General features: G+C 30.7%; 56 protein-coding genes, 1 other RNA gene and 1 pseudogene (1 of these 58 running past the window's edge). 35 read left to right on the top strand and 23 right to left on the bottom strand.

The genetic code is table 11. From position 1 onward, the window contains the following. On the bottom strand, window positions 1-690 hold the 5' portion of the coding sequence (locus M3P09_RS07570; protein WP_249972642.1) for a tail fiber protein. Its footprint begins 459 nt before the window's first position; only the first 690 of its 1,149 coding nucleotides appear in the window; its start codon is at window positions 688-690; its stop codon lies beyond the left edge, outside the window. Window positions 691-972: 282 nt separating this feature from the next. On the opposite strand from M3P09_RS07570, the gene M3P09_RS07565 reads away from it, so the two are divergent. From M3P09_RS07565 to M3P09_RS07520, 10 genes are read left to right on the top strand one after another with little or no spacing between them, the layout of a single operon-like run. Further along, window positions 973-1,650, top strand: coding sequence for a response regulator (locus M3P09_RS07565; RefSeq protein ID WP_249972641.1), 678 nt, complete (start codon window positions 973-975; stop codon window positions 1,648-1,650). Further along, window positions 1,643-2,062 carry a prepilin-type N-terminal cleavage/methylation domain-containing protein gene (locus tag M3P09_RS07560; protein ID WP_249972640.1) on the top strand — a complete coding sequence of 140 codons (420 nt, stop codon included), beginning with the start codon at window positions 1,643-1,645 and terminating at the stop codon, window positions 2,060-2,062. The genes M3P09_RS07565 and M3P09_RS07560 overlap by 8 nt, the downstream gene beginning before the upstream one ends. Then, the gene (locus tag M3P09_RS07555; protein WP_249972639.1) at window positions 2,063-2,542 is read left to right on the top strand and encodes a hypothetical protein; all 480 of its coding nucleotides are present in this window, start codon (window positions 2,063-2,065) and stop codon (window positions 2,540-2,542) included. 1 nt (window position 2,543) lies between these two features. Then, complete coding sequence (locus M3P09_RS07550) at window positions 2,544-3,953, top strand: GspE/PulE family protein (protein ID WP_249972638.1); 1,410 nt, start codon at window positions 2,544-2,546, stop codon at window positions 3,951-3,953. A gap of 28 nt (window positions 3,954-3,981) precedes the next feature. Then, window positions 3,982-4,944 carry a tail fiber protein gene (locus M3P09_RS07545; RefSeq protein WP_249972637.1) on the top strand — a complete coding sequence of 321 codons (963 nt, stop codon included), beginning with the start codon at window positions 3,982-3,984 and terminating at the stop codon, window positions 4,942-4,944. A 4-nt stretch (window positions 4,945-4,948) separates the two neighbouring features. Continuing rightward, a complete protein-coding gene (locus tag M3P09_RS07540; protein ID WP_249972636.1) occupies window positions 4,949-5,992 on the top strand; it encodes a tail fiber protein in 1,044 nt (347 codons plus the stop codon). 4 nt (window positions 5,993-5,996) lie between these two features. Then, on the top strand, window positions 5,997-7,262 hold the full coding sequence (locus M3P09_RS07535) for an autotransporter outer membrane beta-barrel domain-containing protein (protein ID WP_249972635.1): 1,266 nt from the start codon (window positions 5,997-5,999) through the stop codon (window positions 7,260-7,262). A 53-nt stretch (window positions 7,263-7,315) separates the two neighbouring features. After that, window positions 7,316-9,547, top strand: coding sequence for a type II secretion system protein GspD (locus M3P09_RS07530; protein WP_249972634.1), 2,232 nt, complete (start codon window positions 7,316-7,318; stop codon window positions 9,545-9,547). Further along, the gene (locus M3P09_RS07525; RefSeq protein WP_249972633.1) at window positions 9,547-10,749 is read left to right on the top strand and encodes a hypothetical protein; all 1,203 of its coding nucleotides are present in this window, start codon (window positions 9,547-9,549) and stop codon (window positions 10,747-10,749) included. The genes M3P09_RS07530 and M3P09_RS07525 overlap by 1 nt, the downstream gene beginning before the upstream one ends. Then, window positions 10,746-11,258, top strand: coding sequence for a hypothetical protein (locus tag M3P09_RS07520; RefSeq protein WP_249972632.1), 513 nt, complete (start codon window positions 10,746-10,748; stop codon window positions 11,256-11,258). Before M3P09_RS07525 ends, M3P09_RS07520 begins: the two co-directional genes overlap by 4 nt. 8 nt (window positions 11,259-11,266) lie before the next feature. On the opposite strand, the gene M3P09_RS07515 is transcribed toward M3P09_RS07520, so the two are convergent. From M3P09_RS07515 to M3P09_RS07495, 5 genes are read right to left on the bottom strand one after another with little or no spacing between them, the layout of a single operon-like run. Beyond that, on the bottom strand, window positions 11,267-12,298 hold the full coding sequence (locus tag M3P09_RS07515; RefSeq protein ID WP_249972631.1) for a UDP-glucose--hexose-1-phosphate uridylyltransferase: 1,032 nt from the start codon (window positions 12,296-12,298) through the stop codon (window positions 11,267-11,269). 20 nt (window positions 12,299-12,318) lie between these two features. Beyond that, window positions 12,319-13,467: a galactokinase gene (gene galK, locus M3P09_RS07510; RefSeq protein ID WP_249972630.1), complete on the bottom strand. Its 1,149-nt coding sequence runs from the start codon at window positions 13,465-13,467 to the stop codon at window positions 12,319-12,321. 5 nt (window positions 13,468-13,472) lie between these two features. Next, window positions 13,473-15,119, bottom strand: coding sequence for a solute:sodium symporter family transporter (locus tag M3P09_RS07505; RefSeq protein ID WP_249972629.1), 1,647 nt, complete (start codon window positions 15,117-15,119; stop codon window positions 13,473-13,475). Window positions 15,120-15,130: 11 nt separating this feature from the next. Then, the gene (locus tag M3P09_RS07500) at window positions 15,131-16,045 is read right to left on the bottom strand and encodes an aldose 1-epimerase (protein ID WP_249972628.1); all 915 of its coding nucleotides are present in this window, start codon (window positions 16,043-16,045) and stop codon (window positions 15,131-15,133) included. A 1-nt stretch (window position 16,046) separates the two neighbouring features. After that, window positions 16,047-17,045 carry a GntR family transcriptional regulator gene (locus tag M3P09_RS07495; RefSeq protein WP_249972627.1) on the bottom strand — a complete coding sequence of 333 codons (999 nt, stop codon included), beginning with the start codon at window positions 17,043-17,045 and terminating at the stop codon, window positions 16,047-16,049. 192 nt (window positions 17,046-17,237) lie between these two features. Between M3P09_RS07495 and M3P09_RS07490 the strand changes: the two genes are divergently transcribed. Both M3P09_RS07490 and M3P09_RS07485 read left to right on the top strand, forming a co-directional pair. Continuing rightward, entirely contained in the window at window positions 17,238-18,797 is a 1,560-nt protein-coding gene (locus M3P09_RS07490) for a hypothetical protein (protein ID WP_249972626.1), read from the top strand. A gap of 73 nt (window positions 18,798-18,870) precedes the next feature. Continuing rightward, window positions 18,871-19,314: a nuclear transport factor 2 family protein gene (locus tag M3P09_RS07485; RefSeq protein ID WP_249972625.1), complete on the top strand. Its 444-nt coding sequence runs from the start codon at window positions 18,871-18,873 to the stop codon at window positions 19,312-19,314. 33 nt (window positions 19,315-19,347) lie between these two features. Here M3P09_RS07485 and M3P09_RS07480 read toward each other — a convergent pair whose 3' ends face one another. Next, window positions 19,348-20,025, bottom strand: coding sequence for a hypothetical protein (locus M3P09_RS07480; RefSeq protein ID WP_143404149.1), 678 nt, complete (start codon window positions 20,023-20,025; stop codon window positions 19,348-19,350). 122 nt (window positions 20,026-20,147) lie between these two features. On the opposite strand from M3P09_RS07480, the gene M3P09_RS07475 reads away from it, so the two are divergent. From M3P09_RS07475 to M3P09_RS07435, 9 genes are all read left to right on the top strand, one after another. Further along, on the top strand, window positions 20,148-20,300 hold the full coding sequence (locus tag M3P09_RS07475) for a hypothetical protein (protein ID WP_158231474.1): 153 nt from the start codon (window positions 20,148-20,150) through the stop codon (window positions 20,298-20,300). Continuing rightward, window positions 20,301-21,383 carry a glycine cleavage system aminomethyltransferase GcvT gene (gene gcvT, locus M3P09_RS07470; protein WP_099565709.1) on the top strand — a complete coding sequence of 361 codons (1,083 nt, stop codon included), beginning with the start codon at window positions 20,301-20,303 and terminating at the stop codon, window positions 21,381-21,383. Next, window positions 21,383-22,300, top strand: coding sequence for a glutaminase (locus tag M3P09_RS07465; protein WP_099565708.1), 918 nt, complete (start codon window positions 21,383-21,385; stop codon window positions 22,298-22,300). The genes gcvT and M3P09_RS07465 overlap by 1 nt, the downstream gene beginning before the upstream one ends. A gap of 25 nt (window positions 22,301-22,325) precedes the next feature. Then, the gene (locus M3P09_RS07460) at window positions 22,326-23,156 is read left to right on the top strand and encodes a sugar nucleotide-binding protein (protein WP_249972624.1); all 831 of its coding nucleotides are present in this window, start codon (window positions 22,326-22,328) and stop codon (window positions 23,154-23,156) included. A gap of 55 nt (window positions 23,157-23,211) precedes the next feature. Further along, window positions 23,212-23,505 (top strand): 4a-hydroxytetrahydrobiopterin dehydratase, encoded by a 294-nt coding sequence (locus tag M3P09_RS07455; protein ID WP_249972623.1) that lies wholly within the window; start codon window positions 23,212-23,214, stop codon window positions 23,503-23,505. A 42-nt stretch (window positions 23,506-23,547) separates the two neighbouring features. Further along, entirely contained in the window at window positions 23,548-25,602 is a 2,055-nt protein-coding gene (locus M3P09_RS07450) for a carboxy terminal-processing peptidase (RefSeq protein ID WP_249972622.1), read from the top strand. Between the two features lie 2 nt (window positions 25,603-25,604). Further along, window positions 25,605-26,639, top strand: coding sequence for a hypothetical protein (locus M3P09_RS07445; protein WP_249972621.1), 1,035 nt, complete (start codon window positions 25,605-25,607; stop codon window positions 26,637-26,639). An 86-nt stretch (window positions 26,640-26,725) separates the two neighbouring features. Continuing rightward, window positions 26,726-27,445, top strand: coding sequence for a YebC/PmpR family DNA-binding transcriptional regulator (locus M3P09_RS07440; RefSeq protein ID WP_099565703.1), 720 nt, complete (start codon window positions 26,726-26,728; stop codon window positions 27,443-27,445). An 8-nt stretch (window positions 27,446-27,453) separates the two neighbouring features. After that, the gene (locus M3P09_RS07435) at window positions 27,454-28,317 is read left to right on the top strand and encodes an alpha/beta hydrolase (RefSeq protein ID WP_249972620.1); all 864 of its coding nucleotides are present in this window, start codon (window positions 27,454-27,456) and stop codon (window positions 28,315-28,317) included. Between the two features lie 3 nt (window positions 28,318-28,320). Here the strand turns inward: M3P09_RS07435 and M3P09_RS07430 are convergent, their stop codons facing one another. Next, window positions 28,321-29,049: an NYN domain-containing protein gene (locus M3P09_RS07430; RefSeq protein WP_099565701.1), complete on the bottom strand. Its 729-nt coding sequence runs from the start codon at window positions 29,047-29,049 to the stop codon at window positions 28,321-28,323. 189 nt (window positions 29,050-29,238) lie between these two features. On the opposite strand from M3P09_RS07430, the gene M3P09_RS07425 reads away from it, so the two are divergent. The 3 genes from M3P09_RS07425 (at window position 29,239) to M3P09_RS07415 (ending at window position 33,900) form a co-directional block, all read left to right on the top strand. Next, a complete protein-coding gene (locus tag M3P09_RS07425) occupies window positions 29,239-31,842 on the top strand; it encodes a zinc-dependent metalloprotease (protein ID WP_249972619.1) in 2,604 nt (867 codons plus the stop codon). 91 nt (window positions 31,843-31,933) lie between these two features. After that, a complete protein-coding gene (locus tag M3P09_RS07420) occupies window positions 31,934-33,124 on the top strand; it encodes a retropepsin-like aspartic protease (RefSeq protein ID WP_249972618.1) in 1,191 nt (396 codons plus the stop codon). 170 nt (window positions 33,125-33,294) lie between these two features. Then, window positions 33,295-33,900, top strand: a complete 606-nt coding sequence (locus M3P09_RS07415; protein ID WP_099565698.1) for a peroxidase-related enzyme — start codon at window positions 33,295-33,297, stop codon at window positions 33,898-33,900. On the opposite strand, the gene M3P09_RS07410 is transcribed toward M3P09_RS07415, so the two are convergent. The 6 genes from M3P09_RS07410 to M3P09_RS07385 all read right to left on the bottom strand — a co-directional run bounded on the left by M3P09_RS07410 (window position 33,901) and on the right by M3P09_RS07385 (window position 39,155). Further along, window positions 33,901-34,449 (bottom strand): 1-acyl-sn-glycerol-3-phosphate acyltransferase, encoded by a 549-nt coding sequence (locus tag M3P09_RS07410; protein ID WP_099565697.1) that lies wholly within the window; start codon window positions 34,447-34,449, stop codon window positions 33,901-33,903. Window position 34,450: 1 nt separating this feature from the next. After that, window positions 34,451-35,533, bottom strand: a complete 1,083-nt coding sequence (locus M3P09_RS07405; protein ID WP_099565696.1) for an iron-containing alcohol dehydrogenase family protein — start codon at window positions 35,531-35,533, stop codon at window positions 34,451-34,453. Window positions 35,534-35,620: 87 nt separating this feature from the next. Beyond that, window positions 35,621-36,322 carry an HAD family hydrolase gene (locus tag M3P09_RS07400; protein ID WP_249972617.1) on the bottom strand — a complete coding sequence of 234 codons (702 nt, stop codon included), beginning with the start codon at window positions 36,320-36,322 and terminating at the stop codon, window positions 35,621-35,623. Between the two features lie 45 nt (window positions 36,323-36,367). Then, complete coding sequence (gene kdsB, locus M3P09_RS07395; RefSeq protein ID WP_249972616.1) at window positions 36,368-37,096, bottom strand: 3-deoxy-manno-octulosonate cytidylyltransferase; 729 nt, start codon at window positions 37,094-37,096, stop codon at window positions 36,368-36,370. A gap of 48 nt (window positions 37,097-37,144) precedes the next feature. After that, window positions 37,145-37,711 carry a DUF4126 domain-containing protein gene (locus M3P09_RS07390; RefSeq protein ID WP_249972615.1) on the bottom strand — a complete coding sequence of 189 codons (567 nt, stop codon included), beginning with the start codon at window positions 37,709-37,711 and terminating at the stop codon, window positions 37,145-37,147. A 19-nt stretch (window positions 37,712-37,730) separates the two neighbouring features. Beyond that, window positions 37,731-39,155 carry an ATP-dependent DNA helicase gene (locus tag M3P09_RS07385; RefSeq protein ID WP_249972614.1) on the bottom strand — a complete coding sequence of 475 codons (1,425 nt, stop codon included), beginning with the start codon at window positions 39,153-39,155 and terminating at the stop codon, window positions 37,731-37,733. 130 nt (window positions 39,156-39,285) lie between these two features. Here M3P09_RS07385 and M3P09_RS07380 point away from each other — a divergent pair, with 130 nt between their 5' ends. From M3P09_RS07380 to M3P09_RS07355, 6 genes are all read left to right on the top strand, one after another. Beyond that, complete coding sequence (locus M3P09_RS07380; RefSeq protein ID WP_199099743.1) at window positions 39,286-40,026, top strand: hypothetical protein; 741 nt, start codon at window positions 39,286-39,288, stop codon at window positions 40,024-40,026. Beyond that, entirely contained in the window at window positions 40,010-40,831 is an 822-nt protein-coding gene (locus M3P09_RS07375) for a DUF3822 family protein (RefSeq protein WP_249972613.1), read from the top strand. The genes M3P09_RS07380 and M3P09_RS07375 overlap by 17 nt, the downstream gene beginning before the upstream one ends. Continuing rightward, the gene (locus tag M3P09_RS07370; protein ID WP_249972612.1) at window positions 40,831-41,370 is read left to right on the top strand and encodes an RsmD family RNA methyltransferase; all 540 of its coding nucleotides are present in this window, start codon (window positions 40,831-40,833) and stop codon (window positions 41,368-41,370) included. Before M3P09_RS07375 ends, M3P09_RS07370 begins: the two co-directional genes overlap by 1 nt. Before the next feature lie 162 nt (window positions 41,371-41,532). After that, window positions 41,533-42,045 (top strand): nuclear transport factor 2 family protein, encoded by a 513-nt coding sequence (locus tag M3P09_RS07365; protein ID WP_099565689.1) that lies wholly within the window; start codon window positions 41,533-41,535, stop codon window positions 42,043-42,045. Window positions 42,046-42,073: 28 nt separating this feature from the next. Continuing rightward, the gene (locus tag M3P09_RS07360) at window positions 42,074-42,595 is read left to right on the top strand and encodes a nuclear transport factor 2 family protein (protein WP_249972611.1); all 522 of its coding nucleotides are present in this window, start codon (window positions 42,074-42,076) and stop codon (window positions 42,593-42,595) included. A 72-nt stretch (window positions 42,596-42,667) separates the two neighbouring features. Beyond that, window positions 42,668-43,420 carry a hypothetical protein gene (locus M3P09_RS07355; RefSeq protein WP_099565687.1) on the top strand — a complete coding sequence of 251 codons (753 nt, stop codon included), beginning with the start codon at window positions 42,668-42,670 and terminating at the stop codon, window positions 43,418-43,420. A gap of 60 nt (window positions 43,421-43,480) precedes the next feature. Here M3P09_RS07355 and rnpB read toward each other — a convergent pair. From rnpB to M3P09_RS07330, 5 genes are all read right to left on the bottom strand, one after another. Then, window positions 43,481-43,824: RNase P RNA component class A (gene rnpB, locus M3P09_RS07350), an RNA gene on the bottom strand. A gap of 377 nt (window positions 43,825-44,201) precedes the next feature. Beyond that, window positions 44,202-44,918, bottom strand: coding sequence for a VOC family protein (locus M3P09_RS07345; RefSeq protein WP_249972610.1), 717 nt, complete (start codon window positions 44,916-44,918; stop codon window positions 44,202-44,204). 10 nt (window positions 44,919-44,928) lie between these two features. Next, window positions 44,929-45,813: a sterol desaturase family protein gene (locus M3P09_RS07340; RefSeq protein ID WP_249972609.1), complete on the bottom strand. Its 885-nt coding sequence runs from the start codon at window positions 45,811-45,813 to the stop codon at window positions 44,929-44,931. A gap of 2 nt (window positions 45,814-45,815) precedes the next feature. Further along, window positions 45,816-46,334, bottom strand: a complete 519-nt coding sequence (locus tag M3P09_RS07335; RefSeq protein WP_249972608.1) for a hypothetical protein — start codon at window positions 46,332-46,334, stop codon at window positions 45,816-45,818. A 314-nt stretch (window positions 46,335-46,648) separates the two neighbouring features. Then, entirely contained in the window at window positions 46,649-47,206 is a 558-nt protein-coding gene (locus M3P09_RS07330) for a Crp/Fnr family transcriptional regulator (protein ID WP_249972607.1), read from the bottom strand. Between the two features lie 224 nt (window positions 47,207-47,430). On the opposite strand from M3P09_RS07330, the gene M3P09_RS07325 reads away from it, so the two are divergent. Genes M3P09_RS07325 through M3P09_RS07315 form a run of 3 tightly spaced genes read left to right on the top strand, consistent with a single transcriptional unit; the run spans window position 47,431 to window position 50,322 of the window. Beyond that, window positions 47,431-49,158, top strand: coding sequence for a DNA polymerase III subunit gamma/tau (locus M3P09_RS07325; protein ID WP_249972606.1), 1,728 nt, complete (start codon window positions 47,431-47,433; stop codon window positions 49,156-49,158). 10 nt (window positions 49,159-49,168) lie between these two features. After that, window positions 49,169-49,738, top strand: coding sequence for a hypothetical protein (locus tag M3P09_RS07320; protein WP_249972605.1), 570 nt, complete (start codon window positions 49,169-49,171; stop codon window positions 49,736-49,738). 2 nt (window positions 49,739-49,740) lie between these two features. Beyond that, complete coding sequence (locus M3P09_RS07315; RefSeq protein WP_099565679.1) at window positions 49,741-50,322, top strand: MiaE family protein; 582 nt, start codon at window positions 49,741-49,743, stop codon at window positions 50,320-50,322. Here the strand turns inward: M3P09_RS07315 and M3P09_RS07310 are convergent. The 4 genes from M3P09_RS07310 to M3P09_RS07295 all read right to left on the bottom strand — a co-directional run bounded on the left by M3P09_RS07310 (window position 50,319) and on the right by M3P09_RS07295 (window position 54,554). Then, window positions 50,319-50,909: a porin family protein gene (locus M3P09_RS07310; protein WP_249972604.1), complete on the bottom strand. Its 591-nt coding sequence runs from the start codon at window positions 50,907-50,909 to the stop codon at window positions 50,319-50,321. The two genes, M3P09_RS07315 and M3P09_RS07310, sit on opposite strands and share 4 nt — an antisense overlap. A gap of 107 nt (window positions 50,910-51,016) precedes the next feature. After that, window positions 51,017-51,922 (bottom strand): Ppx/GppA phosphatase family protein, encoded by a 906-nt coding sequence (locus M3P09_RS07305; RefSeq protein ID WP_249972603.1) that lies wholly within the window; start codon window positions 51,920-51,922, stop codon window positions 51,017-51,019. A 1-nt stretch (window position 51,923) separates the two neighbouring features. After that, complete coding sequence (ppk1, locus tag M3P09_RS07300) at window positions 51,924-53,987, bottom strand: polyphosphate kinase 1 (protein ID WP_249972602.1); 2,064 nt, start codon at window positions 53,985-53,987, stop codon at window positions 51,924-51,926. Between the two features lie 81 nt (window positions 53,988-54,068). Further along, window positions 54,069-54,554: a SixA phosphatase family protein gene (locus M3P09_RS07295; protein ID WP_249972601.1), complete on the bottom strand. Its 486-nt coding sequence runs from the start codon at window positions 54,552-54,554 to the stop codon at window positions 54,069-54,071. 478 nt (window positions 54,555-55,032) lie between these two features. Here M3P09_RS07295 and M3P09_RS07290 point away from each other — a divergent pair, with 478 nt between their 5' ends. Both M3P09_RS07290 and M3P09_RS07285 read left to right on the top strand, forming a co-directional pair. Then, window positions 55,033-55,554 (top strand): hypothetical protein, encoded by a 522-nt coding sequence (locus tag M3P09_RS07290; RefSeq protein ID WP_249972600.1) that lies wholly within the window; start codon window positions 55,033-55,035, stop codon window positions 55,552-55,554. Window positions 55,555-55,586: 32 nt separating this feature from the next. Then, a pseudogene (locus tag M3P09_RS07285) lies at window positions 55,587-57,671 on the top strand (hypothetical protein); the annotation flags it as partial.

Genomic DNA, 57,671 nt, shown 5'->3' with positions numbered 1-57,671 from the left:
TTGTGAAGGCAAAGCGATATAATTAGTAGGTGATGTATCGCCAGAAAAGATTTGTGAACGAAGCTGGATTGCCTCAGTTTGCACTAAGTCTTGCCTTATTTCCCTTACAACTAACTCATTGTACATGCTATTTACATGTGTGTGCATGAATACTCCTCGTTTAGCAGTATCTCCTCTATAAACACCAACATAACCTCCTCCATGATAATCACCATCAAGGTCAATTGTTCTTACATTTGCTGGATTAAAGACTCTAGGATTTGTAATTGTGGTAAATTCTGTTCTCGCACCATTTGGGTCTCCTATTAATATAGTACTTGAAAACCTTCCTGTTCCGTTCACTTCTAATTTATAAGCAGGTGTTGTGGTACCTACACCCATATTACCTAAAGCATAAAAATTTCTAGCTACTTGAAAATCTCCAAGTGTATTTAACGCCGCAATTGGAGTTACTCCATGTAATCCCCATGTCCATCCTCGATCTGCATGATTACTCATGTTTATTTTAATACTAAAATCTGTAACGGGGCCAAATTGGTATTCAGAAGTATTCCCCATATGAATTTTATAAAGGTCACTATTCCAAAAACGAACGCCATTACCATTTCCTGCAGTTACTGGGTAATACGTTTGTTGAGCAGAAATAAACAAACTTGAAATAAATATAAAAAGACAAACTATATTTTTCATGATTTTCTGATTTTAGAATGTGGCAATAAAATTAGAAAGGATTTTTGGATTTGGAGTAAGCTATTCTATTACAATTAGTAAGCAAAAAGCTTATTTGCAATAAGCTAAAACCTTACTTTATGTAAGCTTTTAATGTGCTCATATTGGTTCTTATGCAATAAAAAAAGATGTTCAGCAATATTTACGGTAAACCCGTAATAAAAGTAAGCTTTTAGCTTAGCGGTAAATCGCACATAATAAATACTTTAGCAAGGTATTTCTTATTGATTAATTCAGATAAATATGAATAAAATTATTAATGTTTTAATTGCTGAAGATGAACCTCTTATTATAGGTTTATTAAAAAAAATTTTCATGCAACTCTCAGATTCCAATGGAGATTGGAAATTTAAATTACACCCTACTCAAAATTGTGATGATGCATTAAAAAAAATAGATAATGCCATTATTGAAACACCTTTTGATCTCGCTTTATTAGACATTAACCTTCCGCCTTCAAAACAAAACAATGTGCTTTGCGGAGAGGATTTGGGTATAGAATTACGAAAGTACTTTCCGCAGGTAAAAATTATTATTTACACAGCTAATAACGATAATTATAGGCTTAACAATATTCTACGGTCTGTAAACCCCGACGGTTTCTTAATTAAAAGCGATATTGATTATAAAGGTCTTATGATGGCTATACATCGTGTATTAACAAATCCACCTTATTATAGTCCTAGTATTTTAAATTTAATTCGCCAACATATTACTAGCGATTTTGTTTTAGATGCTACAGACAGAGTCCTATTACACGAACTATCAAAAGGAACAAGAACTAAGGATCTTCCCAATTTTGTTAATCTATCAAAAGGAGGTGTTGAACGCAGAAAAAGACATCTTAAAGAAGTGTTTAACATAGAAGGTAAAGGGGATAAAAAACTCATTCAAATAGCTAAAGACAGAGGTTATGTTTAAAAATAAAAAACATCTATTAAAAAAACTACCAGCATACAATTTGCAAGAGGTATTAATTGTGCTAGTTATTATTGGTATACTATTACTTTTAGCATTACCAAACCTAATGCCTTTAATAAGTAAGACTAAAAGTGTTGAAGCTCAAACACAGCTAAAGTTTATATACAATTCGCAAACTACATACAGATATATGTATTCAAAATATGCTCATGATTTAAATGAAATAGATTTTGAAGCTCCTAAAACAGTACAAGAAAACGGAACAAGTAATTATAGTTATGAAATTTTAGCTGCTACAAATAATAGCTTTAAAGCTAAAGCTACTGCTATTACAGATTTTGATGGTGACGGTATTTTTAATGTTTGGGAAATTGATGAAACTGGAACTCCAAAACAAATTATAAAAGATTAAATGATACTTATAAAACTCATATTAATTATAGCATTGGCTTTAGTCTTCATTCAAGACTATAAAGAACGGCAAGCCTTTTGGTTTCTGTTTCCTATAATTGGAGTATTAGGCGGGGTTCTATTTTATCAAAATACACTTCCTGAGTTATTCCTAGTTTCAGTACAAATGAATTTGCTCTTTTTAATAGCATTGTTATTAATCATTTATCTATATGCAAAACTTAAACTCAAAACCAAGTTTTTAAACACCTTAGGTTTAGGTGACTTGTTTTTATTTTTAGCTATATCAGTTTCTTTTTCAACATTATCTTTTATAGTACTTTTTATAAGCGCGCTGATTTTTTCATTAGTACTACATATTATACTTAACAAATCTCAAAAGATAGTTACCGTTCCTTTAGCGGGTTATATGAGTCTATTCTTTTTAATAAGTTACTTATTTAATTGGGTTGGGTTTGTAGATAATTTTTATAGCCTTTAAGATGATGAAAAGCAATTACAACATACCAACAAATTTATTACAGCTTTTAAGCAGTGAACAAGCATATCATTATAAAATTGTTCCTATTGAAGCACACAATGGAACTCTTGTTTTTAAATCAGATACGCCATCAGAAAACCTAAAAAAGGAATTACGTGTTGTTTTTGGAAAGCATATAAAGCTACTTCAAGAAACTCCTGAAAACATAAACCTGTATTTATCGACAAATTTTAGAAAGCAAAGTTTTAATAAGGCAGAGGATTTACATTATACTACAGATTTTCTTGAAAAACTATTACTATCAGCCAAAAATATTGGCAGCAGTGACATTCACTTTGAACCTTACGAACATAAATGTAGAGTGCGTTTTCGTTTAGATGGTAAACTTAAAGAACATTTTGTTATTGATTTATCTGAATACCCCGTAATTATCAATAAACTTAAAATTAAAGCAGGTTTAGATATATCAGAAAAGCGTTTACCTCAAGATGGACGAATAACGGTCAAAACATCTTCTGATGAGTTTGACATTCGTGTATCCACTTTACCAACCTTGCATGGTGAAAAAATAGTACTGCGTATTTTAAGTAAAGATGCTAATCATATTGATATTGACGATTTAGGTTTTACTGAACAAGAATTAAAAACGTATAAAGAGGCTATTAAAAACCCTAATGGCATTGTGCTTATTTCTGGTCCAACTGGTTCTGGAAAAACAACTACCCTATATGCAACGCTGAAGTTACTAAATGATGATAAAACCAATATTGTAACCATTGAAGACCCCATTGAGTATACACTTGAGGGTATCAATCAAGTGCAGCTAAAAGAAAATATTGGTTTAGATTTTGCTAGCGCCTTGCGTACTTTTTTACGCCAAGATCCGGATATTATTATGGTGGGAGAAATACGCGACGTTAAAACAGCTAATATGGCTATTCGAGCTGCTCTAACAGGACATTTGGTGCTTTCAACAATACATACAAATTCCGCTTGGGCTACCATTTCCAGACTTATCGATATGGGAATTCCTCCCTTTTTAATTGCGAGTACTTTAAATGTAAGTATTGCACAACGGTTGGTTAGAAAACTCTGTGATACTTGTAAAGAAGAAGCTCCTGTTACTAAATCTATTTTTCCTGAACATTTTAATATTCCTAAAGATTTAACCAAGCATTATGTAGCTAAAGGGTGTTCAGCATGTTATCATACAGGATACACAGGAAGAAAAGCTATCTATGAGATTATACCCATTACAAAAACACTTATACCACATATAAAAAATAACGATTTAGAGATTGATAATTATTTAGAAGAACATCACATCTCAACCTTAAAACACAATGCCATTAATTTGGTAAAACTAGGTGTTACTTCGGTTGAAGAAGTGTATGCCTTATTAATTGATTAGACCATAATGGTCCTTAAATATTAAAAACATGAAAAAAATATTATTTATTATTAGCCTTAGCTTATTTATTGTTACTCAATTTAATGCTCAAACCAATACTTTTCCAACCTCTGGAAATGTGGGGATTGGAACAACCACGCCTTCTTCAGAGTTAGAAATTAAGTCTAGCTCAAATAATAACTCGGAATTACATATTAATACAGCAGCAGACAATGGAATTTCAATAATAAGATTTCAAGATGCTGGACAAAATACGTGGGGATTTCTTTCTAATTATCCAAACATAGGCAAGTTTAGTTTACATAATTATCAAAACAATTCTTATGCTTATGTAATTGATCAAAATGGTAATGTAGGTATTGGGACAACGGTTCCAGATTCAAAACTTACAGTTAAAGGTCATGTTAATATTGGGGGTGATGGAAATTATCGTTTAAAAACGAGACATATCGATGGCAAACATTATTCAAATTCTACTACTCATGATTTACATCTAAACTGGAATACAGGAAAACATGTTCTTGTCGGTTTTGGAGGTCAAAATTCTAATATGTATGTAAGTGGAAATTTGGGTATCGGTACCACTGCCCCAGACGCAAAACTAGCCGTAAAAGGCAACATCCATACCAACGAAGTAAAAGTAGATTTATTAGGAGCCGTTGCTCCAGATTATGTGTTTTATAAAGATTATGATTTAAAAACTTTAAACGAAGTAGAAAACTACATCGCTAAGGAAGGGCATTTGCCTAATATTCCATCTGCAAAAGAGATGGAAACTAATGGGCTTCTTCTTAAAGAAATGAACTTGAAATTACTTGAAAAAATTGAAGAATTAACGCTTTATACTATTCAACAAGAAAAAGAAATAAGAGCTTCTAAAAATGAAACAACAGCTTTAAAAAATGAGGTTGAAAATCAAAAAATTATTAATAAAAATTTAGAACAAAGGTTACAAAAAGTTGAAGCCTTATTAAACACTACAAAACAATAATGTCATGAAAAAAATATTAATCATTTTTATTCTTAGCTTATTTACAGTAACTCAACTTAATGCTCAAACCAATACTTTTCCAACCTCTGGAAATGTGGGGATTGGAACAACAACACCCGCTTATGAATTAACAGTTAATGGGACAACTTACTCTACTTATTTTAAAGCTAAATCATTAGTATATGAAACTTTTCATTCATCATACCCAGATGGTGTTCAAAAATCTCATATAAATCAATGGAATCGTCTGTCATTAGGATTACTTACGACTGGAAATTATTTTAGTATTGAAGATTGGACTGCTGGTTCTTCAGGAATAAAATATCTTTTCTCAGCAAAACTAAATGGGAATATTGGGTTAGGCACACTAACTCCCTTATCAAGACTACACTTATATAAAGGAGACTCAGGAGGAGTGCCACATAGTTATTCAGATATAACAATTGAAGATAATGATAATGGTATGATTTCTATTCTTACCCCAAGTAATAAATATGGATACTTCGGATTTGCTGACGAAAATGATGACTATGTTGGAGGCATGGAATACTATCATGGAACTAATAAATTGACTTTTAGAGTTAATAACCATGCCAGTGATATGACTATAGATAGTGGTGGTAATGTAGGCATCGGCACTACATCCCCAGACGCAAAACTAGCCGTAAAAGGCAACATCCATACCAACGAAGTAAAAGTAGATTTATTAGGAGCCGTTGCTCCAGATTATGTGTTTTATAAAGATTATGATTTAAAAACTTTAACCGAGGTAGAAAACTACATAACTAAAGAAGGGCATTTACCTAATATTCCATCAGCAAAAGAGATGGAAGTTAATGGGCTTCTTCTTAAAGAAATGAACTTAAAATTGCTTGAAAAAATTGAAGAGCTAATACTATATACGATTCAACAAGAAAAAGAAATAAAAACTTCTAAAAATGAAACAACAGCTTTAAAAAGTGAGGTTGAAAATCAAAAGATTATTAATAAAAATTTAGAACAAAGATTACAAAAAATTGAAGCTCTATTAAACTCTATAAAACAATAATGTCATGAAAAAAATATTAATCATTTTTATTCTTAGCTTATTTACAGTAACTCAACTTAATGCTCAAACCAATACTTTTCCAACCTCTGGAAATGTGGGGATTGGAACTACGAATACTTCTAATGGAGTTCTTACAATCAATGGCAATGCCACTAATTCATTGAGGTTAGAAAATGATGTCTTAAACAAAGAATCTTCAATGCGATTTCGTTCAAAAAGCAGCAATGGAGGCACTTTACATTCAGATATTTCTTTATACGCTACAGGGAATAATCAAGGATACTTAGGCTTTAAAGTGCCACATAACAATACTGTGAATTCTGGATATGATATGATTATAAACCATTCTGGACATATGGGAATAGGAACTACAAACCCAGCTTCTAGGTTGCATATATTACATGTTAGTGGAGAAGGTAACGCACCTATTATATCTGGAAATATAGCTACATTTCAAACTAATGGGAGTTCAGGGTATTATGCTTCAATAAATGTAGTTGGAGGTAGTGCTGGAAAATCAAGCCTTTTCTTTGGAGATAAGGATAGTGGAGCTATGGGAGGGTTAAGGTATAATAATGCAAATAATTCTCTTTCATTTAGAACAAATGGGAATGATGACAAAATATTAATCGATGATAATGGTAATGTGGGTATAGGGAACGTATTGCCAACTTCTAAACTGTATATTAAACAATCTTTTGACAACAATACAGGGGGGCTTTCTATTGCTGATGCTTCAGCTAGCAGATTAATTCAAATATATGGAGAAGGTTCAGCAGGTAGACAAGTAATAAGAACATCTGGCACGTCAAACCCTTTGGCTTTTGATTTAAATGGAATTGAAAAAATGCGTATTAATTCTAATGGCAACATTGGTATCGGCACCACTACACCAGACGCAAAGCTTGCCGTAAAAGGCAACATTCATACCAACGAGGTTAAAGTGGATTTATTAGGAGCCGTTGCTCCAGATTATGTGTTTTATAAAGATTACGATTTAAAAACCTTAAACGAAGTAGAAAGCTACATAACTAAAGAAGGTCATTTACCTAATATTCCTTCTGCAAAAGAGATGGAAACCAATGGACTTCTTCTTAAAGAAATGAACTTGAAATTGCTTGAAAAAATTGAAGAGTTGACGCTTTATACCATCAATCAAGAGAAACGTATTAAAACTCTTGAACAAGAAAATAATGTGTTTAAAAAACAACAGAAACGCATCAAATTATTGGAAGAGCAAATGGCTCTGCTTTTAAAAATTAAAGAATAATATAATTCTAATTAAGTTCTAAATATAATTTAGAGTACAAATACACCCTTTGAATGAAAAAAATACTGCTTATTTTACTTTGTTTTATACCCATTATCCTGTTTTCACAAAATGAAGATCAGCGTATTAATACCATTAAAAATCAGTTAGAACTACTTTCTGTAGAAAACTCAGGACTAAAAGAACAAGCCAAAACAGAAATAAGTGTTAGTAATATAACGCTATCCAATTTTATTTTGGCTATATCTAACGCCCATAAAGTAAATATCAATATCTCGTCAGAACTTAACAAAATCTCAATATCTAATAATAATTTTTCTGATGTTACAGTATCAGATTTATTAGTGTTTTTATGTAAAGAATATGGTTTAACTATTGATTTTACAGGAAGTATTTTATCTATTAAAAAATATGCTCCGCCTGCTGAGATTCCAGAGACTCGTATTATTTCTATTTCATATAGTCCAGAAAACAACTCAATAAGTATAGATGCAAAAAACGATAAGCTGTATGATGTGTTTAAACGCATTATGGGTGAAAGCGCCAAAAACTTGGTATTTGCTCCTGGGCTAGAAAATAAAACCATAACGTTCTACACAAAAGACACACCCTTTGAAGCCGCTATGGATAAACTTGCATTATCAAATAGTTTATTTGTTGAAAAAACAAAAGACGACTTTTATGTATTTGAAGGCCATGGTGCATCAGCAAATTCAAACCAATTAAATTCAAGATTAAAACACGGAAAACAAGATGCTTTTAAAGTTTTAGATTTAGAAAATAAACTACTAGAAGTTAATTTTAATAATACACCTATAAAATCTATTATAAATGATATTGGAAACGAGTTAAACATTGATGTATTTACAGCAACTCCTTTAGACAAGGCAGGAACTGTAACATTTAAAGCTAAGTCTATTTCGTTTGATGAGTTATTAATAAAGGTTTTTGAATCTCAAGCTCCTAGCGCTAACTCTTCACAAAACACTGAAAATCAGAACAACGGCAATAGTAATAATACAACAAACAGAAACACAATAATTTCAAATTCAAGTGAAACTTTTACGTTTAAAAAAGAAGGAGATGTGTACTATTTTGGTACAGAAAATCAACTGAGTGTTCGAAAAATTGAAGTGATTCATTTAATGCATCGTTCTGTAGAGTTATTATCTGATCCTTCGGGAGGAAGCGGAAGAAGTAGAACTGTTGGCAGAAGTTATGGTTCGAACAATAACTATGGAAATTATAATAGCAGTTATAGTTCTGGCAATAATCAAAACCGAAATGCAGGTGCAAATTATAACAACTCTTCTTATAATAATTCGGGAATAAACAGAAATAGAACACAATCAAATACATCAAATTATAACAATACTGGAAATACATCAGGAGGCGCATCTCAAACTATTGATGCTATTATACCTGAAGAAATTGCTCAAGATTTAGATATTAAGGTTGACCATGAGCTTAATAGCTTGTATGTTACTGGTTCTAGCGCCAAAATTGAAAGATTAAAAGGCTTTATAACTTATATAGATAAAAAAGTTCCTGTTGTACACATAGAAGTCATGTTTGTTGAAGTAAATAAAAACAATACTATTGAAACTGGTGTTACTTGGGGTATTGGAGATGATCCTGTGGAAACAAAAGGAGGTATCTTTCCAAAAACAGATTTAACACTTGGTGCAAAAACCATCAATAGAGTTATTAATGGGTTTAATGGGTTTGACCGTCTTAATTTAGGAAAAGTAGTTCCTAACTTTTTTGCAACTGTAAAAGCAATGGAAAGTAATGGTAACTTAAAAATTAAGTCTACTCCGAAGCTATCTACACTGAACGGACATCGTGCTACGTTCTCCAATGGAGAAACCTCGTATTACACAGTTACACAACGTAATATTTATGGGACTGATAATCCGCAAACCTCAGAAATCACTAATTATGAACCTATCGATGCTGAATTAGGTATAACTATAAAGCCATTAGTTTCTGGAGACGGTCAAGTCACTCTAGATATTTTTGTAATACAATCCAGTTTTGGAAAACGTATTGATGAAAATGCACCTCCAGATATTAGTTCTCGTGAGTTTAGTTCTATAATAAGAGTTCAAGACCAAGATATTGTAGTACTTGGTGGGCTGGAAGAACAGGTTAAAAATGATTCGGGTTCTGGTGTGCCATTTTTAGCAAGAATCCCTGTAATAAAATGGTTGTTTAGTTCGCGTAAACGCGAAGCTTCAAAATCAAAACTAACCGTTTTTATAAAACCAACTATTTTATACTAATGTTTCAACACTTAATATCATACTTTCAATTTGGTAATCATTTTTGTGGTATTGAACACACCTTGAAAGATAATCAAGAGATTTTATTTACAACAGTTTTAAAAAAGAATAAAAAGGAGGTTGATATTGAATCTTGTTTTTTATCAAAAACTATTAAAGAAACCACTAATAGGCTTAGAAAAAAACAACATGTCTTTTTAGTGATTAATGATGAACAGGTATTAACAAAATCTTTAAAGTCAGAACAAATAGATGGTTTAAATTTGGTTAATAAAGCTTTTCCAAACATTAATATTTCAGAGTTTTATTATGAAATTATTTATCAAAATGATATCAATTTTATTTCTATTTGCAGAAAAGAATATGTAGATCTACTTATTAAGGAATATCATGATAACAACATTCATATTATTTCGTTTTCACTAGGAAACTCCATCATATCAAATACATCCCGTTATATTGATGATACTTCAATTTTCACTTCAAACGCAAGAATATCAACACAAGATAATTTTATTAAAACAATAGACTATGTAGAAAAGGGTAAAGAAAAAGAGTATAGCATTAACGGATTAAAGGTTTCTAGTGCTCACATTTTGTCTCTATCTAGTGCCTTGACTAGTATTTTAAATAATTTTGCCCCTATTATAAATTATCAAGACAAAAATGTCACTCTTTTAAACACGTATAAGCAAGTACGTTTTCTTGGTCAGTTTATAAAAATTGGTTTAATTTCAATTCTCGGAATTTTATTAATCAATTTTCTGTTTTTTAATTTTTATTTTAATCAGGTAAATGCTCTAAATCAAACTTCTCAGTTAAATCAAACAACAAAGAGCAACATTATTAAGCTAAGTGAACAGGTAAGTAAAGCTCAAAAAACGACTGAAGATTTACTTAAGGGCAGTACTTCAAAAAGCTCATTTTATATAGATGCTATTGTTTATACTTTGCCTAAGTCCGTATTGCTTTCAGAAATAAATTACCAACCACTAGAAAAGCGTATTAAAGATGACAACCCCATTTTATTAAAAGATGATATCATTATAATATCTGGAAAATCTAATAACAGCTCTCAATATTCGGAATGGATTATAGCTTTAGAAAGCTTGAGTTGGATTGATAAAGTATCTGTAGAAGCTTATAACGATTCTAAAACATCGTCATCAAATTTTAGTATTAAAATTAATATAGCATCATGACACCCAAATATAAAAACGTCCTATTAATTCTTGGTTTTATTTTTGTTATAATTTTATCATACAAACTGTCAATTTCTAAAACTCTAACTTTAAAAAATGAGTATCATACTTTAAAAAAAGAAGCCTTATTATTTGAAAACACACCTAAACGATTATCCCTTTTAAAACAGAAACAGAAATATTATGATTCTCTTTTAAATAAGTATCAAATTAAAGGTAGTTCAATTCAAAATAATCTTTTAAAAACTATAAATACTTATGCAGATAGCAATAAACTAAAAGTTGTTAACTTTCTAGAGCCTCATACTTATAAAAACAATGACTTAACTTTAAAAACTCATAAATTTACTGTTCAGGGAAACTACAATGCTATATTGAAACTTATCCATCATTTGGAGCAACAAACAAAGTTTGGTGAAGTTATTAACCTCCATTTTGAAAAGAAAAAAAACTATAAAACAAATAAATACTATTTGCAAGCCCGTGTGCTTCTTAAGAGTTTTGAATGAGTTTTACTTTACTTACTTAAAGCAAGCAAATCTCTCAATCTAGTAGCAGCTTGTTCTGCTGTTATATCTCGCTGTGGCGAGCCAAACATTTCATAACCAACCATAAACTTTTTTACAGTAGCGCTTCTTAATAGCGGTGGATAAAAACTCATGTGCCAATGCCAATGTATATTTTCTTCTTCATTTGTTGGCGCTTGATGTATACCGCTTGAATATGGAAATGAACATTCAAATAATGCATCATAAGCTTTAGTTAAAACAGAAATGGCCTCGGCATATGCTAAGCTTTCTGAATCTGAAATTTGAGTGATATCTTTATAATGTTTTTTAGGGGCAATCATAGCTTCAAAAGGCCAGACAGCCCAAAAAGGTATTAAAACTACAAAATCATCGTTTTCAAAAATGATTCTTTCTTTAGTTTCCAATTCTTGATTTAAGTAGTCTCCTAAAAGGCTACTTTTATTTTTCGAATAATAGGCTTCTTGTTGATTATTTTTCTTTTTAACTTCATTCGGAAGCGTTGATTGGCTCCAAATTTGACCATGTGGATGTGGGTTACTACACCCCATTACTGAACCTTTGTTTTCAAATATTTGAACATGGTTAATCATTTTATCTTCTCCAAGAAGTTTATATTCTTTTTGCCAAATCTTTACTACTTTTACTATATCTTTTTTATGCATGTCTGCCAAACTTTTAGAATGATCTGGGCTAAAACATATTACTTTACAAATACCTGTTTCACTTTCTGCCTTAAGCAACCCTTTATTTAAAGTAAAAGATCTTGAGTTAGATTGTAATGCGGCAAAATCGTTAGTAAAAACAAAAACATCTTTATAGTTTGGATTTTCTTCTCCATTAATTCTTGTATTGCCTGAACATAAATAGCAATTTGGGTCGTGTTTTGGTCTTTCCTCGTTTGAGATAGTTTCATTTTGCCCTTGCCATGGTCTTTTTGCACGATGTGGAGATACTAATACCCATTCTCCAGTCAATATATTAAATCTTTTATGTGAGTAGTCTTGTAAATCTGTATTCATTTTTTTTATTATATCTTCTTCTAATCAATAACTTGAGTGCCTTCTGACAGTTTCACCTTGTATATCGAACAATCTCTACCGAATTCTTTTTTAAATTTTTTAGATACGTCTCTTCTAAATTTTTGAACTTCAGTTTTTAAAATTAAGTTAATTGTACAACCTCCAAAACCACCACCCATCATTCGCGCTCCTAAAACATTTGAATTTGCTTTTGCGTTTTCAACTAAAAAATCAAGCTCTTTACAACTTACTTTGTATTGCGAACTTAAGCCATGGTGAGATTGGTATAGAAGGTTTCCTAACTCGTCAATATCGTCAGCTTGAATGGCTTTTGCAAATAACTGCACACGTTCGTTTTCTTGAATAACATATAATGCTTTTTGGTAATCTTCTTCAGAAATATCATTTTTAATTGCATTTAAACTTTCTTTTGAAGCATCTCTTAAAGCAGAAATATTTAATTTATTTGATACTTTTTCACAGACTTCCCTCCTATTGTTATATGCGCTCTCAGATAAGTCGTGCTTAACATTAGTATTAATTAAGATGAGTTTATATTTTTTGAAATCTATCTTATACGTTTGAGATTTAACAGTTCTACAATCTAGTAATAAAGCACTTCCCTTTTCACCAAACATACTAGCATACTGATCCATAATACCGCATTTTACACCTACAAAATTGTGCTCTGCCTTTTGAGAAATTAATATCATTTGCTTTTTTGACAGTCCCAAATCAAATAATTCATTTAACCCAAAAACCAAACTGTTTTCTAGCGCTGCAGATGAGGACATACCAGCCCCACTAGGAATGTTTCCTGCAAATACTATGTTAAAATTTCCTAGTTTAATTCCTGTATTCTGAATTTCTGCAACAATACCTAGAATATAGTTTTTCCAACCTCCTTCTTTTAAAGCTTCGAGTTTTTGTAAACTAAACTCATACATTTCCTGCATGTTTAATGCATAAACCTTACTCTTATCTGAATTGTTTTTTTGTATAGCTAAAGCTATACCTTTGTTTGTTGCTGCAGGAAAAACATAACCTTCGTTATAATCTGTATGCTCCCCAATAAGGTTAATTCTTCCGGGGGAAAAAATCATTAGTGGCTTTGTATTAAAATATGATTTAAAGTTTCTTTCAACTTCTTTAACCAGTTTTTTATTCATAATGATTACGCAAAATATATGTACACGCCTATAACAATAATACAGATAGCTATTCCTGCTTGCCTAACATATTTCCATGGCGTAATATCAACTTGTTCAGTATATTCTTGGACATAGTCTTCTTCTCTTGGTTTTAGCTTTCCTATAGCAAGCATTATAATAACATTTAACGTAAATAAAATTGCCATAACATCTAAAAAGTGTGGATAAGCTTGAGCTTCCACCAAAGCTAAAGCAGCTTCATCAGTAACTCCAGAAGATTTTGCTGCGTCTAACGCTTTTTCAACAAAATAAGGTTGCATAAAAAATTGACTAATAATATATAGCAAACAACCCGATGCTAAGCCTATTTTTGCTGCAATTGCAGGAACACGTTTTGTTAAATATCCCACAACAATGATGGTTAAGATAGGAATACTATAAATACCGTTTATTTCTTGTAAATAATCAAATAAACTCCCTGCATTGGCAATTAAAGGGGCTATAAACATGGAAGCTATTGCCAAAGCAATACCAAACATTTTACCATACTTTACTACTGTTTTTTCATCAGCTTCTTTATTGATATGTTGTTTGTAAACATCAATTCCAAATAAAGTAACCGAACTATTTAAAACACTATTAAAAGAACTTAGAATAGCTCCAAATAAAACAGCTGCAAAAAAACCAACCCAAGCATTTGGTAGTACTTCTTTTACTAACATAGGGTAAGCACTATCAGCTGTTTCTAAATTGCCTTCAAAAAGATGATAGGCTATTAAACCAGGTAATACTACTATTATTGGTCCCAATATTTTTATAAACGAAGCTAATAATAACCCTTTTTGACCTTCTTTTAAATCTTTAGCACCTAAAGCTCTTTGTATGATTTGCTGATTGGTACCCCAATAGAATAATTGCACCAACATCATACCTGTAAAAATGGTGTAAAAAGGAACAGGGTCTGTTGGACCACCCATTGATTTAAATTTGTCTGGGTTCTCTGTTGTTAAAGTCGATAATCCATCTAAAACACTTCCATCTCCAATCATCATCAGTCCAAAAATTGGAATTAAAATTCCTCCAATTAATAAACCAATAGCATTAATAGAATCTGATACAGCAACCGCTTTTAAACCACCAAAAACGGCATAAATTGAGCCAACAATACCTATGCCCCAAACACAAATCCAAATAGATTGAGTATGTGTAACACCTAACAATTCTGGAATATTAAACATTCCACTAATAGCTAAAGAACCAGAATATAGTATTACTGGTAACAAAACAACGACATAACCCGATAGAAATAACACTGACGTTAGTGTTTTTGTTGTTACATCAAATCGTTTTGCTAAAAACCCTGGAACTGTTGTTAATCCGCCTTTTAAATACCTAGGTAATAAAAACATTGCAGTAACTACCATAGCAATAGCAGCTAGAGTTTCCCATACCATTACAGACAACCCGCTTTGGTAAGCAGACCCGTTTAAACCAACAATTTGTTCAGTTGATAAATTGGTGAGTAATAATGATCCAGCTATGACACCTGCTGTTAGACTACGTCCACCTAAAAAATAACCATCTGATGATGACTCTTCTGTTTTTCGTGTTGCTAAATAAGATATTATTGCTACTAATGATGTAAACCCAATAAATGTTAAAAATTGCATAATCAATGTGTTTAGTTAGTGTTGTTATTTATTGCTTTATTAAAATTTATATTCCATTCTATTTTGTATTCTTCGTTTGGTTTTAATACTTGCAACCCAATTTTGTTATTAAAACTATCCGAAATACCTGTCATAGGCTCAATAGCTACAACTTGAGTGTTTACTGGGTTATATAATTGCAAATAGTTTTCTTCTTTGTTTGTATTTATCTCAATGCTATATGAAGGGGTTTTGAATTCTACTCTATTCCCTTTCAAAATATAGCAATCGTCCAATTGTACGTCTCTAATTTTAAATGGAGATTCTAAATGATTCTTATAAACTCCAGTAGTAATAAGGTTTTTATCAAACTCTATTTTTTGATTACTTTCAAAATCTAATATACTATCATATAAATTTTCACTTATAAAATAAGGATGCCATCCTACAGTAAATGGAAAAGATTGAGTATCTGTATTCTCAATTTTTACAGATAAACTAATTGAATTTTCTGATAGTGTATAGATTAAGGAGATTTTATAGAAAAAAGGAAAGCCTTTTGATTTTTTTTCTTCTTGATAAGATAGTGTAACTTCAACAAAGTTAGATGTTGTGGTCTCTTTAATTAAAGTGAATTTTTTATCAAAAACCACCCCATGGATAGCATTATTCCTGCCTTTTTCATTACAAAACAATTGATGAGTTTCATCTTCAAATGAGTATATTCCATCTTTTACCCTATTTGCAAAAGGAAATAAAATTGAGGATGCATGTGTGTTTTCGTATTTTATATTTGGGCGGTCTTTAATTACTGAAATTCCATCAAACTGTAATTCTTTAAGTCTTCCTCCTTCGTTTAAGCTTATTTTAGCTTTTGAGTCTCCTTTATAATTTATGAGCTCTAAGTAATCTAACCTTCCTTCTTGGCTTTTTTCTATTTTATACATATTATACAGATGCTCTTATAATTAAACTACTTGGGTTTTCTATTTGTGCTTGTTCATTACTAAGTATCATTTTTGCTAACTGTTCTCCCATTAAATTAAAATCTGTAGAAATAGTTGTTATACCGCCTTCTACAATCTCTTTTAACATGGTGTCATTGTAAGAAATAACACCAATGTTTTCTGCTAAAACGAGTTGTTGTTCCTTAATTTTTTTAATAATTCTAATTAAGTTTCTATCGTCAAATACTATATAAACTTCTCCTTCATTTAGAACTCTATTCTCTAGTGATGAAATAACCTCTTTCTCAATATCATTTTGATTACAAAACTGATTAAAACCAATAAGGAATCCTTGAGGCTGTTTAGCTTCTGAAAATAATAAAACTACCTTTTTGTAACGTTTTATATCATTTAACCCATTAGTAAGTCCTTTATAAATATCTTTTTCAAAGTTTTGGTATATGGCAGAGTATTGAGATAATTCACTATGCATTTGATCCAATATATAAACTTTTTCTTTAGGCAAATTATCAATAACATACTCTGTTCCTTTTAAGTTTGCTGGCATGATTACATAAAAACTGTAAGCTCCAATATTGTCATGTATAAGCTTGCTAAACACTTCAATATTAAAATGGTGAAAAAATATATCTACTTGAACATTATCTCCTAAACTGTTCAAAAAAGAATTATATAAATCTTCTTTAAAAGAATTAAATTCATCAAATAGCAAAAATACTTTTTGAGAAACAAGAACATCTTCACTTAAAACATAATAACCTTTACCCACTACTGAATGAATAATACCACGGCTTTTCAATTCATTAAAAGCCATTAAAACCGTATCTCTAGATAGCGAATGCTTATCTCTTATACTATTTAGTGATGGCAATTTGTCTCCTTTTCTCAATACACCTTCATGTATAGCAGCCTCAATAGAATTAACTATTTGCTTATACTTTGGAGCGCTAGATTTTTTACTTACTGAAACAATTTCCATATTACAAATGTAGAATAATTTTTTACAAAAACAAACTGGTATGAACTAGTAGGTTTTATATTAAAAAATGTAATATAAATATTTTCAATAATGTATATACTTATACTAATTTTTACATGCAAAAGTTATATTTTTAAGGCTTAAAGTATATTTATCTATTTTTGCCTTTAATAACATTGCTTAACCCAATTTATGAAACGTTGTCTTTATTTTGTATTTACCATTTGCTTTTTAATACTTTGGAGTTCTTGCCGTAAAGATTTTGAATTTTCACCAAGTACTGGAAATCTTCAATTTTCTAAAGACACAGTGTATTTAGATACCGTTTTTACAAACATTGGCTCCAGTACTTACAACCTAAAAGTTTACAACAGAAGCAATGATGATATTGTAATACCTAGTGTAAAACTCGGTTTAGGCGAAACATCAGAATACAGACTTAATGTAGATGGTATTTCTGGGAAAACATTTGAGAATGTTCAAATTTTAGCTAAAGACAGCATATTTATTTTTGTTGAAACTACTATTGATATTAATAACTTCTCTAATCCAAACGGAACCTTTTTATATACCGATCAAATTGAATTTGACTCAAATTCAAATATGCAAAAGGTAGAACTAGTTACACTTGTACAAGATGCAGTTTTTATTTACCCAAACAGAGATAATACTACAAAGGTAATAGAAACATTAACACTAAATGTAGGTGGCGAATTAATTGAAACCGAGTTACAAGGCCGAGAGTTATTACCTACTGAGTTTACTTTTACAAACGAAAAACCCTATGTTATTTATGGGTTTGCCGCCATACCAAACGGTGAAACCTTAACTGTAAATGCTGGCGCACGCTTACATTTTCATTCTAATTCTGGATTAATAATTTCTGAAGATGCTACACTAAATATTAATGGTTCTTTCAGTAATAACCAAGAATTACTTGAAAATGAGGTGATTTTTGAGGGCGACCGATTAGAACCAAACTTCTCTAATACACCAGGGCAATGGGGAACTATTTGGTTGTTTGATGGTAGTTTAAACAATACCATAAACTATGCAACAATTAAAAACGCAACAGTTGGTATTTTAAGCGATGGTAATCCAAATGCAGCAACCGAAAAACTTAAAATTACTAATTCTCAAATTTATAACTCTAGTAATTTTGGTATTCTAGGGAGAAACACCTCTATAACAGGAGAAAATGTGGTTATAAATAATTCAGGACAATCCTCGTTTGCTGGAACTTTAGGTGGTTCTTACAATTTCACACATAGCACTATAGCAAATTATTGGGATAACGGGTTTAGACAATTTCCAGCACTCTTACTAAATAATTTCATTTTAGACGAAGATAACAATGCCACTATTGCAGATTTAACCGAAGCTAACTTTAACAATTGTATTATTTACGGAAATGATAACCCTGAAATTTTATTAGATGAGATTGAAGACGCTGCAGTAAATTTCAATTTCAAGTTTACAAATTGCTTAATCCGTTTTGAAGATAACAACAATAATTTTACTGGAGATAATTATAATTTAGAAAATACCAGCCTTTACGAAAACAATATTTTTAATGAAGAACCCAACTTTAAAGGCACCGATTTGAATGAGTTAATCATAGGTGATGAATCTGCTGCTTTAAATAAAGGAAACTCCATATTTTCAAATCAAGTTCCAACCGATATTTTAAATATAAATAGAACAGTTTCTCCAGATTTAGGTGCTTATCAGCATATTATATTCGAAGATTAACATCACATTAACTATTTGTTAAAAGCATATAAGTTAATTTTAGGTTTTAACATCAATCTAAAACTTATAACTAATGAAAAATCTATTGGTAATATTTGCAATATGCTTCGCATATACTTTTAGTTCTGCGCAATCTGATATAAATAAAGCTGGAGTTGAAAAAGCCTGTTTAAACTACATTGAAGGTTTCTATGAAGGTGATACTAGTAAATTAGAAGCTAGCTTACAACCAACACTTAACAAATTTGGTTTTTGGAAAAACAAAAACACCAATACATATGCACAAGTTTCTCATATGTCTTTTAAACAAGCTTTAGATTATGCCAAAGATGTATTAGAAAAAAAAGAATTTCCAAAGTCTGATGCACCACGAAAAATAGAGGTTTTAGATATTGGAAATAGCATAGCATCAGCCAAAATTACGGCTTGGTGGGGAATTGATTATATGCTCTTATCAAAGAGAGGCGATAAATGGATGATTGAACAGGTACTTTGGGAAGGTCCGTTAGAAAATTAAAATATAACTTTAATTACTAATAATCTACCAAATTCAATCCATAATAAATCCTAAATAATCGTCTAGTAAAATACTAAAATTGTCTGGTACAGCATGTCCAAGGTTTTTAATTTGTACAAATTGATGTTTCAATTTATAGGTTTCAAACTCTTTTTTAATTTTTAATGTTTCTTTTTGGTAGCGATAATCATGTGTTCCAGAAATTAATACTGCTTTAAAATCTTTGTTTCTAGCTTTAATAATATTCTCTGAAGTGAAGAATTCGGTCGTTCCTCCACCATGGTTCAATGAAATAAGCCCTTTTATTGGTATAATTTGGTTTAACGCAAGATCAACACTCACCTTCCCTCCTAACGAAAATCCTCCAGCATATACTTGATCGTCTTTTATTCTATATTTTTCAATAATTTCAGAGTAATACTGCTTAATATTATTACGCTCAATTGATAAATTCCTCCAACCCCAGTAATTCGGAGGATTATCAAGAGTAGTTGCCTCAAAATATACTACAATAAACTCATTAGATAGTTTATTACTTACCCACCAAGTTCTCATGTTTTTTATATTACCATTACCGCCATGAAATACAATAAACAATGGGTATATATTTGTTTTATCATAATCATTAGGCAAAACAATTTCATATTTTTTTTGACTTGAAGCAGTATTCAAAAAGAAAAACATGCATGCAAAAAGGAATAACTTATTCATTTTAAAAACGATATTTAAAAATTAATGTATTAAAGTACTAACAAAACATTATCATATTGCTTTTTTAACAAAATTTTGATAATAAAAATCAAGTAAAATTTCAATACATTTGCTTTCAAAATATGGAAGACATTCTTATTGGAATAATAAAGTTTTTTGGTAGTACTATAGATGTTATTATAGACCATTTCAAAACTAAGAAAGCACTACTTGTTGGATTTATTATTTTAATAGTTTGCCTTACAATTGTTTATATTTTAACTAAAGATTTTTAAATGAAAAATACCGCTTTAACTCAAACTCACGAAGCTCTAGGAGCAAAAATAGTCCCTTTTGCGGGTTATAATATGCCAGTACAATACGAAGGCGTAAATATTGAACACGAAACTGTTAGAAACGCTGTTGGTGTGTTTGATGTATCGCATATGGGCGAGTTTTTAATAGAAGGCCCTTACGCTTTAGATTTAATACAAAAAGTGAGTAGTAATGATGCAAGTAAATTAACTATTGGTAAGGCACAATACAGCTGTATGCCTAATGATGATGGTGGTATTATTGACGATTTAATAATTTACAAAGTAAAAGAGGAAACTTATTTACTAGTTGTAAATGCTAGTAATATTGAAAAGGATTGGAACTGGATACAGTCTAAAAATGATGTAGGAGCAGAAATGCGAGATTTAAGTGAAGATTACTCGCTACTTGCTATTCAAGGTCCAAAAGCTATTGAAGCGATGCAATCTATAACCAGCCATGATTTATCTGCCATTAAATTCTATAATTTTGTTGTAGGAGATTTTGCAGGTATAGAAAACGTTATTATTTCTGCAACAGGATATACTGGCAGTGGCGGATTTGAAATTTACTGTAAAAACAGTGAAGTAAAGCAAGTTTGGGATAAAGTTTTTGAAGCTGGGGCAGATTTTGGTATTAAACCTATTGGTTTAGCAGCACGTGATACGCTTCGTTTAGAAATGGGATATTGCTTATATGGAAACGATATAGACGATACTACATCGCCTTTAGAAGCTGGATTAGGATGGATTACAAAGTTTACAAAAGATTTCACAAATTCTGAGGCTTTAAAATCTCAAAAAGAACATGGTGTTGAGCGAAAACTAGTTGCTTTTAAATTAGATGATCGCGGTATACCTCGTCAAGGATATGATATTGTTGATGGTAATGGTCAAAAGATAGGTGTTGTAACCTCTGGTACTATGAGCCCAAGTTTAGGCATTGGTATTGGCTTAGGTTATGTGCCAACCATTTTTGCATCTGCTGATAGTAAAATAAATATTCAAATACGTAAAAATGCGATTCCGGCTACGGTTGTAAAACTACCATTTTACAAAAACTAATGACCCTAGATTTTCAAGCAATATTGGATGCTATTCATAAAGATGCTATTATTAAAAAAAATAAAGGTATTGTAGCTTCCTATATTCCTGAATTGGCTAATATTAGCGATCAAAATTTTGGTATTCACTTAAGAACATCTGATAATAAAGAATATGCTTCAGGAGATTACAGCGTACCTTTTTCAATTCAAAGTGTATCAAAAGTATTAGCTTTAGCTAAAGCTATTTCTATTAGTAATCAATCCATATGGAAAAGAGTGGATGTTGAGCCATCTGGAAACCCTTTTAATGAATTATCATTATTAGAATTAGAAAATGGTATTCCAAGAAACCCTCTAATTAATGCTGGAGCTATTGTAATTGCAGATATTTTAATTTCTAATTTAGAAAACCCAAAAAAAGATTTTTTAAAATTTGTTAGAACATTAGCAAATGATGATTCTATATCATATAACAAACAAGTGGCTCTTTCAGAAAAAGTTACAGGTTTTAAAAACTATGCGGCAGCAAACCTTTTAAAGTCATTCGGCAATTTACATAATGATGTTGAAGATGTTCTAGATTTTTACTTCCATCAATGCTCTATCGAAATGAATTGTAGCCAGCTTTCTAAAGCGTTTTTCTTGTTTGCCAATAAAGGTAAATGCATGCTAAACAAAACTCATATTACTGAATCTCAAGCTAAACGTATTAATGCTATTATGTTAACCTGTGGATTTTATGATGAAGCAGGAGAATTTGCTTTTGAAGTAGGATTACCAGGGAAAAGTGGTGTTGGCGGCGGCATAGTTGCTCTTCTACCCGATCATTTTGTGATTACCACGTGGTCTCCGGGGTTAAACAAAAAAGGGAATTCGCTTTTAGGAATGCAAGCTTTAGAACGATTTACAACAAAAACAAAACTTTCTATTTTTTAAAGTATCTTCAGTTTGAAGTGGATATATGCTAAAACGAGAAGATAAACATAAAATTTTAATATTAGGCGCCAATGGCTTTTTAGGAAGTGCAGCATATAAAGAGCTTTGTCCTTATTTTAAAACCTATGGAACCTACAATACACCTAACAAATCCTTTGAAAAAAATCATCATTTTTACCATTATAATATTGAAGAAGATGATGTTTATGAAATTCTGAGTATCGTAAAGCCTACCATAATTATTTCGGCTCTCCGTGGTGATTTTTCAAAACAAACCATCGTACATGAGCATCTTGCCGAATATGTGTTTTCAAAAAAAATTAAACTCATATTCTTATCTTCTGCAAATGTTTTTGATGCCTACAGTAAATATCCTAGCTACGAGCAAGATAAAACTTATAGTAATAGTGTTTATGGGCATTTTAAAATTAAAATTGAAAACATATTATTAAGACTACCTAAAAAACAGGTCGCCATTTTGAGGTTACCCATGGTTTTTGGCAATCAATCCCCTCGCATATTAGAAATACTTCAACATATAAAAGAAAAAACACCAATAGAAGTATTTCCTAATTTGATAATGAATGTGACAACAGACACTAAAGTTACACAACAAATTCATTATATAATTAATAGAAATAAATATGGTATTTTTCATTTAGGTAGTAATGACCTAGTGCATCATGATGATTTTATAAAAGAAATAACAAAAATATTAGGTAGTCATAAAGCTTTATTTAAGCAAGTATACACAACAAACGACGACAGGTACCTAGCTGTATTACCAAAATATAATCTATTACCAAAAAACTTACAATTACTAAGTCAAGATATATTAACAGAATTAAAAATATAATTGATTTTACTTTTTGAAAGTATTAAATTTATAAACTATAATATAAACATACATTATGAATAAGCTTTCTGAAGAAGATATAGAAAAAAAAATATTGCATTTTCCAGATTGGGATTACTACGATAATGCAATTCATGCAGAGTTTGAATTCGAAAATTTTAAAGACTGTTTTAGTGCTATGAGCAGAATTGCTTTTGAATGCGAAGCATTAAACCACCATCCAAATTGGAGTAATGTTTATAATGTTTTAACCATTTCATTATCAACACACGATGCCAATGGTGTTACAAATAAAGATTTTAAACTAGCGGAAGCGATTGAAATGATTGTTGAACCAGACGAAGAATAATCGTATATTTTTCTTACCTTAGTTGTTCTTGAAATTAAGTTAATGCTCAAAAAATACTTACTTCTCTTATATTTTTTATTGGGTCTCAAGGTAATTGCTCAAAATCAAAAATTCTGCGAACAAATAACTCAACTAAAAGCTGTAGTTAAAACTTCTCATTACGCGCCAAAGCCTATCAATGATAGCCTATCAAAAGAGGTACACAAATTATTTGTTAATAATTTAGATAAAAACAAAAGGTTTTTTACGCTAGGTGATATTAAAACCTTTAAAAAAGATATCTACAAACTTGACGATTATCTAAACTTAAATAGTTGTGAGTTTATCAATATATATATTGATAAGCTAAAACAACGTGTAAACTTATCTAAATCATATATAAGTGAATTAACAGACAAAACATTAAATTATTCTGGTGTAGACACATTGTATTATGATGCAGATTTAGGTTATAAATATTTTGAAGATACAGATGATGCAAAAAAATATTGGAGTAAAAAGGTTAGATATAGCATTATTACTAAGCTTATTGAAAATGATTCTGTATTAGATAATTTAAAGAAAAATTTCACTGTTTTAGAGCGCCAAATTAAACCTCAAATTATTCGAAACGAATTGTGTTTGTTAGATGAATTAATAAATCAAAGCGGTGGGATAGATCAATTTGTCAAAGAATCTTTCTTTAATGCTTTTTTAAATTATCAAGATCCCCATTCAATTTATTTTAATTCTTCAAACAAAGTTCAATTCGAAAATTTGGTTGCTAATAGTCAACTTTCCTTTGGTATAACAACAACTAAAAATGAAAAAGGAGACATAGTTATTTCTTATATAGCTCCTGGAAGTCCTGCTTTTAAAAACATCAATATAGAAGTAAACGATATTATTAAATCTTTGAAATACAATGATAATATATTAGAAACATACTGTGTATCGAATGAAGATGTAATAGCTTACTTAAACGATGATAATAAACAAAAAATTATTTTTAAAATTAAAAAGTCTAATGGACTAGTTTTGGATGTTGAATTAACAAAAAAAACTGTAGAAATTGAGTCAAATAGTGTTAGAGGGTATCTTATTAAAAACAATAAAACAATTGGTTATATAAAAATACCTAGCTTTTATACAGATTTAGAATCACCAAATGGATTAGGGATGGCAAATGATTTTGCAAAAGAAATTTACAAACTAAAAAAAGAAAACATACAAGGCTTAATTATAGATTTAAGATTTAACGGTGGTGGCTCTATGAAAGAAGCTTCAGATTTATCTGGTATGTTTATCGATAGAGGGCCCACATCTATCATCAAATATAATAACGGTGAGATACATACTATTAAGGACTTTAAAAGAGGGACAATATTTAGTAAACCAGTAGTGGTACTAATTAATGCTTTTAGTGCCTCAGCATCAGAACTTTTTGCCTCTGTAATGCAAGATTATAATAGAGCCATTATTGTAGGCGGAACTACCCATGGTAAGTCTAGTGCTCAAGTTATTTTTCCATTGGATGAAAACAAAGATTTAGGTTTTGCTAAACTAACCATTGAAAAATTTTATAGACCTACGGGAAAAAGCCTTCAATCCAAAGGTGTAATTCCAGATGTCATCATTCCTACAATTTATGATGATTTTGAAACTCAAGAGCGTTATGAAAAATTTGCTTTGCAGAACGATTCTATTAAACCAAATATTAGGCATATTCCAAGTAAAAAGCCAAACATTAATAAGCTTAAGCTACTAAGTAGTAATCGAATAAATGCAAATAATGATTTCAAAAATATTTCAAGAATGAATAAAGAACTAATTAAAAGTTATATAAACAAAAAAGATCAATACCCTCTTACTATCGATAATGTTTACCATGATATTGATAACTACAAGAAACTTTGGGAATGGTATAAAAATGTAACCAATAAAGACTCTGAGCAGCTAAAATTCGTAAATACTACTTCTACAAATAAAATAATTCAGTTTGATTCCTCTGCGATAGATGATAATAAAACGGTATTGAGTGATTTAACTAAAGATATAATTTTGAATGAGACACATGCTATTATAATTGATTTAATAAATTCAAAAACAACAAACTAAATATGAAAATAATTAAAATCTACTTTACCATTTTATTTTTAAGCATAGCTACTTATGCAAGTTCACAAAATTTTAAAAATGCCAATGAATATTTAGATTTTGTAGGTAAGGAGCATAAGTCTATAACTAAGAGTATGTGGAATTACACCAAAGCAATTGCTCACAGTAAAAAAGACAGAACTATTCGTGGCAAACGAAATATTTTAATTAAAACTATAGAACGTGCTATAGTTAAAATTAAAAGAGCAAATGGCTATGATGGAGACGATTATAAAAATAAAGTTTTAAGCCACATGACATTTAATAAGGATTTGCTTAACCATGATTATGCAAAAATAATTGACATGAAAGAAGTTGCAGAGCAATCTTACGATCTTATGGAAGCATATATGTTAGCGCAAGAGTTAGCGGATAAAAAGATGGAAGAAGCTCAACAACAGTACGAAACTGATTTTTATGCTTATGCAAACAAACATAACATACAAATTATTGAAGGTGATACCGACTTAGGAAAGAAGATGGAAATATCAAATGAGGTTTTTAAACATTATAACGAAATGTATCTCATTTATTTTAAAGTATATATAAATGAAGTATACTTGATGGATGCTCTTGAAAAATCAGATATTGGTGCCATTGAGCAGAGCGCAAATGCACTTAATCAATCAGCTAAAGAAGGGCTTCTTAAATTATCTGAGCTAGAAACTTATAAAGGAGATAAATCTATAGTTTCTATAACAAAAGAACTATTTGATTTTTTTAAAGATGAAGCAGAAAACAAAGTTCCAATCTTAATAGATTTTTTATTGATTAATGAAAATTTTGAAACCATAAAAAAGGCACTAGATAAAACGCCACAAAAAAAACGCACAAAAAAGCAAGTTGATAATTACAATGAACAAGTAAAGCTGCTTAACAAAGGTGTTAAAGGTTACAATAAAACAAATGCAGATTTAAATAATAAAAGAAATGCATTGATTAATAAATTAAACGCTATTAACGAAAGGTTTTTAGCCAAACATATTCCAACCGATTAATAGATTTATTAAATTCGCAAAAAAATTAAAACAAAAATAATTTAAATAATTCCCTATTTTAGGGATATAAAATAACATTTTTAACTATGGGAAGAGCTTTTGAATTTAGGAAAGCAAGAAAAATGAAACGTTGGTCAGCTATGAGCAAAGCCTTTACACGTATTGGTAAAGATATTGTAATGGCAGTAAAAGAAGGCGGACCAGACCCTGATAGTAATTCACGTTTACGTGCAGTTATTCAAAATGCGAAGTCTGTGAACATGCCAAAAGACAATGTAGAGCGTGCTATTAAAAAAGCCAGCGAAAAAGGTCAAGGAGATTATAAAGAGGTTATTTTTGAAGGCTATGCTCCACATGGTATAGCTATTTTAGTGGAAACTGCAACCGATAATAATACACGAACAGTTGCCAATGTAAGGAGTTACTTTAACAAATGCGATGGTAGTTTAGGAACTTCGGGGTCAGTTGTGTTTATGTTCGATCATACTTGTAATTTTAGAATAAATGCTGAAGGTTTAGACGCTGAAGAAATAGAATTAGAATTTATAGATTTTGGAGCCGAAGAAGTTTTTGCTGACGATGATGGTATTTTAATTTACGCTCCTTTTGAAAGCTTTGGTGCTATACAAGCTGAATTAGAAAAACGTGAAATAGAAATATTATCATCTGGCTTTGAGCGCATTCCGCAAGTTACCAAACAACTAAAACCTGAACAAGTAGCTGATGTTGAAAAGCTTTTAGAAAAAATTGAAGAAGATGATGATGTACAAAATGTGTATCATACAATGGAAGAAAGTGCAGAATAAACAATGATATGGGGAATACAATAAAACACATAATTACTGTATTTTTAATTATTATAAATTACTCAAACTCCTTTTCACAAGACCTAGTAGTTTACAAGAAAATTGATACTACTAAATTATATTTGGAAGTTTACAGCCCCAAAAATGTTGATGCTACAAAAACATATCCAGCTATGGTATTTTACTTTGGAGGTGGATGGAATGGAGGTAACAGAAATCAATTTGAACGTCAAGCATCCTACTTGTCAAAAAGAGGATTAGTTTGTTTTCTTGTAGACTACAGGGTTAAAAACAAACACAATACTTCGCCTTTTGAATCATTAATAGACGCAAAGTCTGCCATTCGGTTTATTAGAAAAAATGCGAGCGCATTTAATATTGACAAGAATAAAATTGTTGCATCAGGAGGTTCTGCAGGAGGGCACTTAGCATCAGCTACAGCTTTAATTAGTGATTATAACGCCTCAACGGATGATTTGTCCGTTAGTTGTATCCCTAATGCTTTAGTTCTTTTTAATCCTGTTATCGATAACGGTCCAAACGGTTATGGATATGAAAGAATAGGTAATGCATATTCAAAATTTTCTCCATTGCATAATATTAAAAAAAATGCGCCTCCTACTCTATTTTTATTGGGCACAAAAGATCATTTAGTTCCTGTAGAAACCGCAAAATTGTATAAAAGCAAAATGGAAGAATTTGGCAATAGGTGTGATTTAATGTTGTACAAAGGAGAAGCTCATGGCTTTTTTAATTACAAAAGGTCGGGTAAAAACAATTTTGACAATTACAGAAAAACCCTAGAGGCTACAGATAACTTTTTAAAATCTTTAGGCTATTTATCTAAAGAACCAAAAATCATTATTGAGTAAAATCTATTTATTCCTAACATAAATCAGCTTAAACCTAGTATTAGTTTGGTCACGTTGTTCCATTTCAAATTGGTCCAACGACTTAAATAATGGTGTTAATTTCTCATATCCAAAATTACGAGAATCAAAATTTGGCTGCTTTTTTAGTATTAAAGAACCTACATCTCCAAGAAATGCCCAACCATCATCATCAGCTGCATCGGCAACTGAGTTTTTAAGAAGGCGTATTACCTTAGGTGTAATATTGTATAAGTTTGCTTTTTTAGTTTTTCCACCCTTTTCATCCTTATCATTAGTCGTTTTAAGAATTTCTAAATAAATAAACTTATCACAAGCAACAATAAACGGGTTTGGGGTTTTTTTCTCCCCCATTCCATAAACAACCATTCCTGCTTCTCGTAAACGTGTTGCAAGTTTTGTAAAATCACTATCGGACGATACCAAACAAAAGCCATTTACTTTTTCAGAGTATAAAACATCCATAGCATCAATAATCATAGCAGAATCTGTTGCATTCTTTCCTGTTGTATAACCATATTGTTGTATAGGTGTAATGGCATTTTCAAGCAGTATGTTTTTCCATTTAGATAGATGTGGTTTAGTCCAATCCCCATAAATTCTTTTTATGGTTGGCGTACCGTATTTAGTTATTTCTTCCATCATTTCAGAAATATACTTAGATGGAATATTATCCCCATCAATTAATACAGCAATCTTAGTATCTTTTATCATATTTTATAAAGGTACTGAAATATAACAGAATAAGTCTTTACATTAATTTTTTCGTCAATTCATGCATGTAGAACTTCTATTAACATGTTTTAACATTTTATAAAGAAATAACCATTGCTTTCTTTTTATTTTTAGCATCACTAATCAAAAAACAATCATTCGAATTCCTATTCTTAAACATTTTATTTTATGAAACATCAAAAACTCAGAGCTTTAAAGCTTTTTAGTGTTGCATTTTTGTTAGCAATTTTTCTTATTCCACAAAATGCTGAGGCACAAAAAAGAAAAAGAGGTAAGAAAAAAAATCAAGTTGAAACACCAGCTAAGCCTGTTGCAAAAAAATCTAAAGAAAAGAAAATTAAAGACCTTGTTAAATCAAGTAAAAAGATTGAAGGGTTATTTACCATTTATCAAGATACTATTACTGGGTCTTTACAAATGCTAATTTCTGACGATCAGATAGATAAAGAATATATTTATTTTAGTCAAATTGCAGATGGAGTTATGGATGCAGGAAGAATCATTAGAGGTTCTTATAGAGGTTCAAAAGTTTTCAAGATTAAAAAATATTTTAATAAAATTGAATTTGAAACTCAAAACAATTCGTTTTATTTCGATCCAGAAAGCGCTCTTTCAAAATCAAAGGATGCCAACATCAGTAATGGGAATATGGCAAGTGTAAAAGTTGAAGCTCACGATAAAAAGAAAGGGCTTTATTTAATTAAAGCTGATGGCTTATTTTTGAGTGAAACATTTTCTCAAATAAAAAGACCAAGATTTCCAGGAACATCTCCAACAGCTTTTAAACTTGGTAGTTTAAATAAAGGAAAAACAAAAATTAACTCTATTAGAAATTATGAAGCAAACACTGATCTTCAAGTGGAGTATGTATATTCCTCTCCTTCTGTTTTAAACGGAGGATCAAATGCTGTTGCTGATGGCAGAAATGTTAGTATTAAAGTGTTTCACAGTTTAATTGAAATGCCTGATAACGATTACGAGATAAGGTACGATGACCCTAGAGTTGGCTATTTTTTAACTCAAGTAGAAGATCAAACTTCTACCAGTGCAACACCATATAGAGATTTAGTTCACCGTTGGAACTTAAAAAAGAAAGATCCAAATGCCGCAATATCTGAACCAGTAGAACCTATTACTTGGTGGATTGAGAACTCAACACCTGTTGAATGGAGGGAAACAATAACAAATGCTGTTTTACAATGGAATGTAGCTTTTGAAAAAGCTGGGTTTAAAAACGCTTTGGCAGTAAAAGTGCAACCTGATGATGCCGATTGGGATGCTGGAGATATAAGATATAATGTATTACGTTGGACATCATCTCCACAACCTCCTTTTGGTGGTTACGGCCCTAGCTTTGTTAACCCAAAAACGGGACAAATTTTAGGAGCAGATATTATGCTAGAGTATGTTCATTTTACGAATAGGGTGATGTATGATAAGTTATTCGACTTAGCATCATTAAACAAAACTTTTGAGAATTCTGAAATTGAAGAAGATCATAAAATGTATTGTTCATTAGGTCATGTTATGCACGAAAACACACTTTTCGGTAATGCAGTATTAAAAGCTTCTAATGCTTCAGATTTAGAAATGAAGCGTATGAAAAAAGAAGCGATGATAGCTTTAATAATGCACGAAGTTGGACACACATTAGGTTTAAACCATAACATGAAGGCGAGTCAATTATTCTCTCCTGAGCAATTAGCAGATCCAGACTTTATTAAAGGAAAATGTTTAACTGGTTCTGTTATGGATTACGCTGCAATAAACATTACAAAAGATAGAAGTAAACAAGGTCAATATTACGATACGGCAGTTGGACCGTACGATGTTTGGGCCATTCAATTTGGATATACTCCATTTAAAAGTAAAAGTGAAAGGACTGCGTTATTAAATCAATCTACTAAACCAGAGTTAATTTTTGGTAATGATGCAGATGACATGCGATCACCAGGAAAAGCTATTGATCCACGTGTTATGGTTGGTGATATGTCTAACGATCAAATAGCATACTCTAATGATCGTTTTGAGGTTATTAATACTATGATGAAAGGCATCAAAGATAAATTTTCAAAATCTGGTCAATCCTATCAAGAACTTCGACAAGCTTATTATATTTTAAGCGGTCAAAAAGGAAGTGCTGCCAATGTTGTATCAAGATTTATTGGTGGAGTTTATGTAGATAGAGCTATGTCTGGTCAAAAAGGAGAGACACAACCTTATACTCCAGTAAGTTTAGAAGACCAAAAACGAGCTATGACTACTTTAAGCAAACATGTTTTTGCTCCAAATGCATTTGATGCACCAAATGATTTATACAATTACTTAGCAATGCAGCGCAGGGGTTATGGCTTTTTCCGTTCTCCTGAAGACCCAAAAATTCATCGTCAAGTATTAGGGTATCAAAAAAATGTATTAAACCATATTTTGCATCCAAATACTTTACAACGTATTACTGATTCTGAATTGTATGGTAACGAGTATAAATTATCTGCCTTTATGAGGGATCTAAATAATGCTATTTTTAAAGCAGATATTTATACTAATGTTAATTCATTTAGACAAAATTTACAATTAGAATATACTAATATGCTAATTGATATGCTAACTGGTAAACAAAATAGCAGGTATACAAATAATGCAAAATCAATGGCTCTATATAATTTAAAAAACATTAGAACCATGGCCGCACCTTCTGGTAATATATCATCAAGAGCACACAAACAACATTTAAGAACCCTTATTGATAATGCAATAAAAGAAATTAAATAACACTATATTTAATAAAAAGTATAAAAAGCCATGTCTCCTGATTGATGTGGCTTTTTAATTTTATTATTTATCTTAATAAAAAATCTTTAAAATGAAAAAAACTATAAGCATTGTTTTCTTGTGTATTGTAATCCAATCTTTTGGTCAAAAAAATATTTTCAAAAAAGATTTAATTACTCCAAAAAACTATTATACAGAAATTAATTTTGATTTTATTTCAGAAAAAATAATTGTTCCAGTTATAATTGAAAATAAAACGTATCGTTTTTTATTAGATACTGGTGCTCCAAACTTAATATCAGAAAAGCTTCAAAATGCAATTAAAACTACATCAATTAAAAGTATTAACATAAAAGATTCATCAAATAAACAAAATAGCTTGGAGGTTGTTTCTATTCCTCAAATAACATTTGGCAATGTTATTTTTAAAAATTGTCCAGCATTAGTTGATAAAAGTAAAAGCAATTTAATTTTTGATTGCTTTGAAATTGACGGGTTCATTGGAAGTAATATGTTACAAAAATCTATAGTTCAAATCGATTTAAAAGAAAAAATAATTAGGCTGACTGATGCAAAGAAGAAACTTACTTTAAATAAAAAAAATGCTACTAAGCTTTATTTAATTGGTGGGCAAAAAAGCCCGTATATATGGATTAATTTGAAAGGTGAAACAAATGCTAGAGAGCAATTATTAATTGACACGGGGATGAAAGGCTTTTACGATTTATCTCTGAAGAATTTTGGCATACTACAAAAGAATAATATTTTTAAAGTTAATAATAAAGGTTTTGGTAGTAAAAGTATTGGTTTATTCGGTGCTGCTGATAATAACAGACATTATAGAGTAACGGCAGATACTTTTAAAGTAAACAATACTATATTTAAAAATGTTGTAACAGAAACAACTAACGACAATAATTCTAGAATTGGAGCAGAAATTTTAAAATACGGAATGGTAACAATAGATTTTTTAAATAAAAAATTCTATTTTAATTCTTATAAACCTACAATAGATCTGCAGGAAAAAGTTTTAGGGTTTAGTCCTACTATTATAAATAACAAACTTGTTGTTGGAATTGTATGGGATGAGGAGCTAAAAAAAGTAATTAGTTTTGGTGATGAAATTATTAAATTAAATACACTTGATGTTGGTAGTATTCCTGTTTGTGATTTTATAACAGCTAAGGCGTTATATAATAAAAATGATACGATAGAATTAACTATAAAAAATAGTGAGGGCTTATTAAAAACCGTTAACGTTAAAAAAACATTACCAAAGTAAAAAAGCTACTCTAAATTAAAGTAGCTTTAAGTGTATATATAGAACGAATGTTTCTTTTTAGAGCCAGTAACTGGTTTACTTTATGTTTCATTCGTGATTCTACTAGTTAACATTCAAAATGTGTGCCAAAGCATTGTTTAAATAGAAATTAGTTAAAAAATAATTATGAAATGAGTTGGATTAAAGTCATTCCTTTTGAAGAAGCCACTGGTAAATTAAAATCTATTTATAAAAAAATTAAAGGACCAAATGATCAAATAGATAATGTTCTCAGTATTCACAGCTTAAGACCTCACACGCTGGTTGGTCATATGAGTATTTATAAAAACACATTGCATCATACAAATAACACTTTTCCAAATTGGTTTTTAGAACTTTTAGGTACTTACACCAGTTATATTAATAATTGTGAGTATTGCTATAAACACCATTATGAAGGCATGAAACGTTTTTTAAATGATGATGTGAAAGCTGAATTGATTAAGTTTCATATTGAAAATGATTCGCTACTTGAAATTTTAAATGAAAAGGAATTTGCTTTATCTGTTTATGCAAAACAACTGACATTTGAGGCAAATAAAATAAGTGAGAATGATATAAATAAACTAAGAAATTATGGAATTAATGATGGTGAAATACTAGAAGTAAACCAAGTTGTTTCATATTTTAATTATGCTAATAGAACAGTTCTTGGTTTAGGGGTAAATACTAATAATGAAGTGCTAGGGTTATCGCCAAACAATAAAAATGATGAAAGTGCCTGGAATCATAAATAGTTATGAGTATTCTGGAACTTTCCCTTTGACACCTTTATAGAAATTGTACATAAATTCAAAATCTGCTTTAGTATCATTTGTAGGATAAAAAGGCTCGGAAATTTTATTTTGTTTGTTTTCAAAATCTAGCGTAAACATAATGATGGGCACATTAGCTTCTTTTGCTATATAATAGAACCCAGTGCGCCACTCCTCTACTTTTTTTCTTGTACCCTCTGGAGCCAGAGCCATTCTAAATTCTTCTCTATCGTTAAATAATTTTGCTATGGCCTCTACCTTGTTTTCATTAGATTGTCTATTTATAGGTGCTCCCCCTAAAGCTCTAAAAAACCATCCAATGGGAAAAACAAATAATTCCTTTTTGCCTACAAAATTTGTTTTAATATTTAATACTGATCGAAGTAAAATACCGATATAAAAGTCATGCCAGCTTGTATGCGGTACAGCTATAATGACGGCTTTTTTAATTGAGTTTTGAGAAAAATTGATATTGCCAACAGCTTTCCATCCTAAAAGCTTAAAATAAATAAATCTGGCTAACCAACGCATCTTACATTTTTTGATAAAGTTCTTTTAGCTTTTTAGGTGTTATTTTTTTCTTCCAATTTTCACCTAAGGCATTTTCCCAAAGAGGTTCTAGGCTAAGGGATATTTTAATCATTATATCTAATTCTCTATCGCTTAAATCGGCACAAATCCCTTTTGGTAAAACAATATTATGCTTCTTCTTCATGGCTTTAAATAGTTTTACTCCATCAGGGTAAAACTCCTCCAAATGATTAAAAACAATACAATTACCTATACCATGTTTAGTACCTAATAAATATGATAATCCATAACTCATTGCATGTGCCACACCAACTTGAGAGTAAACAATACTCATGCCTCCATGCCATGATGCCATCATAAGTTTTTCTTGTGCATCAGTTTTGGTAAGTGAATCTTCTAAAAATATTTCTTTGCAAAGCTCTAATGCCATTTCTCCATAACTTTGGCTAAATGCATTTAAATAAGTCCCTGTAAGCGACTCAATACAATGAATATAACAATCCATTCCTGTATAAAACCACTGTTCTGTGGGCACATCCTTAGTAAGTTCAGAATCTAATATAACTTGATCAAAAGGAGTGAAATCTGAATTAATTCCTAATTTTCTTTCTGGTCCAGTAAGTACTGTCGTTCTTGAAACCTCAGCACCTGTACCAGATATAGTAGGGATTCCAACATGGTATATTGCAGGATTTTTAACTAAATCCCAACCTTGGTAGTTTTTAGTTTCACCCTCATTTGTAATCATTATAGAAACTGCTTTTGCTAAATCTAGCAGAGTGCCTCCTCCTATTCCTATAATTCCAGATGGGCGTTCTTTCGTCTTTAAAATTATCTCTTCAACTAGTTCATCAACCTGTGAAGTTTTGGGCTCCTCTTTTGAGGATATAAATATAATTCTATCATCATACGAAGTAGGTATTCGTGATGTTAACCAGGTTTTGTTTTTAAATACATCATCCACTAAAAAAATGAATGGGGCATTAATACTTAATCGTTTTGGGGCAATAATATCACTTAACTGATTAAAACTACCTCTGCCAAAAATTACTCTTGGCACCATTGGAAAGTTTTTATAACTCATTTAATATATTTTTCTTTTTACAAAATGTAAAAATAGTACTAATTTCACTTTAACTCGGTTAAATATTAGTGAAATATCTTACTAAAATTACAATAATTTTAATACGTCTTTTAAACCACTAATAGTTCTATAGGTTTTACCATTAGTTTCTTTTTTACTTACTTCTTCGTGCGCCCAAGTTGTGTGAAATGGAACGTGAACTGCATTTGCCTTTATATTTACTAGAGGCAAAACATCAGATTTTAAAGAGTTTCCAATCATTAAAAATTCTGATGGATTAATATCTAAATGATTTAAAAGGTTAGAATAGTTACTTTCTTGTTTATCACTTAATACTTCAATATGATGAAAATATCTAGTTAATCCAGATTTTTCAAGTTTTCGTTCTTGGTCTAACAAATCACCTTTTGTCGCTAATATTAATCGATATTTTTTTGATAACGTGTTTAATACTTCTTCAACACCATCAAGCAATTCAACAGGCTTTTCTAACATGTTTTTACCAATATTTAAAATAGCCTCAATAGTTTTATTTGAAATATTATAGTTAGATAATTCCAAAGCGACTTCAACCATAGATAAAATAAAAGCCTTAACACCATAACCATACAGCGGTAAGTTTTTCATTTCCATTTTAAATAATTCTTGGTCTATTTTATTTGGGGTTTCATATTCTGACAATAAGCGTTGAACCTCCATCTCTGCTTCACGAAAATAGGTTTCGTTTACCCAAAGCGTATCATCTGCATCAAAACCAATTACTTTAATGTTTTCGTATTTTTTATTCAATTTAAATTATTTATGAGTGAGTAACCGAAACGAGTTCAGCACAAGTTATTTCCATAATTTTTTTGCGCGTTCTAAATCTTCTGGTGTGTCAATTTCTACTCCTTCTATATCAGTTTCTACCATTTTTATACGTTTTCCATATTCTAAATAACGTATACATTCTATCTTTTCTGAAGCTTCAAGTGGTAACATAGGTAAATTATAAAAATCTAAAATGGCTTCCTTTCTAAAAGCATAAACACCTTTGTGCTTGTAATATTTGACTCCTACGTTTTCATCTCTTGGATATGGTATTGGGCTTCGAGAAAAATATAATGCAAAATTTGTTTGATCAACTATTACTTTTACTGTATTTGGATTATTAATTTCATTAACATCTGTAATATGCACCATTAATGATGCCAAATCAATGTTTTTATCACTATCATCTTTAAAAACTTCAATTAATTTTTTTAATGACTCAGCATCAGTAAAAGGTTCATCCCCTTGAACATTAATAACAATATCAATATCTAAATCTTCAACAGCTTCGGCTATTCTATCACTACCGCAATCATGTTCCTTAATGCTCATAATGGCTTTACCTCCGTTATTTACAATTTCATTATAAATAATATCACTGTCAGTTACCACAAAAACATCATCAAATAAATGAGTAGCAACTGTAGCTTCATAAGTACGTCGAATAACAGTTTTTCCGCCTAAATCTTGCATAAGTTTCCCTGGAAAACGAGTAGCACTATAGCGTGCAGGAATCATTGAGATTATTTTCATAAGTAATTATTCAATTCTAATTCAAAAATAGAATAAATATTAGAGGTTTTAAGGATTAGTTGGCCTAAACTTTTTATAAAGTCGAAAAATTATAAATAATATGATTGCCACTAAAATTATGGCTATAACTGGTAAGAATATTGAAACTAATGACATTACTACAGATGTACCCGTTTCTAAACTAGAAACTATAGGGTTTCCTAAACCTCCTGTTGTAGCTGTTGATGCTAAACGCGTTGTACTTGAAGTTCCTGCTATGGCTGCTGCTGTTCCTCCTCCAGCTATTATAGCCAACGACCAAGTTACCACTGGACTTAAATCGGCAACTGTAGACATCATAACAGCAGTTCCTGCTAGTGCAGCTAATGGCACTGCAATACTATCCAACAAATTATCGATATAAGGGATAAAATAAGCAAATATTTCTACTAGTGTTGCTACACCTAAAGTTATTAAAGCTGTTGTACTACCTATCCATTGCCAAGATTCGTTGAGTTGCCAAACGTCAAAATAAGAAGCTAGACTCAATGCAAACAAAGGCAAAAAAACTCTAAACCCAACTGATGCTGCAAGTCCAACACCTAAACATATACTAATAATGGTTTCTATTGTCATAATTAAATCTAATCAAAAACTATTCCTCAAAAAATTCATCTTTAAAACCTATAAGATACAATTTATCCTTAGCTCTTGTAACTGCTGTATATAACCACCTCAAATAGTCTTTATCAATACCATTTGGCAAATAAGGTTGTTCTACAAAAACAGTATGCCATTGCCCCCCTTGAGATTTATGACAAGTTATGGCGTATGAAAACTTAACCTGCAAAGCATTAAAATGTTTATTGCCTTTTATTTTTAAAAACCTTTTGTAGTTACTGGTTTCATTTTCATAGTCTTTTTGTACTTCTTGATAAAGTCTATTTGATTCTTCGTAGGGTAACGATGGTGTTTCTGCTTCAATAGTATCTAACAATAATACGGTTTCAAAAGGTCGCATTCTTGGATAATCTACCATTCTTACTTTAACTTCTGCGAAGCGAAAACCATATAATTCTTTAATCGAAAAAATTTCTAAAACTTCAATTATATCGCCATTTGCAATAAAACCAGCTTCGGTTGTTGGTTTAATCCAAAAATAGTTATTCTTAACGACCATCAAATAATCGCCAGCGGTTAACTCGTGTTCGTTAAACAAGATTCTGCTTCGTATTTGTTGATTATACATGTTAGCGCGCTTATTACTTCTTACAATAATCGCAGTTTCTTCATTCCCTAAATTGCTATAAGCATCGTTAATAGCATCCATTATTTCATACCCATCTACAAGTCTAACAATATCTTTAAAATCCCCTAAATCAAATTTAAACGTATCATGAAAAGCATTTGATAAAGCTTCTCGTAAAACTGTAGCGTTTTCAAGAATACCAGAATCATGCTCTTGACGCATTACTTCATCCAACTCCATTTTGGTAACCTCTTTGTTATAATTTAAAGCTAGTTTATTTTCATCTAAAGCAGGGCTTAAATCTAGTTTTACAGGAGGTAATTGTGCAGTATCACCAATTAAAAGTAATTTACATTGGTGACCAGAATACACATATTGCATCAAATCGTCAAGTAATGAGCCATTTTCAAACAGCTTAGATTCTCCTGGTGTATCTGGAATCATTGAAGCTTCATCGACAATAAAAATGGTGTTTTTATGCTTGTTAGGTTGCAAAATAAATTTTACACCACCTCCTTTATCTTTTTTAGGAAAATATATTTTTTTATGAATGGTAAATGCTTCTTTGTTAGAATAATTTGAAATAACTTTTGCTGCTCTACCCGTTGGAGCCATTAAAACAGCACTTTTTTTTGCTTTCCATAAATTTGTAACAATTGTACCAACAATAGTTGTTTTACCAGTACCCGCATAGCCTTTTAACAAATACAACGCGTTAGGAGCTTTGCTAAAAACAAACTCTGAAAGCTGTTGCAGAACAATATTTTGTTTTAACGTTGGTTGAAACGGAAACTGCTGTTTTATAAGCGTATAAAATTCGGATGATGTCATTTAAAACAATAATATTTAATAAATTATTCAAATATAGAAATGATTTTTACGCAGTTTGGTTTTTACGATTAAAAAAAAATTGTAGATTTGCGAAAGACCATTAATAATTTCATTTAATAAATAACGTACTATGTTAACATTAATAATCGTTACAATTGTTGTAATTCTAGTTACAATTGGCTTAGTTAAGCTAGTTGACAAATTTATTCCTACAAAATTTAAGCCTATACTACAAATTGCACTATGGGTGCTTATTGCTTTTTTAGGATATAATACATTTCAATCTGTTTACGGTCCGGTTCACTTTAATAAAGAAAAAAACAAACGTTATGCAGAAGTTATTAAAAGCTTAGTTGATATTAGAGATGCCCAATTAGCGCACAGAAAAGTAACTGGTAGGTTTGCTAATAACTTTGACCATTTAGTAACATTTGTAGATACTGCTGAATATACACTTACACAAAGACGTGATTCTAGTGTTCTAGATGAAGTAATGACTAAGCAGTTTGGAGTAGATATGTATAAAGATATTGTTATTATAGACACCTTAGGATTTGTTCCTGTTAAAGATTCTTTATTTAAAGATTCTGACCGCTATAAAACGATGATGAATGTACCAGTAGGAAAAGAAGGTACTAAATTTGAATTAAAGGCAGGTTTTATAGAACAAAACGATGCTAAAATTCCTGTATTTGAATCTTCTGTTAAAAAGGACCTTTTGTTTTTTGATTTAGATAAAGATTTACTAAATGAAGAAAAGCAAGTAATTTCTACAATTGTAGGAGTAACTGGTGATGCAATAAAAGTAGGATCGATGGACGAAGTTAGTACAGCTGGAAATTGGCCAAAAACGTATGACTCAAACGAGTAAAAATTATAACAAACTAACTAATCTGGAATTGTCCATTCAAATAAGTTTGAGTGGACTTTCTTTTTGTATACTAAATAGAGAAAGCAAAACAATTACGACATTAAATCATGTCGATTTTGAAAAAAAACTAAACCCCTTTGAAGTTTTAGATAAACTCATTCATCTATTTAATACAGAAACTGTTTTACAAACGCCATTTAATAAAGTTAATTTAATACATACAAATGAGCTTTCTACACTTGTACCTAAACCTTTATTTAAAGAAGATTGTTTAGCCGATTACTTAAAGTTTAATTCCAAAATACTAAAATCAGATTTTATAGCTTTTGATGATATAAATTCTAACGATAGTGTTAATGTGTATGTCCCTTACGTAAACATTAATAATTTTATTTACGAAAAATTTGGCAGCTTCACTTATAAGCATTTTTCCACTATTTTAATTGAGCGCATTTTATTTATTGAAAAAAATGCTGATGATGTTAAGCTTTATGCAAATGTAAATTCCAATCATTTTGAAATTATTGTTTTAGAAAAAGGAAAGCTAATTCTTTATAATACATTTGAGTATGTTACTAAAGAAGATTTTGTTTATTACATATTATTTACTGCTGAGCAATTAAAACTAAACCCAGAAACGCTTAATTTAATGCTTATAGGTAATATAGATAAGAACGATGATTTATATAAAATTGCTTATAAGTATATCAGACATGTAGACTTTGGTAAGCGTTTTGATGATTATACTTATTTAGAATCAGCAAAAACCAACTACTCAAATTTTACTTTAATTCATAGCTTTTAATGCGCATTATTTCAGGAATACATAAAAGCAGAAAAATTGTAGCACCCAAAAACTTACCGGTTCGCCCTACTACAGATATGGCAAAAGAGTCGTTATTCAACATTTTAAATAATCACTTTTATTTTGACGAAATTTCTGTGCTCGATTTGTTTGCTGGTACGGGAAATATAAGTTATGAGTTTGCTTCAAGAGGTACAGAACAAATCACTAGTGTCGATCAAGACTTTGGTTGTATAAAATTTATTAATCAAACAGCAGAAAAGTTTGATATGCCAATAAATACAATCAAAAGTGATGTATTTAAGTATTTAGAAAAAACGACGCAAAAAGCCAATGTTATTTTTGCCGATCCGCCTTATGCCTTTTCAGAAGAATTGTTTACAAGAATTCCAGAGTTAGTATTTCAAAACAATTTATTGCTTGAAGATGGCTTACTAATTATAGAACATTCCAAACATACAGATTTATCAAATCTTAAACATTTTGGCTATTCAAAAAGTTATGGAGGCAATAAATTTAGCTTTTTTGAAGCGGATTAACTATCGTCTTTTTTAATAAGTCCTTTTTTTTCAGTATATTAGATTTCTCCTTAAGAGTCCCTGACTCTATTATAGCTTTACTCTCGACAAAAAAGCAACCAACTTTATTGTGTACTTATATTGTGGTTAAAATTTATTATTAACATTTTAAACCACTAACCAATGAAAAAACTTTTTTTATTAGGGCTCGCAATTACACTATTTATTGCTTGCCAAAACAAGCCCCAGCGTTATTTTGCTGATTCTGCAGAAATTGAAACATTAAAATCTGGAATAAATGCCTATGAATCTGGTGATTGGGACAAATGGAAAAGTCATTTTTCAGATACCGCTAAAGTTTATGTTAACTCTACCGAACCTATAACCGTAGAAAAAAGACTAGAAGGTTTAAAAGGTATGACTAGCGCTATGTCATCTTACGGCTTTAATCGTGATAAAGAATACATAGAAATGGTCTTAGACAAAGAAGACGAGACATGGGTATATTATTGGGCTTTACACAAAGGTACTTTTGCAGCTAATAATAAAGAGTTGTCAATACCTGTGCATTTAGCTGTACAATTTGTTAATGGTAAAATAGCTGAAGAACACATCTATTTTGATGGAACAGCAATGAATGCAGAATTTGAAGCATTAGCAAACCCAGAAACTGAAGAAGAAGCTTCAGAAGAGTAACTAATATTCATCAAAAACCCAATATAAAATGAAAAAACTCATAATTTGCGGATTAGTTTTTACGCTTTTCCTAGCATGTAACAAAGAACCAGATCGCTACTTTTCTGAATCCCCAGAAATTGAATCCTTAAAATTAAGAGTGAAAGCCTATGAAGCACAAGATTGGGAAACTTGGAAATCTCATTTTGTTGATACCGCAAAAGTATATCATAACAAAAACATAGGAATCTCTTATCTAGAGAGCATGAAACAGCATCAAGATATGATTTCAAACTTTTCAACCTATGGCTTTTCAGATGATAAAACGGTATTAGAAATGGTAATTGACAAAGACGGTAAAAAGTGGGTTAACTACTGGTCGGTTTGGAGCGGTAAGCTAAAAGCAAACGGTAAAGAATTAGTTATTCCTGTGCATTTAACCTCTCAATATCTTGATGGAAAAATTGTAAAAGAATACGGGTATTATGATACCGCACCTATTACTGCCGCATTTATAGAAATTGAAGCTGCAGAATTAGAAAACGGCTTACCCGAAGAAGTTTCCAATTAAAAACACCAAACCATCATAATAAAAAATTGCTATTACACAAAAAACAACTAACCAATAAATAATTAATTAATTATGAAAACAATTAAAACAACTTTTTTATTAGCATTAATTTTATGCTTCTCAATTAATTTTTCGAATGCGCAACAAGCCTATCAAATACATCAGGACAATGTGAAGCCTTCCAAATTTATGGAGTATGAAAAAATCGCAAAAGAGTTTAATGCCGCATGTGTTGAACATAATTTGCAAGCCACTTGGTTTACAGCCATGAGTAACGATTTTAAATATTTTTACATTACTCCAATAGAAAATTTTGCAGAATTAGATGAGCGTCCTTTCGCAGAAATGGCAAAAGCTATGGGTGATAAGTTTGGAGATATTTTCAATCGTTTCGATACATGTTACGATTCGCATGGTACTTATATTGTTTTAAGTGACGATGAACTTTCTTATAAACCAGCCGAAGATGATAAGTCCAGACAAACGCAAAACTACCGAAAATGGTTTTACATTTATTATACGCCAGAAAATGCCAAAAAAATACGTGAGGGTATGAAGGCGGTTAAAGAACTATTTAAAAGCAAAGGATCAAAAGAATATTATAATGTATACAGAAACGGTTTTGGGCAAATGGAGAGCTATTATATGGTTTCTCTTGCAGCTACAGATGAAATAGAATCTGCACAACGAGGAAAAGCAAACGAAGAAGTTCTAGGCCCAGACAGATACGAAACCTTTAGCAAAGTGATGAATTACGCATCTCGAATGGAAGAATACACAGGCGAAATGCGCCCAGATTTATCATATTCACCTAAAGAAGATTAATTTTTCACCAACCATTTTTTAACAATAAACCCTTCTTAATAATTAAGAAGGGTTTATTTATATCTAAGCAAATCTATAAGCCGAATTCTGTATGTCCTGAACTCATTTCAGGATCTCTCCATTAATAAGATCAAAACACCCTTATCATTTATCTTAGTGCATTGTTACCAATACACTTTAGCTGTCTACCCTCTAACATCGAGCGTGCAGCCCTCAAGCGTTAGTTTACATGACATTGCACCACATAGAGTTTACCTGGTTTCACTACAGCATAACCTGTACATACTTTCTGTTGCACTTTTCCTAGCCTCACGACTGGTGGATGTTAACCACTACGTTGCACTTTGGTGTTCGGACTTTCCTCGCCCCGATTTAAACCGAGTCGCGATAAGGCGATTTACTTAAGCGCAAAAATACAATAAACAAATACTATTTCTAATAATATTTAATTATTTGAGGGCTACCCTATCCTTCGGCTTCGCTCTGGCATGTCGGGTCAGGCTTTCACTACTCGCTTCCTCCTACCGTCGGCGAGCTTAAACATTTAGCTCAATTATTAACGCAGTTATTAGTTGCCTAAAGTTTTCTAATCCATAGTTGTTTTATTTTTGAAGATGTTTGTTTAACGTGTTTGTGTATGGTTTAGTAGTGTTTGAGAAACTTAATTAGCAAAAAAAAAAAAAGATACCAACGTGCTGGAATTTCGGCAAAAATCACCGAATACTCTTTAAAAACTATGAGTTATACACGTTGTTAGCTGCTGACTCTTTCCTGCAAATTTTCATACCTCTTTAATATAGAAGAAGGCTTCATTAGAATTGTCAGTAAACAGCATACGATTGTTTTCCTGATTAATAAGACTTCCGCCATTTTCTAATATTAATTTTTTTGATGTTGCTAAGTTTTCAACCCCAAACATACACACCCAATATTCGTATTTTCCTTTGTATTGGTTTTGTATTTCCATGATGTCAGCTATATATTCACCTTCATTGTTCAAAACTTCATATATTTCATTTTGATTTTGCACAATCTGCCAATTAAAAATTTCTTGATAAAAAGGGATGATTTTTTTTACATCAGAAACGTGTAATTCGTTCCAGATAAGTGTGTTTTTTATGTTTTTCGTTCTGGTGTTTTTTAGCTTGTCACCTTCGTAAATAGTAAAACCAGCACCTTGAGGGTCTCGAATTAAAGCCACTTTACCAAAGCCATTCATTTCGTAGCTCAATTCAATAATGCCTCCAAGTTGTTTAGCTTTATCTATGGTAACATCCAAATTAGCTACTTTAATATACGTCATCCAAAAATGAGGCATACGCATTTGTTTGAACTTTTCAGGGGTTTCGTACAAGCCAGATACTTCTGTATTTCCTAAAAAAGCTGTGAAATAGTTATTAGCCTTGTAGTATTTCCACCTAAAAGAGCGTTCATAAAATGGTATGGTTTTTTTGGGAGAATAGGTTGATATATCTGCAAAAAAAGGATTGTTTAACATTGTGTACTTTCTATTTATTTGTTGGCATCCAATCTGGTGGTTTTATAAAAACCAAAAGTTTATTTTTGAACCCATTTACTTTTTTTAATTTTCTAACAAGGCGTGTAATTCCATGAAAAAATACTTTTATTGGGTTGTTACTATTTAGAGGCTCCGAAATTCCATAACGAACTTTTTCTACTTCAGGCTCGAAAGTGCCAAACATCCTATCCCAAATTATTAAAATACCAGCATAGTTTTTATCCCAATACTGTCGATTTGAGCCATGATGAACACGATGATGCGATGGCGTATTGAAAATATATTCTACTGGCTTTATAAGCTTACCTATTATTTCTGTATGCAATAAGGTTTGAAAGACTTGAACGAATACCTCTGACAGTAATACTAGAATAGGATCATAACCTAACATAACAATAGGCAAAGAAAATAGTATAGGCATAATTGCATCCAAAGGCCCAAATCTGTATGCTACAGACATATTAAAATGAGGTGAGCTGTGATGTACAGTATGAGTGGCCCAACCAATACCAATCCTATGCATCATTCTGTGTTCCCAATAGTAGGCAAAATCGGCTAATAATACACAAGTTATGATTGTTATCCAGTTTAACTCTAAATGTATTAAACTGAAGTTGTTGTAGATCCAAAAATAAACTTTTGTTATAGCTAAAACTCCTAAAATGATTTCTATAAAAAAAAATGCTCCAAATGTTATAAGATTTGCTAGACTATCTAATATTAGCTCCTTATTTAATTTTTTTAAATAGGCATATCTAATTAATTCCAATGCAAAAAAAGGAACAATGATGTATACTAAACTTAAGTCATTTAAGATGTAAAACCAATATTCTATATCTATCCAATCGAGTTTTTTTGATAAGAATTCTATCATAATTATTGTCTTTTCCAGGTTTCTATATCACTATAACCATAATAGTCATAGCTCAGCTTAAAAGTATTTTCATCTACCATATCAATTTGACAATCTACTTGATATTGCTGTTGTTCATATTCAATTACATAAATGCCTTTACCTTGGTAATTATCAAAGCTTTTAATAACCAAAGTTTTAAAACCTTCAGCTTTTTCTGAATTACCATTTTTATCTTGATACTGATAAGTATATGCATTAAAATATTTTCCTTCTTTTTTAATGTTATAGAAAACAACTCCATTAAAATCTTCGGTGTTATAATTTACTTTCCATTTTCCGACGATATAATCAGTTTCCAAATTGTTGTTTGATTTGGGTTTTTCATCTTCAGGGAACACGTTTTCTTGATTTGAATCAATTGATTCTTCATAATTATGATTTATGTCATCTTTTTGAGATGCATAACTTGTTAAATGAGCAATACCAGCAATAAAAATTATAGTTGCTAAACTTCTGAATAGTAATGTTGAATCTTTCATGAGTTAAATATTTTTACAAAAATGGTAATGTTTGTAATCATATTTTTTGACTTATGTCAAAATCTTCAAATAACTTAAAATTGAATAAAGGGCGAGTAATGACCAAATGATAATCATGAACCAATATAATTTTGGAGAATCACCTCTTGAAACCTCTTCGACGAAATGAATACTTTTACTTTTAAGCATATTTAACAGTCCTAGTAAAATAAAAATGGCCCAAAACCATTGCCAATCAAAGTAAATGGCTAAAGCCATAAAAATAAGAGCTAAAATAGTTTTCCAGTATTTCATGATTGGAATTTACTAAAATATTATTTTCTAATTCTACTAAATGTTTCTTGTGAAATACCAAGAAAAGAAGCAATATGTCCAAGTTTTACTCTTAATTCGATATTTGGAAAATATGAAATTAATAATTTGTATTTCTCTTTGGCAGTAAGAAAAGACCAGCCTTTTGAAAACTCGTCAATAAATGAAAGCATTTCCTCGGCAAGAAGCCGAGCAAAATTACCAAATGAAGGAAAGTCGGCTATTAGTTTCTGATAATCTTTATAACTTATTTGAAACAAAATAGAATTCTCTAAACATTCAATTTCCTCAAAGCTAGATCTTTGAGTATAAAAGCTATGCCATGACGTTATAAATTGGTTTTCGTTGTAAAACCATGAGGATATTTGTTTGCCTTCATAGTAGTAATAATTATGTAAAACTCCTTTTTTAACGAAATAGAGGTAATTAGCTTTGTTTCCTTGAGCTAGGATTTTTTCTCCTTTTTTTACATTCCTTTCTTCAAAGTCTTTTGTAATTCGGTGCTGTAATTCTGGGCTTAAAAAACATCTTTGACTTATTTCTTGAAGTAAACTTTGCATATTAATTTTAGTCGGTTTTGTGAGTTTGCAGCTAATGACTTAATATGAGGTTGTTTTTAATGATTGATATTCAATGCTAAACGAATTTATCATTTTTTTCTGATAGAATCAAAAAAACACATCATTAACAACCATATATATTTGTTAATAACTCCTATTAAATTTTAGGTTCTAAATTCTAAATTCTGAATTGAATTTTTAACTTTGTTATTCAATACTTTTACATGGAACATTTTGTAGTATCGGCTCGCAAATACAGACCTCAAACGTTTAAAGACGTGGTTGGGCAGCAAGCTATTACAAATACCCTACTAAATGCTATTGAAAATAATCATTTAGCACAAGCCTTGTTATTTACAGGCCCTCGTGGAGTTGGCAAAACAACTTGTGCGCGTATTTTGGCAAAAATGATTAACAGTGATGGTTCTGAAACCGACGATGAAGATTTTGCATTTAATATTTTTGAATTGGATGCCGCTTCAAATAATTCTGTTGATGATATTAGAAGTCTTACCGATCAAGTTCGAATACCACCACAAGTAGGAAAGTATAAAGTGTATATTATTGATGAGGTACATATGCTATCTCAAGCTGCCTTTAATGCCTTTCTTAAAACCTTAGAAGAGCCACCAAAACATTGTATTTTTATTTTAGCTACCACCGAGAAACATAAAATAATTCCAACTATTTTATCGCGCTGCCAAATATTTGATTTTAAGCGCATAACTGTAAAGGATGCTAAGGAATATTTAAAGTATATAGCTGGAGAACAGGATATAACTGCCGAAGATGATGCACTACATATTATAGCTCAAAAGGCAGATGGGGCTATGAGAGATGCCTTATCTATTTTTGATAGAGTGGTAAGTTTTTCTGGTAAAAACTTAACTCGACAAGCCGTTACAGAAAATTTAAACGTTCTTGATTACGAAACTTATTTTACTAGTACAGACCTTATACTAGAAAATAAAATTCCAGAATTGTTGCTACAATTTAATAATACACTTTCAAAAGGGTTTGATGGCCACCACTACATTGCTGGTTTAGCGTCGCATTTTAGAGATTTACTGGTTAGCAAAACCGCACAAACCATAGAGTTACTAGAGGTTGGTGATCAAACCAAAAACAAATATTTAGAACAATCTAAAAAGGCCTCACAAGAGTTTTTGCTTCAAGGTATAAATTTAGCTAACGATTGCGACCTCAAATACAAAACTAGCAAAAACCAACGTTTACTCGTTGAGTTATGTTTAATGCAGCTTGCCTCTATCACTTTTGATGGAGAAAAAAAAAATAGCAGACATTACATAATTCCTGCTTCTTATTTTAAAAAGAAAGGCATTACCCCTATTCCTGTTAGCGTATCATCAAAAACTACTAAAAATAAAGAAATTGTAGAGCAACTTACTGTTACTAAAAAAGAGGAAGCCGTAGCAATTGTTTCTAATTTTCAAGTAAAAGAACCTCCAAAGATTGTTTTAAAACAGGATAACAAGCGTACATCAGGACTTTCGTTAAGTAGCATAAGAGCAAAAAAGGAGCATCAAATACGACAAATGGATGTTGTTATTGATGAAGAAAATTTGCCTAAAGATCCGTTTACAGAAAAGCAACTAGTTGAAGTATGGAATGCTTATGTTAAAAAAATTGAAGAAAAAGGGCAATATAATTTAGCCTCTATTTTATCAATTGACACACCAAAACTAAAAGACACTACTATACATTTAGAATTTCCAAATGCAACAAATAAAGTAGAAGTTGAACGTCAACAATACGATTTATTAGGGTTTATTAGAAAAACTTTGAATAATTTTGATATTGGTTTAGACATAACTGTAAACGAGGTTTTAGAGAAAAAATACGCTTACACAAGTATGGATAAATTTGAAAAATTAAAGGAGAAAAACCCAAGCATTGATATTTTAAGAAAAACTTTCAATTTAGATATTTAAACAACTATTTATGAGTAGATTACTTTTATTATTTTTTATACTATTTATCACCTTAATGAGTTGTGACGGACGCGATAGAAAGTATAAAAAAAATGTTGATGTTTTAAAAGAACATAATTTGTTTGAATCTTTTTCTAAACATGTAAAATACATCCCGGAGCAACCTACCGAAGTTTTTACAGATACCATTTTGAGCACAGGTTTTCAGATTAAAATACAATACTACTCGCTTGAAAATGATTTCATATCTAGAACTACAAACACATCAAACGATAATAATAAGACAACTCATTTTAAAAATTTTGAAGCACAATTTCAGGTTTCTAAAAATAATAACTTAATAACTAGAGATTATATTAATAAAGAAATGTTCAGCAAATTCGAATCTCAAGCCTTTTGGGCAGCTGCAATTATGCAATTTGTTTGGATTGATTACGAAAACTCTTCTGATGATTTCATAACGCTTAACACTTCTTTTCACCTACCAGAAACCGAAGTATACAAAGACTTTAGTATTGTAATTAATAAATTTGGAGAAATTAAAACAAGAGCAATTAATCTTGTTGAAAACGTATTATAACTATGCTAGGATTAAAACTACCAACCGATCCGCGTTGGGTTAACATTGTAGAAAAGAATATTGAAGAAATACTTACAGACCATGCTTTTTGCGAACAAAAGGCAACAAGTACAGCTATATCCTTAATTGTTAGTTTTCCTGAATATACCGAGCTAGTACAAGAAATGGTCGCTTTAGTTAAAGAAGAAATAAGCCATTTTAAAATGGTACACGACATTATTTTAAAGCGTGGTTGGACTTTAGGTAGAGACAGGCGTGATGACTATGTTGTACAGCTAATTAAATTTTTTCCAAAAGGAGGAAGTAGAACCACACAGTTAGTACATCGTTTGCTATATGCTGCACTAATAGAAGCCAGAAGCTGTGAGCGTTTTAGATTACTTTCTGAAGAATTACAAGATAAAGAATTAGCTGATTTTTACAGAAAACTAATGGTAAGCGAGGCTAATCATTATACCATGTTTTTAGGGTTTGCAAGACAGTACGGAAACAAAAAAGAAGTTGATACTAAATGGCAACAACTTCTTGATTTTGAGAGTAAAATTATGGCTAATCTCGGAAAAAATGAGACTGTACACGGTTAAAATTTATAACCGATTCCTATTTGGATATTAGAATTTTTAGCTTCAACATTTAATTTTTCATCAAAAATATTAGAGAAACCATAAGTATATCTTACATCAGCAAAAAGCACGTGAGATAGTTTGTATTCTAAACCTCCAACACCTGAATAAGCAAAATTTTTAACACCATCTTCATATTTATGGACTTTTAATCCTACCTGTGGACCAGCTGCAATATGAACTTTTTCACTAAGTCTAAACCTTAAAAGAATAGGTGCTTGTATATAATCTAAATGTAGTTTTTCCTCATTAGCACCTTCAGCAGAAAACTGAATTTCTGGTACTAAAGAAACTGTTTTAGATAGACCAATATTAGCAAAAAAACCAATATATATACTATTTCTATGCTTATTAGTCATAGTTGGTGCAGTGTCAAAACTAAGGTTAGAAATATTATAACCACCTCTTACACCATACATTACACCATGAAACGCAGTTCCTTTTGTCTTTGTACTTACTGAGTCTTTAACTTTATTAGAATCTTTATCTTGAGAAAATCCACAAAATGAAAAACTAAGTAGTACTGTTAATAGTAATAATTTTTTCATAAGTTATTATTTAATAGGTTTGGGTTTAAAATAATAGCAATTTTATGCGGACGAATATATATTATAAAATTATAATACCTATATTTTAAAAGATGAATGGTAAAATTTTACTGTGTATTGCTAGAAACTGTATCATAATATATACTTTTTATGATACCATCTGCCAAACCAATTTTTGGCACATATATATATTTAGAGCCGCTCCATTTCATTGCAGATAGGTAAATTCGCATCGCCGGAATAATAACATCTGCCCTATCTTGATTTAATGAAAGTTCTGTAATACGTTGCTCATAAGAATAGCTTTGAAGTTGATGATAATATGAACTTAAGTAAAAATAAGTAAGTGGTTTACCCATTGCTTTACCTGATATTTTAAAGATTTTATTAATGTTTCCACCAGAACCTAAAACATCAATCTTATCATAAGGCTTTACACTATTAGCTATCCAATCTTGTAATTCTTCCCAAGCCTCTTTTTTAACCATATCATTAAGAAGCCTTACCGTACCAATTTTAAATGATTTTGAAGCTACTTGTTCTCCTCGATGTATAACAGTAAACTCTGTACTACCTCCACCTACATCAACGTATAAATATGTTTTATTTCCATCAATAAATTTATTTAAGTCTGTAGCAGCAATAATAGCTGCTTCTTCTTCGCCTCCAATAACATCAATGCTTATTCCTGCATGCTCTAAAACCAAATTAACTATTTTTTTTCCATTTTTAGATTCTCGCATTGCAGAAGTCGCACAAGCTTTATACTTTGCTACTTTATGAGATTTCATCAAAAGTTTAAACGCCAACATAGTATCTAAAATACGTTGTGTATTTTCTTTTGAAATTTTATTCTTAATAAAAACATCGGCTCCTAATCGAATAGGTACACGAACAAGCGAGTTTTTTTTAAACTGTACAGGTTTTCCCTTCTCTTCAATAATATTTGAAATTAAAAGTCTTACAGCATTTGAACCAATATCTATGGCTGCATATTTTTTTATTGAAAGCATACTAGTTCTCTAACTTGTTTTTATAATAATCATAAATAGCAAGTTGCGATCTTACTTTTTGTTTATCATTTAATTTATATTCGTTTTCTTGAGAAGTATTTATTAATCTAGCTTTAACATTGTCACTCCAACAGATTGCATAAGTATCAATAATTTCCTGTTTTAAGGCGTCATTATAAATAGGGCAACTTACTTCTACTCTTGTATCAATATTTCTTGTCATCCAGTCTGCTGATGATATATAAACCTTAGAATCATCGTCCTCTCCAAAAATATATAACCTCGAATGTTCTAAAAATTTATCAACTACACTAATTACTTCAATGTTTTCACTCATTCCTTCTACACCTGGTATTAAACAACAAATTCCCCTAACTATCATTTGGATTTTCACACCTGCCCGACTAGCTTCATATAATTTATCAATCATAACATAACTAGAGATACTATTCATTTTTAATCGAATTCTACCAGTTTCTCCATTTTTCACCTTTTCTATTTCTGCATCAATAAGCTTATATATTGTGCTTTGTGTATAATGAGGTGAAGTTATTAAATGCTTATATCTGAAAATTTTATAATTGGCTCCAAAGAAGTTAAAAATCTTGTTAACATCTTTTAGAATACTCTGATCTGAAGTAAATAATGTATAATCTGTATAAATTTTTGCGGTAGACTCGTTAAAATTACCGGTGCTTATAAAACCATAGCGCTTTAACTTATTCTCCTCTTCCCTTTCTATAACACACATTTTACTATGCACTTTTAAGCCTTGAACACCAAATATTAAATTGACTCCTTCATCTTTCATCTGTTGCGCATAATTTATATTGGCTTGTTCGTCAAAACGTGCTTGGAGCTCAATAGATACTGTTACTGTTTTTCCATTAATAGCAGCATTGATAAGCGAGCTTGCTATATGCGAAATTTCAGCCAAACGATAAATAGTGATTTTAATAGTTCTTACTTTAGGATCAAGCGCTGCTTCTCGTAAAAATTTTACTATATAGGAAAACTTATGGTAAGGCGCATAAAGTAGATATTCCTTGGCAGCTATAGCTTCAAAAATACTAGACTCAAAACTAAGGCCTTTAATACGTAATGGTTCTATTTTATTATACAGAAGATCGGTTCTTCCTAAGCTTGGAAAACCCATATAATCTCGTCTATTGTGATATCTACCACCAGGAATGATACTATCTGTATCGTCAATTCCCATTTTTGACATCAAGTATTCTAAAGTATCGCTATCTATAGTCTTATCATAAACAAATCTTACTGGCTCTCCTACTTGTCTGTGTTTAACACTATCAGATATTTTTTCTATAAAACTTTTACTTAAGTCACTTTCAAAATCTAATTCAGCATCACGAGATATTTTAATCATATGAGCTGAAATACTCTTATAATCAAAAATATTAAATATGTCGCTTAAGCAATGACGTAATAAATCATCAATTAAAATAATATAACTTTTATCTCCTTGCTTAGGTAACTCTACAAAGCGATTTATAGATTTTGGAATTTCTAATAGCGCAAATTGTTTACTATTATCTGACATTATCATTCTAACCGCCAAATAAGCTCCAGTATCCTTTAAATTTGGAAGTTGTACCAAATCATTCAAAATAATAGTTACAAGAGCTGGACTTACATTTTCTACAAAGTGCTTTTTTATAAAATTGTGTTGAGCATTATCAATTTGAGTTTCATCAATTATATAAATGTTTTCTTCTTCTAATTTAGTTTTAATAGTGTTTAAAATATCTAAACTTTTGCTTTGTTGTTTTATAACAATCTGCGTAATTATTTCAAGTAATTCTTTTGCTTTAATACCTCCTAGCTGATTTTTTCCTCCTTTTCCTGCTTCTACAATTCTTTTAACCGTAGCATATCTTACTTTAAAAAATTCATCTAAATTATTAGAAAAAATACCCAAAAACCGTAATCTTTCAATTAATGGAACGGTTGTATCTGATGCTTCTTGTAAAACTCTTGCATTAAACTGTAGCCAGCTAATTTCTCTATTTATATAAGTGTTGTTTTGCTTATTGGCTTTGGTCATATTTTTACTTAAAAAATTGGAGTAACAAATATATTCTATTTAGGGCAATTATTTATAGCCAATATATTTATAAAATGAGTATTATTTTAAATCTTTAGGGAATAATGTATAAATGGTTTTGCCTTTATTCAAATCTTTCCAATTTTCTATATCAAAATTAATGATAGTAACCCCACAAGTTGGCACGTTTTCTATATACTTATCACCATAAGTGTTGACAAAATCAGTGATCGCATGATTATGACCAAAAACCATCAAGCAATTAATTGATGTCTCAACCTCTTTAATAGCTTTAGTTAGATTAATGCCAGAGAAATCATATAAATTATAACTTAAGCTTACTAGGTCTTTATCAATATTTAAATTTGAAATAAAGACATTAGCTGTTAACTTAGCACGAAGAGCATCACTAGACAATACCTTATCAACTTCCAATCTACTCTTTTTTAAATGATTAGATACTAACTCAACATCATCTTCACCTCGTTTATTAAGTGGTCTATCATGATCAATTACATTATGTTTCCAAGAGGATTTTGCGTGCCTTATCAATACTAGTTTTTTCATAAATACTCGATTAAATGCAATTTTAATCGATAAAAAGTTGTTTTTGTCGATAAAATTCAATTTATTTGTTCCATAATTTATTAGAAAGTTAATTAAAAAAACAGAATGGAGAAAATTAATAACCTAATTTACAAGATAACAGATAGTTATAGTATAATAGCAATCGACAAGTTGAGTAATAAAATCGACAAAATGATTTCGTTACCCTTTTTATCGAATTTATAAGTGATTGAACATTTTTATTTGATAAAGCTGCAACATATATGTTGTTTTGCGTTACCTACTTAAAATTACCTGCTTAAAACGAAAAAATTATGACCCCGAATCTAATTTCCATTTTTAAAAAAGCATTGATTTCAAATGCTTCCCTCACAGTTTTTTCCTCGAAAACTTATAACTCTATTTGTTGTTTTTTAGTTATTAATAGTAACTGAAAAGCTGAACTAGTGCTTATTAATATTGTTTAAATTAAATAATTATGAAAAATAAACCGGCTTTAACATTTTACACATTCTTACTAGCATGCATAGTATCTATACTTTCTATAGGAAATGCTACAGCTCAAGAAAATGATATTTTCGAACTTACAGATGATGAGGATCTGTCAAAAGTGAAAATAAAAAAATATAAAGAAAAAAACAGAGGTAAATTTTACAACCTAACTCAAAAGTTACATACAACGGTATATATAAGCAACAATAATGTTAATAAAGTTTATGGAGAAGGTGCTATAAAAAAAATAACTTTTGGAGATAGTAAATCCTTTGGATTATTAAGTAACGAGAAATATGATAAAGTTGAGTTAATTACCATTAGCATTGACAAAATCAGTGATTTAAATAACAAATTGGATTTAACTATAGATAATAAACTTACTAGCCTCAAATACATATTTATTAGGTGCGATTTCAAATGCACAAAACAGCAAATTAAAAAATTTGTTAAGGCTAATAGAAATTCTAACATAAGAATTTTTTATAAAACTGAATCATCATCATAATAAAGCATAAGGTCAATATAAAAGATTACGACATGAGAAAACTATACACTAATAAAACTTTCACAAATAACAATTCAATCAAATTGATGTTATTTGCTGTTTTACTTATAACCTCAATTTTTAGTAGTTATAGTCAGGTAAGAGTTCCTTTTTCACCTAGAACTTCAAATTATACAATTAAGGGTGACTTTACTATGGTAGGAAATACAAACCTTACTTTAGTAAACTATGGGAATAATACAGACAATAATAATGACATGGAATATGTTGATATTGATGGGACTGCTGTTCCTGGAAACAATACACTTAATTCATCCTCAGCTTTAGTAACATTCTCTACCGAAAATGGTGCAATCCCAGATTGTTCTAAAATTCTTTATGCTGGACTCTATTGGACTGGTAGGTCAGAAGATACAAATAGCGACCCCAATCTTGATGGAGATAATGATCAAAACACTTTTCAAGTAACCAAAGGAGGAATAACAAAAAACTTTGACAAACGTAAAGTGTCTCTTAAAGGACCTCTTTCTTCCGGTTATACTGAAATTACAGCTGGAGCATCTGGAATAATTTCTGACCCTATAAATATTGCTTACCCTACTAATGGTGATGAAAGAAATATGTATGTTGGCTATGCCGATGTAACAGCATATGTTACAGCTAATGGTATTGGTGAATATTTTGTCGCAGATATTGCTTTGGTTGAAGGTGATGGTGGTGGTACAGGTTATTATGGTGGTTGGGGTATGGTAATTGTTTATGAAAATTCAAAAATGAATTGGAGAGATGTTACCGTATTTGATGGCCATGCCTTTGTAAATTCTGGAGTTGCAAGCCATACTATTGATGTATCTGGGTTTAATGCAGTACCTTTTGGTGATGTTAACTTAAAGCTAGGTTTAATGGCTGGTGAAGGAGATATAGGAGTATCAGGAGATTACTTTGAAATGATAATACCGGATAACAATGACGATGAAAATGATTTAACAACACTAAACGATAATAGTTATCAACGACTATCACATAGTGGCAATACCACAGGTAATTTTTTTAATTCTAGTATTGGACCAGCCGCAAATACTCGTAATCCAAATTTGCAAAACAATTCAGGGTTAGATATTGTGATGTTCGACATAGACAATACAGGAAATGTTCTTATTCCAAACAATAAGACATATACTAGGTTTAGATATGGATCTACACAAGACACTTACATTATTTTTAATGCAACATTTTCTGTTGATGCATATATTCCTGAACCAGAAGGTGTATTAAACATAACTTCAATAAACGGAAGCCCTCCTAGTCCTCCAGACATTTTAGAACCTGGACAATATTCAGACTATACTTTAGAAATAAAGAATACTGGTACAGAAGCAACAATTAATACTATTATTACTATTCCTCTTCCAGAGACTGTAAACCCTAGTAATTTAAACATAACTTCTAATACGTATTCTCCATTTTCTACAACAAATGTTCCGTATTATGATAATGACCCTGTCCACGGACCTAATGGCGCAATAATATGGAATTTAGGCTCATTACCTGTTCCTTCTGACCCTAATACTGTTTTAGCTGATATAAGTTTTAGATTGACTGTAACCAGTGATTGTAATACACTAACTGACCCGTCTTTTAACCCTGAGGTTTCATTAGAAGGTACTATTGTTGGTAATGGAGCAATATCAAATATTTCTTTTAACTTTCCTTTAATATTAGGATATCAAGTTGCTGGACTTTGTGCAGGTGAACCTGTACCAGCACCTAGTATTATAGATATTGATTACTTAGATTATATTAACGAACCTCCTACAGCTAGCAATCCTGCTCCAATTAATATAGAATGTGGAGGTACCGTACCTCCTGCTGATATTTTAGTAGTAGATGATGAAGCTGACAATTCAGGTATTAATCCTATAGTAGCTTGGGTTTCAGATGTATCAGATAATGGTACAAATCCAGAAATTATAACAAGAACATATAGTGTAACTGATGATTGTAATAATTCAATCAATGTAACACAAACTATTACGATCGCTGATACTCAAGACCCAGATACGCCTACTCTTGCGGATGTAACAGGGGAATGTTCTGCTACAGCTACAGCGCCTACA

Origin of the sequence: Jejuia spongiicola (genome assembly GCF_023502325.1) — a bacterium.
Taxonomy (GTDB): domain Bacteria; phylum Bacteroidota; class Bacteroidia; order Flavobacteriales; family Flavobacteriaceae; genus Wocania_A; species Wocania_A spongiicola.
Note: the sequence above shows the minus strand (reverse complement) of the source record. Positions and strands in the feature narration are given on the sequence as shown.

Coding starts and splice junctions, on each gene's coding strand:
- M3P09_RS07565 (WP_249972641.1), top strand. CDS start 973: ATGAATAAAATTATTAATGTTTTAATTGCTGAAGATGAACCTCTTATT.
- M3P09_RS07560 (WP_249972640.1), top strand. CDS start 1,643: ATGTTTAAAAATAAAAAACATCTATTAAAAAAACTACCAGCATACAAT.
- M3P09_RS07555 (WP_249972639.1), top strand. CDS start 2,063: ATGATACTTATAAAACTCATATTAATTATAGCATTGGCTTTAGTCTTC.
- M3P09_RS07550 (WP_249972638.1), top strand. CDS start 2,544: ATGATGAAAAGCAATTACAACATACCAACAAATTTATTACAGCTTTTA.
- M3P09_RS07545 (WP_249972637.1), top strand. CDS start 3,982: ATGAAAAAAATATTATTTATTATTAGCCTTAGCTTATTTATTGTTACT.
- M3P09_RS07540 (WP_249972636.1), top strand. CDS start 4,949: ATGAAAAAAATATTAATCATTTTTATTCTTAGCTTATTTACAGTAACT.
- M3P09_RS07535 (WP_249972635.1), top strand. CDS start 5,997: ATGAAAAAAATATTAATCATTTTTATTCTTAGCTTATTTACAGTAACT.
- M3P09_RS07530 (WP_249972634.1), top strand. CDS start 7,316: ATGAAAAAAATACTGCTTATTTTACTTTGTTTTATACCCATTATCCTG.
- M3P09_RS07525 (WP_249972633.1), top strand. CDS start 9,547: ATGTTTCAACACTTAATATCATACTTTCAATTTGGTAATCATTTTTGT.
- M3P09_RS07520 (WP_249972632.1), top strand. CDS start 10,746: ATGACACCCAAATATAAAAACGTCCTATTAATTCTTGGTTTTATTTTT.
- M3P09_RS07515 (WP_249972631.1), bottom strand. CDS start 12,298: ATGAATACAGATTTACAAGACTACTCACATAAAAGATTTAATATATTG.
- galK (WP_249972630.1), bottom strand. CDS start 13,467: ATGAATAAAAAACTGGTTAAAGAAGTTGAAAGAAACTTTAAATCATAT.
- M3P09_RS07505 (WP_249972629.1), bottom strand. CDS start 15,119: ATGCAATTTTTAACATTTATTGGGTTTACATCATTAGTAGCAATAATA.
- M3P09_RS07500 (WP_249972628.1), bottom strand. CDS start 16,045: ATGTATAAAATAGAAAAAAGCCAAGAAGGAAGGTTAGATTACTTAGAG.
- M3P09_RS07495 (WP_249972627.1), bottom strand. CDS start 17,045: ATGGAAATTGTTTCAGTAAGTAAAAAATCTAGCGCTCCAAAGTATAAG.
- M3P09_RS07490 (WP_249972626.1), top strand. CDS start 17,238: ATGAAACGTTGTCTTTATTTTGTATTTACCATTTGCTTTTTAATACTT.
- M3P09_RS07485 (WP_249972625.1), top strand. CDS start 18,871: ATGAAAAATCTATTGGTAATATTTGCAATATGCTTCGCATATACTTTT.
- M3P09_RS07480 (WP_143404149.1), bottom strand. CDS start 20,025: ATGAATAAGTTATTCCTTTTTGCATGCATGTTTTTCTTTTTGAATACT.
- M3P09_RS07475 (WP_158231474.1), top strand. CDS start 20,148: ATGGAAGACATTCTTATTGGAATAATAAAGTTTTTTGGTAGTACTATA.
- gcvT (WP_099565709.1), top strand. CDS start 20,301: ATGAAAAATACCGCTTTAACTCAAACTCACGAAGCTCTAGGAGCAAAA.
- M3P09_RS07465 (WP_099565708.1), top strand. CDS start 21,383: ATGACCCTAGATTTTCAAGCAATATTGGATGCTATTCATAAAGATGCT.
- M3P09_RS07460 (WP_249972624.1), top strand. CDS start 22,326: ATGCTAAAACGAGAAGATAAACATAAAATTTTAATATTAGGCGCCAAT.
- M3P09_RS07455 (WP_249972623.1), top strand. CDS start 23,212: ATGAATAAGCTTTCTGAAGAAGATATAGAAAAAAAAATATTGCATTTT.
- M3P09_RS07450 (WP_249972622.1), top strand. CDS start 23,548: ATGCTCAAAAAATACTTACTTCTCTTATATTTTTTATTGGGTCTCAAG.
- M3P09_RS07445 (WP_249972621.1), top strand. CDS start 25,605: ATGAAAATAATTAAAATCTACTTTACCATTTTATTTTTAAGCATAGCT.
- M3P09_RS07440 (WP_099565703.1), top strand. CDS start 26,726: ATGGGAAGAGCTTTTGAATTTAGGAAAGCAAGAAAAATGAAACGTTGG.
- M3P09_RS07435 (WP_249972620.1), top strand. CDS start 27,454: ATGGGGAATACAATAAAACACATAATTACTGTATTTTTAATTATTATA.
- M3P09_RS07430 (WP_099565701.1), bottom strand. CDS start 29,049: ATGATAAAAGATACTAAGATTGCTGTATTAATTGATGGGGATAATATT.
- M3P09_RS07425 (WP_249972619.1), top strand. CDS start 29,239: ATGAAACATCAAAAACTCAGAGCTTTAAAGCTTTTTAGTGTTGCATTT.
- M3P09_RS07420 (WP_249972618.1), top strand. CDS start 31,934: ATGAAAAAAACTATAAGCATTGTTTTCTTGTGTATTGTAATCCAATCT.
- M3P09_RS07415 (WP_099565698.1), top strand. CDS start 33,295: ATGAGTTGGATTAAAGTCATTCCTTTTGAAGAAGCCACTGGTAAATTA.
- M3P09_RS07410 (WP_099565697.1), bottom strand. CDS start 34,449: ATGCGTTGGTTAGCCAGATTTATTTATTTTAAGCTTTTAGGATGGAAA.
- M3P09_RS07405 (WP_099565696.1), bottom strand. CDS start 35,533: ATGAGTTATAAAAACTTTCCAATGGTGCCAAGAGTAATTTTTGGCAGA.
- kdsB (WP_249972616.1), bottom strand. CDS start 37,096: ATGAAAATAATCTCAATGATTCCTGCACGCTATAGTGCTACTCGTTTT.
- M3P09_RS07390 (WP_249972615.1), bottom strand. CDS start 37,711: ATGACAATAGAAACCATTATTAGTATATGTTTAGGTGTTGGACTTGCA.
- M3P09_RS07385 (WP_249972614.1), bottom strand. CDS start 39,155: ATGACATCATCCGAATTTTATACGCTTATAAAACAGCAGTTTCCGTTT.
- M3P09_RS07380 (WP_199099743.1), top strand. CDS start 39,286: ATGTTAACATTAATAATCGTTACAATTGTTGTAATTCTAGTTACAATT.
- M3P09_RS07375 (WP_249972613.1), top strand. CDS start 40,010: ATGACTCAAACGAGTAAAAATTATAACAAACTAACTAATCTGGAATTG.
- M3P09_RS07370 (WP_249972612.1), top strand. CDS start 40,831: ATGCGCATTATTTCAGGAATACATAAAAGCAGAAAAATTGTAGCACCC.
- M3P09_RS07365 (WP_099565689.1), top strand. CDS start 41,533: ATGAAAAAACTTTTTTTATTAGGGCTCGCAATTACACTATTTATTGCT.
- M3P09_RS07360 (WP_249972611.1), top strand. CDS start 42,074: ATGAAAAAACTCATAATTTGCGGATTAGTTTTTACGCTTTTCCTAGCA.
- M3P09_RS07355 (WP_099565687.1), top strand. CDS start 42,668: ATGAAAACAATTAAAACAACTTTTTTATTAGCATTAATTTTATGCTTC.
- M3P09_RS07345 (WP_249972610.1), bottom strand. CDS start 44,918: ATGTTAAACAATCCTTTTTTTGCAGATATATCAACCTATTCTCCCAAA.
- M3P09_RS07340 (WP_249972609.1), bottom strand. CDS start 45,813: ATGATAGAATTCTTATCAAAAAAACTCGATTGGATAGATATAGAATAT.
- M3P09_RS07335 (WP_249972608.1), bottom strand. CDS start 46,334: ATGAAAGATTCAACATTACTATTCAGAAGTTTAGCAACTATAATTTTT.
- M3P09_RS07330 (WP_249972607.1), bottom strand. CDS start 47,206: ATGCAAAGTTTACTTCAAGAAATAAGTCAAAGATGTTTTTTAAGCCCA.
- M3P09_RS07325 (WP_249972606.1), top strand. CDS start 47,431: ATGGAACATTTTGTAGTATCGGCTCGCAAATACAGACCTCAAACGTTT.
- M3P09_RS07320 (WP_249972605.1), top strand. CDS start 49,169: ATGAGTAGATTACTTTTATTATTTTTTATACTATTTATCACCTTAATG.
- M3P09_RS07315 (WP_099565679.1), top strand. CDS start 49,741: ATGCTAGGATTAAAACTACCAACCGATCCGCGTTGGGTTAACATTGTA.
- M3P09_RS07310 (WP_249972604.1), bottom strand. CDS start 50,909: ATGAAAAAATTATTACTATTAACAGTACTACTTAGTTTTTCATTTTGT.
- M3P09_RS07305 (WP_249972603.1), bottom strand. CDS start 51,922: ATGCTTTCAATAAAAAAATATGCAGCCATAGATATTGGTTCAAATGCT.
- ppk1 (WP_249972602.1), bottom strand. CDS start 53,987: ATGACCAAAGCCAATAAGCAAAACAACACTTATATAAATAGAGAAATT.
- M3P09_RS07295 (WP_249972601.1), bottom strand. CDS start 54,554: ATGAAAAAACTAGTATTGATAAGGCACGCAAAATCCTCTTGGAAACAT.
- M3P09_RS07290 (WP_249972600.1), top strand. CDS start 55,033: ATGAAAAATAAACCGGCTTTAACATTTTACACATTCTTACTAGCATGC.